This window comes from Rhizobium sp. CF142 (genome assembly GCF_000281145.1).
Taxonomy (GTDB): Bacteria; Pseudomonadota; Alphaproteobacteria; order Rhizobiales; family Rhizobiaceae; genus Rhizobium.
Window position 1 is genome coordinate 1 of sequence record NZ_AJWE01000027.1, and the last position, 56,430, is coordinate 56,430.

A 56,430-nucleotide genomic window follows, 5' to 3' on the forward strand; every position below is an offset into this window, starting at 1 on the left:
AGTGTTGGAATCAAACCACTAGATTTTACAACGCCGCAGCTTTGTTCTCAGGACACTGACCATCTTGCCGCTTGACAGCGACTCGCTAAGCTATTGCTCTGCGCTTACGGGAGGTAGACTTTGGCAGCTGGAGGTTACTCATGCGCGAGCAGGTGGTGAGCGTCGCAAGTTACGGCGTCGAGCCGGGTTTGCGTTTCGCCGTGCTTCTTGACGGCAACGGCGGCTGTCGCACCCTCGACATGGAAGCAGTGCGCCGGTGGACACCGGATGATGGCGTCATCTGGCTGCATTTCGAACGTGATCATCCGTCCGCTGCCGAATGGGTGACGACGAGAGGCGGCTTCGATCCGCTCGTTGCCGAAGCCTTATTGGAGGAGGAAACGCGCCCGCGCGTTGAAGCCATCGATGACGGGCTGCTGATCATTCTTCGCGGCGTCTGTGCCGCACCGCCGGAAGAGGCGGAAGCCAGGTCGGCGGAAATCGATCTCGTTCCCCTTCACGTATGGGCCGATCAGCGCCGGCTGGTGACCCTGCGCGACAGCGGCCACTATATAACCGCCTTGCGCGATATCCGCCTTGCGCTCGACAAGGGCAAAGGCCCAAAACAGACGGGGGAACTCCTCGCTCTCGTCAGCGAAAAGCTGGTCCGCGACCTCGAGCCGGTGCTCGACACGATGGACGAAGAGGTCGACGAGCTGGATGAGTTGATCTTTCACGGCGAAGCCAGCGAAGTCCGCGAGCGGCTGAAGCAGCTTCGCCGCCGCTCCGTGCAGCTTCGGCGCTATCTCGCCCCTCAGCGCGACGCCTTGAACCGTATCGAACATGACGACGCCCCGTGGCTGAAGGAGCGCGACAAACTGCGCTTCCGCGAGGTCATCGACAAGCTGATGCGCTTCATCGAATATCTCGACGCCATCCGCGACCGTACCGGCATTCTTCATGATGACCTGTCCACGGTCATCAGTGAGCGGATTGCCCGCAATTCCAATCGCCTCGCCGCACTCGCCGCTCTGCTGCTGCCGCCAAGCGTGGTGGCCGGCCTTTTCGGCATGAATGTTGGCGGGATCCCTGGTGTCAACGATACCTGGGCTTTCATCATCATCGTTGCCTTCGTCGCGATCACGTCCGTCGCAACGCTGATGGTCCTCAAGCGGATCAACTGGCTTTGAGTGGCTGAAGGCAAAGATCCAGAGTCGCCCTTCCGGACGGCGTCAACACAAGACGATCATCGTACAAGAGCAAGGGATCGCTCAGATCCCCGCGTACCACTCGTAGCCGCGGTCTTCCCAGAAACCGCCATTGCCGCCCCACAGGCTGGCAAAGCTGTCGACGATCTCAATGCGCATGATGTACTTGGCCTGCTTGTAGCCGAGTTGCCGTTCGACCCGCAGACGCAGCGGCGCACCGTGTCCAACGGTCAGATCCTTCCCGTTCATCTGATAGGCAAGGATGGTCTGCGGATGGAACGCGTCGATGAGGTCGATGCTCTCATAGTAGCGGCCACTTCCATCGAGTGTCTTCTCCAACTCGTCGGCGCAGTGAAAGACTGCAAATCGCGCGTTCGGCCTCAGTCCTGCCGAGCTTAAGACAGCCCCAAGCGGTACGCCCGTCCATTTCCCGATCGCGCTCCACCCCTCGACACAGTCGTGACGGGTGATCTGGGTGCGAGCCGGAAGCCTCTTAAGGTCAATGAGGGAGAATTCCTGGGGCCGATCGACGAGACCGTCGATCTTCAATCGCCAGTTCGCGAATTTGCCTTCGGCGAACTCGGCATAGTCCTCGCCATCTGGCGCGCTCGTGCCGTTCACCCTGAAAGACGGAGAAATGTCCGTCTCGCTAAATTCGCGGGCGAGAGCATCGCGTCCCTGCAGCAGTCTTTGTGCCTTCATCGTAAGATTTTCGGCCGAGCGGATAATGCTGCCCACAGCCGTATTCTGTTCCGGTATGTCGCAGCCGGCGAGCGTGAGTGCGGAGGCGCCGAGTGTGCTGCCGATCAGAAAACGCCTGCGGGTGAGGAAGCTACGCGTCATGAATGTGGACCTTTCTCTCTGATGGCATAGCGACCCGTGATCATCGAGCGCATGTTGTTCCAGGTTCCCGACAGCACGACCATCACCACATGCACGAGCACGAAGAGGACGAGAAGCGTTGCGGTCATGAAGTGGATCGTGCGCGCCGACTGGCGCCCACCGAAAATGTCCACCAGGGTCGGCACGATGGCATCAAAGCCGGGGGACATTGTCAGGCCGGTCAGCAACATCGTCGGCAGCAGGACGACGATCACGGCGAGGTAGGTGAGCTTTTGGAGCGCGTTATAGTGCTTCGCTTGTTCCCCTTCCGGGAAGCGCAGACGCGCATGGTCGAGGATTTCGTGCCACAGATGACGCGGGGAAAGGTCCCTGCGCGCTGGGGCCAGGTCACGTCGAAAATGGCCGGTCAGCACGCCAAAGCCGAGATAAAAAATGCCGTTGACGAGAAATAGCCAGGCAAAGAAGAAGTGCCAGCGGCGGCCGGTTGCGAGATCCTGAAACGACGGAATGGTCACCCAGGCCGGAAACGCCCGCGGCGTCGGATCTCCCTCAAAGGTCGAGACGCCCAGGACACCGGTCGTCGGCACCTCGACACCTGCGATCCGGACGAAACCGCGCATATTGTCGCCCTCTCCGCTCGAGCCGATCGTCAGCACAGATGGATCCCCGTCTGCGCCATAGTGCCCCCAGTAAAGTTCGGGATGGGCGTTGAAAATCTGCAATCCGCTCAAGAGCAGGACGCTCAGGCAGATCACGTTCAGCCAGTGCGTCAGCCGCGTGACCAGGGAATGACGATGGATCATCTGGGTCCGGGGATATTGCATATTGTCGTTGTCGGGACTGTCGCTCACGGATGCGGCCCTCCGGTCCGGCTGGATTGTTGCTTGTTGCAATGAGGAGCTGGATGCCGCCGGTCGGCCAATGGGCGGAAGCTGACCGGCGGCGACGTGGCTCACATGGGGGGCACCACGCCATTCTTGCCAACGATAACGCGATGCGCGACGGTCGCGCTTGAAGCCTTCTCAGCCGGGATGAACACGACCGCTCCTGCGACCAGATCGTCCTTGGTTGCCGGGGCGATGGTCACGACCGGAGTACCGTCCGGAATGGAAATCTTCTTTTCCTTGCCATGGTAGGACACGGTAACGGTGCGCCCGTCGACGTCCTTGACCGAATCGGCGACGGTGGCATTGGTCATGCTGCTGTTCGGCTTGAGGTCCCAGCCGAAGCTTCCCTCGCCGGCTCCCTTGAGCGCAGGTGGAAAGATCAGAACTTCGAGAGCGCCGTCTCCGCCCTGATCCTTCGGCAGGGAGGCGATACCCACATAGTCTCCGGGCTTAATATCGGAGACCTTCGCGTTGGCGACACTGGCGACCTGCCAGTCGTCGGCAAGAGCAACGTCAACGGTTTCTCCCTCGCGCGTCTTCACCTTCAAGGTGGGACCGGCGAGGTTGACAATACTGCCCCGGATGTTGAGTACGGCCTTTTTTTCTTCGGCATGAGCGGAGGCCGGCGAAACAAGCGTTACTGGAAGGCCAGCCAAGCCAGCGACCATGATGACTGGAAGAAGTCTGCGCAACATTTGAGGTTCCTTACCTACTAGTTGGGAGTTTCGACGACGCTGTTTTACCACGCATTTTTCCCGTCGACGCACGCCGCCCCGTCGCCGGGAATTAGATCACCGCGGCCGCAGCCGCTGAAGACTTGGCTCGAGAATCAGATCAAAGACAGCAGGCGTTCCATAGGCTCGAGCCGACAGCATTGCGCCGTGAACGGTGGCCATGAAAGCCTCTGCTTCTACGCGCGACGGGCAAGAGATCACCAGGGCTCCTTGCTGATCACCACGCTCGATGACCGATGTCAGCCATCCGGAGAGATGTTGGAAATAGGCACGCACTTCGACCGCGACCTCCAAAGGAAGGGACGGCAGCTCGCTTGCAAGAAGCGCGCAGACACAAAAAGGACGGCTTGCATCCTCGATGCATTGAGCCCAGAAACCGGCATAGGTCTTCAGCAGCTCAAGCGGATCGCTGAACTTGCTTTCGACCTCGGCCAAGCCAGTCTCGGCGTTTGCGCGGTAGCGGGCGACGAGAGTACGCACCAGATCGACCTTGCTTGGAAAATGATGATGAATGCTGGCCTTGCGGATCCCGACAACGGCAGCGATGTCGGCATAGCTGAACCCGTTATAGCCGCCTGATACGATCAGCTTTTCCGCACTGTTCAGGATCTCGTCGTAGGTATTCGAAAGATTGCTCATGCGCTTGTCTACCTTCTAGTAGGAAGACAGTCAACCGCACATTCCATTCTAATTTCGGAAGGTGCCCCAAAGCTGATGAACGGCGGGGTAAAGCGAGGCAATAAGCAGGATCGAAATTGTAACGTTGAAGAGCCTCAACCTGCGCCCGACCGACAACCATCCTCTGAAAACCGTGCCCATCCACGCCCAGATCATGTTGGATCCTAGGCCGATCACTCCATAGGCAGCAGCAACTATCATGACCGAACCAACCAGCCGATCCGTTCAACGATTAACTTCGCAGATCTATCGGGCACTCCCTCAAGGGCTTGCCCGACATATCTTTCCCGGGGTGCAACGAACCTCGATGACGGTCAGGATCATTCGATGGCCGCAGCGCTACTGCCGTTCGGTTGCGAGAGGCTGACACCCGGCTGGACGAAAATCTTCCCGCCCTCCGTCGTCGTGGCTATGATTCCGTCGCTATAGATTTTGACGGAAGCAATCGTACCTTTGACCGTACCGTCTGCGCTTTCGATGTAGCTGCCGATGTAGCTGCCGGCCTGGGCGAGGTTGGAGCCTGCCAGCAGGGCATCCAGCTTCTGATTCGTCTGGATCGTCTGCTCGACCTGCGAGAAGCTGGCGAGCTGTGCCAGTTGTTGACTGGCATCCACGGGGTCGGTCGGATCCTGGTTCTTCAGTTGCGCGATGAGAAGTTGCAAGAAGTCGTCATAGTTCACCATCGCCTTCTGCTGCGCGGTAGCCGTGCTACCCGCCATGGAGGAGCCGACGCCTGTGAGGGAATTTGTCGTCATAGTCGATCTCGGTTGTTTGGGTTAAGTTGGAAGTCCACTCTGGAAAGTTTGGCGACGCCTGCCTACTAGTCGGTAGACAATGAAGTACATCTTCGGCATGAAGACGGTGATGGCTCAGTTCCTTCGCGCAAACGAACGACGCGCCAACGATGGGGATGACGCGCCAGAATTTATGAAGCGCACCATTGCCTACCTTCTAGTAGGTTTTCTGTCAATGCCGATTACTGCGGCCGGACACTCCGCTTTCATACCACTGTCGGATGGCAGACAGCCACATATGAAAGAGCCCGGGTTTCCTGGCGAATTCACTTATCCACGGTGGTCGGCAACCGCATTTCGAGACCTGAGTTCAGGACTTCCGACAAGTGCCGCTTATCGGAAACGATCTGTACAAACGCATTGTACGCACTCCAGATCGGCGCATGATGTCGGCCAGATCGGCTCAGTGCCTGGTGACGCTCCGGGATGCCTTGGTCGGCTTTGGAGGCGGGGTTGTCGTCGGAACGCTCTGGGCACCGCCCTTAGCCTTCGTTGCGCCTTTCGGCTTCGCCGGAGTGTCAGCCGTCGCGGCCTTTCTGGAGCGAGGCTTCTTGGCAGACTGACCGTCCGTTTCAACACTCGCGGCAATTTCCTGAAACGCCTGCAGCCAATGCTTCAGATCCTCGCCGTGTGGCCGACCTTCCTGTTCCCAGATTTCGTAAGCACGTTGTCTGATGCGACCCTCGTTCGACGCCATCTGTCTCTCCTGTGAAGCTGTTGCCAGGAACAATCAGATGGCGCATCGCGCCCGAAGGACAATGGCTGCGTGCACATTTCCCGACGCCACCGAGTGGAACTGCTGCCAGCAGTCTTTCGAGGACCAGTTCCCGTTGTGGCGTTCGTACGGAATGCTTACGAAAAAGATCGGCCATCGCCGGCCAAGGGCTCATAATGATACGCGCGGCAACAGGGTCGCCCGGAGGAGCGGCTGCGATTGCTTTCACGCCGTGGTGGAGATTTGAAGAACCTTCGATAGCAGATTACCGCTCGCCTTTCATTTCGGTATCGCCATGACAACGCTGAGACCGCGCGGGTTGCGCTGCCGCAGTTCCAATGTGCCTTGGTGGGAGTGAATGATGTCTGCGACGATCGACAGACCGAGGCCGAAACCGCCTCCAGCGCGAGACTGGTCCGACTTGAAGAAAGGCTCGAGTACCCGCTCTCGAAGCTCCTGCGGAATGCCTGGGCCGTCATCTTCGACAGTGATCAATACGGTCTCCAGTCGCTCGGCCATCGTCACCTCGACCTTGTCTCCAAATTTAACGGCGTTATCGCAAAGATTGGTGACCGCGCGCGTGATGGAAAGCGGCCGGCATCTGGCAAGAAGCCGGTTCGGCCCGGTGTATCGGACGGTGTGGCCGATATCGGCAAATTCGCTGCAGACCGTCTGCAGGATGCTTGCGACGTCGACGAGCTCGATCGTCTCGGTCGCATAGTCGTTTCGAAGATAGTTCAGGCTCTCGACGAGCAAGCTTGCGATCCGATCGATGTCGGAGAGCAGGGCGTCCTTCTGACCGCTCTCCCCCATCCGCTCCACGCGCAGCTTTAGCCGCGTCAGCGGTGTGCGCAGATCATGGCCGATGCCGCGCAGCATGCGGGTGCGGGCTTCGATCATCAGACGGATCCGCCGGCGCATGCCGTTCAATGCCCGGGCCAATGCAACGATCTCGACCGTTCCCCTCTCCTCGAAGACCGGAGAACCCGTGGTGATGTCGGAAACCGCCGCCGCTTGGGCGATGCGCTGTATGGGTTCCGTGATCGCCCTGATTGCGAATATAAAGAAAAAACCGATCAACACGAAAAAGGCGACGAAGAAATAGGGGCCGCGTCCCAGGAACGCGCTGCTCAGCATAGAATCCGGAAAACCCGCGGTGATGACGATCGTGCCGTCGTCGACGCGTGCGGCGATCACGCGCCGGTCGTCGAGGAAGGTCTGCCAGCCGCCGATTGGCGGTTCGTTGTCTGGCGGAAACAACCGGGCAGCGACTATGTCCAGAAAGCTCTGGTGGCTCGAAGACTGCGCAAACCGGCTCGCGGTCGCCGTCGGCGTGAGTTCGATGTCCCAGCCGGCGCGACGTGCGTTGGTGAGGATGATCTGTCGGTCTTCAGGAGAGGCGGGCCCGAGAAGCTCGGCGATGCCGTTCAGCTTTTCGGCGATGTTTTCGAGATCCGGGGCGGCAAGATCTTCTCTGGCCCAGCGCTCCATCGCATCACCCATGGTGATGATGGTCACCAGCGCCACCAGAATGATGATGGTGATCTGGCCGCGGATCGTCATCGTGACACGACGCAGGCGTCTAAACATCGGCCTCTTCCACCTGCGCGGTAAAGACGTAGCCGCCGAGCCGGACCGTTTTGATGAAGAGCGGATCACGAGGATCCTTCTCGATCTTCTGCCTGAGCCGGCTGATATGGACGTCGATGCTGCGCTCGATCGGACCGGCAAGGCCGGCATGCGTCACGGCAAGCAGCTGCTCGCGGGTCAGAACCCGGCCGGCGTTGCGGCAAAAGGCCAGAAGCAGATCGAACTCATGGGTCGTCATGGCAATCCTGGCCTGGGCCGGATCGTGGACTTGACGCCGTGCCGGATCGATCCGCCAGCCCTCGAAGCGTAAAAGCCTGTGTGCGGGCTTTACCTCCCGCTGCGCTGACAAGCCCGACCGGCGCAGGAGGCCTTTGATCCGGGCCAGGAGCTCACGCAGAACGAAGGGTTTGGTGACGTAGTCGTCCGCGCCGATCTCCAGCCCCACGATCCGGTCGATGTCGGTGCTCAAGGACGTCAGCATCAGGATCGGGATGCCGCCGCCTGCGCGTAGGCGCCGGCAGAGACTGAGACCATCTTCGCCCGGCAGCATGACATCGAGAACAACCAGATCGCAGGGCATGACACGCATCTTCGCGTCCATCGCTGCGCCATCGGTCGCGATCTCCACGTCCATGCCCTGCTCGACAAGACTGTCCCGCAGCATTTCGGCGATCTGACGATCGTCCTCGACGATTAGTATCCTCGGCCGTTCGACGGCCGCTCGTGCGCGCTCATCAACCAATCACGCCACCTCCGTTCTTCCGTCTCATCCTTATCATGGCAGGCGAGGCCGTCCCTGCCCGCGATTATGAAGAAATGTTTCTACGGCGCAGAACGGCCGCCCAAGCAGAAACAACTCTTAACAACATCCAACACGCGGTGCCGGCCGCGCATGGCACTGCTGAGGTGTGGCGTGCTTCCAGGTCGGTCTCGGGGGATGCGCGCAAAGTCAACCTCGGAGCCTTCATGTCTGCCTCTCTAAAACTGACCGCCGATCGGTCCCGGCTGCTTTCCATCGCCGTGGCGTCGCTGTTCCTGTCCCCATTTGCTGCCCAGGCCGCCGACTTCGCAAGCGGCGAAGAGACCGCACCGGCACCGTCCTCTCCGGACCCAGAGCGTTTCGGCCCGGTTCGCCAGGCGTTGCACGATTGGCACGTCGTCATCGGCGCCGGCGCTGCTTTTAAACCGAAATATGAGGGAAGCGACGAGTTTGAAGTCTCGCCCTTCCCCTTCGTATCCGCCGAATTCTTCGACCGGATCACCATCGATCCAAGCGGCATCGAGATAAAGGCCTTCGAGAAGGATGCTTTCCGGTTCGACGTCAACGTCGGATACGACTCGGGCCGTGACGAAGACGATGCCGACACGTTGCGCGGTATGGGTGACATCGATTTCGGCGTGACTGTCGGCGGCAAGGCCACTTACACGTTCGGGCCTGCCAATGTCTTCATCTCGGTCGACAAGACGATCGGCGGAAGCGAGGGCCTGCTCGCAACCGCCGGCGCGTCCATTTCGCAGCCGCTGTCGGAGCATCTCATCCTCGGCGCCGAGGCCTCCGCCACCTTCGCGGACGACAACTACATGGAAGCCTATTTCGGTGTCGACGCCGCCCAGTCGGCACGCTCCGGTCATGCGCAGTACAAGGCTGGGGCCGGGATTAAGAGCGTCGATCTCTCCGCCTCGGCCACCTACCTGATCAACGAGAACTGGGTAGTCAGGGGCGAGCAAGGAGTGGGCTTCCTGGTCGGAGACGCTGCAGACAGCCCGATCGTCAAGGAAAAGGTCCAGTCGAAAACCATGCTGATGCTGGGTTACCGGTTCTGACCTCGGTCGGCCAAAGCATCATTGCCAGCTGTTCAAAACCAAAGGGTCGCCAACGCGGCGGCTCTGCACATCCCGCAATTAAACAAGAATCGCGCAGGGAATGAATTGATGACCTCCTTCACGCCGCTCTCTCGCATGCGCTGCCTGCTACAGGGCGACCACCCGTCGCCAAACGCCAGAACGGGTCGCCTTGTATCGATCTTCCTGCTGTCTGCGACCGCCGGGCTCCCAATCCACGGTCTCGCCGCCGACATGGAGGGGCCGAAAGTGTCGGTTATCGCTGCCAGAAACCAGGTTCTCAAACAGAGCGTTTCTGTTGTCGGCACGGTCGTTGCGCGGGAAACGACACTGGTCAATACGGATCTCTCCGGAGCCCGGATAGTCTCGATCGCCGCCGAAGAAGGCGATCTTGTCAGCCGTGGACAGCTGCTTGCAACACTGGATGCGTCGAGGATCGATGTCGAGCTTCAACAAAACGACGCGCAGGCGGCGAGCGCGGTAGCACAACTCGGGCAGGCCTCGAGTGCGCTCGACAATGCCCTGATTTCGCAGGAGGAGGCCGAGGCGGATCTTACGCGCGCACAAAAGCTCGTTCCCAAGGGATTGATGTCGCAAGAAGCGCTTGAGCAGAGACAAAAGGCGCTCGCCCGCGCGGAGGTGAGCGTGCGGGCGAGCCGACAGGCCGTCCAATCGGCAGAAGCTGCCGTCAAGACCGTCGCTGCGGCGCGCAAGGATATTGAATTGCGACTGAGCTATACGAGGATTGTCGCGCCGGTGGCCGGCCGGATCATCAACCGGTCCGCCAAGGTCGGCGCGATCGCCTCCTCATCCGGCGAGCAGCTCTTCATCATCGCAAATGACGACCAGTTCGAACTGGAAGCAGAAATTCCGCAGGCTCAGTTCGATGCCGTGCCCGTCGGCGCCGTCGCTCATGTTTTTCTCGGCGATGGTGGTCACGGTTTGACAAGCGCCGTTCGCTTCGTCGCACCGGCGCTCGCTGACCGGACACGGCTCGGACGCGCACGGATCACCCTGCCTCATGGATTGACGGCCCCGATCGGTGCCTTTGCCGCGGCGCGCATCGAGATCGGCAGCAGCAAAGGCATATTCCTGCCCGCCTCGGCGATTGCCAGCTCCGGTGAGGAACCATCGATCAAGATCCTCAAGGACAACCGTATCGAAAGAAAGCCGGTTTTGCTCGGTTTTCGCCAAGCCGGTTTCGTTCAAATCCGCTCCGGCGTCGACGAAGGCGACCTCGTGGTGACGAAGTCGGGCGGCTTCATGGAGGCCGGCGACCAGGCATTCCCGGTCGTGGTACAGATCGATGCAAGCCCGGTTTCCGAAAGCAACTGAGGTCATCCGATGAACATCTCCACATGGGCGATCCGCACGCCGCTGCCCGTCATCCTCCTGTTCGTCATCCTCACGGGCCTCGGGCTGAAGAGCTACGCAACACTGCCGATCACCTATTTTCCAGCCATCAACGTCCCTGCAGTCGGCGTCACCATCGAAGAATCCGCCGCAGCACCCGATCAGATCGAAATCCAGATCACCAGGCTTATCGAGGATAGCGTCGCGGCCCTTCCCGATATCAAGCATATCGAGTCGACGATTTCGGAAGGTCGATCGGAGACCAAGGTCGAGTTTGAAATCGGCGTGCCGGTCGACCGGGCCGTCTCCGACGTCAGGGACGCGGTCACGAAGATCCGCGATCGACTGCCGGCGGCCATCGATGAACCCGTCATCGACAGGATCGATTCCGAAAACCAGCCGGTCGTCACCTATTCGGCTCGTAGCGGCTCGATGTCGGCGGAAGATCTGTCCTTTTTCATCAGCGACGTCGTCGTGAGAAAGCTCCAGGGACTGGCCGGAATTGGCCGCGTCGAACTTGTCGGCACCGTCAATCGGGAAATCCATGTTCTTCTGAAGGCGGATAGGCTCGCCCCTCTCGGCCTGACGGCGGTCTCGGTCAGCGATCAGATCGCCGCAAGCCAGTTCAATCTGCCGTCAGGGCGGGGCAATGTCGACGCGCAGGATATGACGGTGGCGACCAAGGCAGCCGTTTCCTCCCTCGCCGAGCTCAGGGCCATTCGTCTTGCCTTGCCGCAGGGAAAGAGCGTCTCTGTCTCCGATGTCGCTGTGGTTGCCGACACGAGGGAGAAGCGGCAGGATTTCGCGCGCGTCGACGGCGAACCGGCGATCGGCTTTACGGTCTACAAGGCGACGGGCGCGGGAGACGTCGACGTTGCCGAAAAAGTTGCCTCGGCTCTTGAGGAGATAGCCGGCTCGAGGCCTGGAACGGAGTTCAAAATCGTCGACGACAGCGTCACGCTGACGCTCGCCAACTTTCTGTCTGCCCGCAGCACGCTGATCGAGGGGGCCATCCTTGCCGTGATCGTCGTCTTCCTATTCCTGCGCGATTGGCGCGCCACCCTCATTGCCGCCATCAGCCTGCCGCTTTCGGCAATCCCGACCTTCTGGGTCATGGAACTGGCCGGCTTCTCGCTCAACATGCTGAGCCTGCTTGCGATCACGCTGGTGACGGGAATTCTCGTCGACGACTCCATCGTCGAGATCGAGAACATCGTCCGCCACAAAAGCCTCGGTAAAAGCGCCTACAAGGCTGCGGTCGACGCCTCCGACGAGATCGGCCTCGCCGTCATTGCGATCTCGGCCGCCATTATTGCCGTCTTCGCCCCTGTCGGTATGATGCCCGGCGAAGTAGGCCAATATTTCCGGCAGTTCGGCCTTACGGTCGCGATCGCCGTCTTCTTCTCCCTCCTCGTCGCGCGCTTGGTAACCCCGCTGATTGCCGCCTACTTCCTGACGTCGCCGAACAAAGCGCACACGGAAGGGCGCCTTGTCGCGCGTTATCGTGGGCTTGTCAGCTTGGCCATCAGATGGCGATGGATCACAGCCGGGCTGGCGGCTGTCCTCTTTACCCTGACGATCCTCCTTGCTGGTTCCCTGCCGAGCGCGTTTCTGCCGGCTCAGGACACCGGCCGGATCACGGTTTCGATCGAGCTGCCGCCAGGCTCGACGCTTGCCGATAATGAAGAGGTAAGCGATCTGGTCGCCCGTCGTCTCAAGGCGATCGAGGATATCAAGATCGTGTTCGTGCGCGCCGGATCCGGATCGGACGGCGTACGCGACATCCGCAAGTCGGTCATCGTCATGTCCATTGCCGACAGAAGCCAGCGCAAGCTTCCGCTCGCGCAAATCCAGAAAGGGGTCGAGGCTCTATTGAAAACCATTCCCGACCTGCGCTTTGAATTCATCAATGACCGCGGCGGTCGGGATGTCTCGTTTGCAATCCTGAGCGCCAATGGAGAGCAGGCGTCGAAAGCCGCCCGAGCGATCCTGACCGAAATGCGCTCCAACGGGATGTTCGTCAATCCGTCCTCTTCGGAAGCGACGCGCCAACCGGAACTCGGGGTGGTCGTGTCGCCGGCGCGGGCTGCCGATCTTGGCGTCAGTGCGAGAGAGGTGGCGGCGGCAATCAGGGTCGCGACGTTGGGAGACGCCGATTCCAGGCTGCCATCATTCAAGGAGAGCGGCAGACTAATCCCGATCCGCACGCTCGTCGAGGATGCCGGAATAGACCGGTCGGAGAAACTGCGCCAGTTGCGGGTCATGACGTCGTCGGGGACCCTTGTGCCGCTCGAGGCGGTCGCACGCCTGGAGGAAAGTGAAAGCGTATCGGTCATCCATCGCATGGAGCGTCAGCGTCGGATCGAAATCGGCGCGGACCTTTCGGCAGGGATCACGCAAGGCGAAGGCATTGCAGCGCTCAAAAACTTGCCGTCCGTCAGGGCGCTGCCAGCGGAAGTCGAAATGCGGGCAACCGGCGATTCCGATTCCAAGGACAGCGTTTTTACGAGTTTTGCCTTCGCAATGATCGCGGGCTTGAGCCTTGTGGTGGTCGTGCTCATCTTGCTGTTCGGCAGCCCGCTCACGCCACTGACGATCGTCACTCCTCTTCCGCTTGCGCTTTCAGGCGTCGTTGCCTCCCTTATCGTCACCGGCCATCCCGTGTCGCTGCCGGTCGTCATCGGGATCCTCATGCTTATGGGCATCGTCGTGAAGAATTCGATCATGCTTGTCGATTTTGCAATCGAGCTCGAGCGGTCGGGCCTGTCGCGCATCGAGGCGACCATTGAAGCCTGTGCCGAGCGGCTGCGCCCGATCATCATGACGACGCTGGCGATGGTAGCTGGCATGGTGCCGGCGGCATTCGGCCACGAGATCGGTGGCGAGTTCAGAGCACCCATGGCTGTCGCGGTCATTGGCGGACTGATGGTTTCAACGGTCCTTTCGCTCGTCGTCGTTCCTGCATGCCATATCCTGATCGCCGACCTCGGCGATGCGGTCAAACGCCTGGCGCAGAAGATGCCGGGTGGCAAAGCTACCGTCGATGGTACAGGCGACGTCTTCATCGAAAGCCCAGACAGTTTGCGCGGTTAGTGCTGTCGGACAATTCGACAGCAGAGGTTCCTCAGCGACCCCAGGTCTATCGCATAGTCGATGATCGTCAGCAGATGGCGGTGGCGGCACCATCTGCACCTCAAATTCCGGGCGCTTCAGCCAACCAATATCGGGCTCGGCGCTGACAAGGCTTAGGCCGCGTCAAGCGCCAGGGTGAGATCGGCAATGAGGTCGTCTGGATGTTCGATGCCGATCGACAGCCTGATCGTTGCATCAAGGACACCGATGCGCTGGCGCACCTCGGCCGGCACGCCGGAATGCGTCATCGTCGCCGGATGCGACGCCAAGGATTCCGTTCCTCCAAGGCTGACGGCGAGCTTGAAGATTTTCAACGTGTTCAGGAACCGGAACGAGGCCGGCTGGCCGCCCTTGATATCGAAGGAGAATGTCGAACCGGCCCCGCCGCACTGGGCCGCGAATGTCCTGCCAACGGCGGAATCAGGATCGCTGTATGGCAGGTAGTGGATCGTCTCGACCTTGGGATGCTGCCTCAGGAAATCCGCCACTGCCTTCGCATTGCTGTCGGCACGCTCCATGCGGATCTGCAACGTTTCGAGTGAACGCCCGAGCATCCAGCATGAATGCGGATCGAGCTGCGTGCCGATCGCGCCGCGAAGCGCCTTCACCTGTTTGATGAGTGCCCGGCTGCCGAGTGCTGCCCCAGCGATCAGATCTGAATGACCGCCGACATATTTGGTCAGGGAATAGAGAGAAATGTCGGCACCATGCTCGATCGGGCGCTGGAAAACCGGGCCGAGCAGTGTGTTGTCGCAGGCAACAACAGGCGTATGGCCCTGTTTCTGACCAATCGCATCGGCAATCCGTCGGATCATCGCGACGTCGACCAGACTATTGGTCGGGTTTGCGGGCGTCTCGATAAGGATGACCGAGACACGGCCCTTGGTCATCGCTTCCTCGACCGCGGCCTCTACTGAGACTTCGCTGACGCCGTCCGCAAAACCGACGGCGGAAACGCCAAAATTGAGGAAGGTCTTGGCAAGCAATGTTTCCGTCCCGCCATAGAGTGGCTGTGAGTGGAGGATTGCATCTCCAGGACGGACGAAGGCAAGCAGGACCGTCGCGATGGCGGACATGCCCGATGAAAACACCGCGCCGCTCTCGGCTTGTTCGTAGACCGCCAGACGATCTTCGATGATCTCGCTGTTTGGATGATTGAAGCGCGAGTAGACAAGGCCCGCCCCCTTGCCTTCCGGCGGCTCTTTTCGACCCGAGACGTAATCGAAGAAATCGCGACCGTCTTCGGCGGAGTTGAAAACGAATGTGGATGTCAGGAAGACGGGCGGCTTGACAGCGCCTTCGGAGAGTTCCGGATCATAGCCATAGTTCAGCATCTGGGTTTCCGGATGCAGCGGATGATTGCCGATATGGGTTCTTGGAGGATGCGGTGCGGTCATGGAACGTCTCCCTCAATCAGCGGCTTCCTGGCATCGATGTGCCTGCGCCTTGCTAATATCTGGAGCGCTGCGGCGACAGAGAAACACCCCTGGCAGATGGCTGGGCAAATTTACTGAATTACACGGCCCGGCTCGTCGAGGTGCGATACCGCAATCTTGCCGGGCATTGAGACCTTGTTTGCCTGCATCCGCTATCTTCTCAGACGACCGGTGATACCAGTGGTTGGTTGGAAAAGTGGGCGCTCAGGTTGGCCACAACCAGATCGCCGACGGCGCTGCGCGTTTCGTTGGTGCGACTGCCCTGGTGGGGTGACAGCACGACATTTTCGAGTTCCATCATCGTTAAGGGAACTGCAGGTTCAGCTTCGAAGACGTCGAGGGCAGCACCGCCGAGCTGCTTTGCCTGAAGCAGCTCGATCATCGCTTCCTGATCGACCATTGAGCCCCGCGCCATGTTCACCAGCATGCCATTCGGACCGAGCGCCTCCATCACCTCGCGCGAGACGATCTTGGCAGTCGCCGCAGACCCCGGCGCAGTGACGACCAGCCAGTCGGATGCCCGGGCCAAGGCCAACACCGTGTCGTAATAGACATACGGCACGTCCGGCTGCCGGTTGCGGCCATGATAGACGACCTGCATCTTCAAAGCAGTCGCGAGTTCCGCGATTTGCTTGCCGATACGCCCAAGACCGAGGATTCCGAGTGTCTTTCCCTTGAGTTCAAACCAGTTGCCAAAGATGCCGTCGGGCCATTTACCACGGCGAATAAATTGGTCTCCCTGCGGGATTCGTCGGGACAGCGCGATCATCAACCCGATCGTCAGTTCGGCAACCGCATCCGTCAACACACCCGGCGTATTCGTGATGCGAATATTTCGGGCTTTCGCAGCCGCCACATCGACAGAATCGATGCCCACTCCGGATACCGCGATGATTTCCAGCTTCGGCAGCTTCTGAATGAGGCTGGCTGATACCTTGCCTCCTGCAATACCGCGGATCTGTGGACCAACTTCTTCGAGGAGCTTCTCTTGGTTGTCGGCCTTGCTCAGATCGTGAACCGTGAACTGCGCCTTGAGAGCATCGACACAGCTTTTGACCTGCGGCTGCGTGATCAGGATGTGGGTAGAAATGGTCGCCTCCCTGAAATTGGGCCCAACGCTGTAAGTTACGTTAGGGATAATGGCGCCTTCTCATCTGTGTCCAATATAAAAGAGCAGTTCAGTTATTCCCAACTGGAAATGAGAGCTTCGGGAAAAACGTCATTCAAAGAGCCGATTCAGGTAGCGACCGGGCTATGATATTTGTTTTGATGAATAAATGGCCGGGGCATTGATATTGGACACATGCAGTTCTGCCCAGTACCTCTTTTATCGCAACCTAAATTATGTTCGAGATCGCGGCTAAACTAGCATTGTAGCGGAGCGCCTTTTCGAACGGATAGCGACGAAAAGGGATTAGCATGTCGACAGACGACAACGTGATTTACCGTGATCCAATCGCGGAACTTTTGGCAAAGTTCACCGTAACCGTTTCCGCCGATCTCAGCGATGCGACGCGACATGCCGCAAAGCGCGCTTTGAGTGACTCCGTCGCCGTAGCGATGGGTGCTTTCGACCATCCCGCCTCTCATGTCGCCCGCAAATATGCCTCGCAGTTTTCCCATCCGAACGGCTGCATTATCTGGGGTACGTCGATGCGGGTCAGCCCCGACCTCGCAGCTCTGGTGAACGGCTCACTGCTGCGCTGCTACGACTACAACGACTTTTTCGTCGGCCAGAAAAACAGCGGCCATCCGAGCGATATGGTTGGCGGCGTGATCGCTGCTGGTGAATGGGTCGACGCTTCCGGCGAGGAATTGCTGGTCGCGCTGGCTGTTGGCTATGAAGTCGTCGCCGCCGTCTTCGATGCCTTCTCGACGGCTCCCGGCGGCTGGGACTACACTAACCTGACCCAGATCGGTGCCTGCGCCGCAATCGCCCGCCTGATCGGCCTCGACGAAAGCCAGGCTCGCGAAGCCCTCGGCATGACCGTCACCTCGCATTTCGCCAGTGACGAAGTGGAATCCTGCGAACTCAATCGTCGTGGCGACCTGACACTCTGGAAGCGCTTCAACGGCAGTGACTCCGTACGCAACGCGCTGCAGGCCTGCCTACTGGCGAAGGCCGGTATCGAAAGCGTCGTCCGTCCGTTTACCGGCAATAATGGCTTCGTGGCCAAGCTCGCAAACAAGCACGATCCGCTGCCGATCCTTCAGAAGTGCCTCGGCGAGGACGTCAAGCTGTCTCGCATCGCCGATACCTACATGAAGCTCTGGCCGGTTGGATCCGTCGGCCTCAGCGCCATCCGCGCCGCGTTGGAAGCTCGCGACAGGATCTCGGACCTGTCGAAGATCAAGGAGGTCAGGGTCTTCTCTGAAGAGGGCGCGTATGACCATCTGGTGGCGATCCGCCAGGATCCGTATCATCCGATTTCGCGTGAAACCGCCGACCATTCCATGCCCTATATCGTCGGCGCCGCCGTGCTCGACGGTTATATCCAGGTCGACAGCTTCGATCTCGACAAGGTGCTCGCACCGGAACGGCAGAAGTTCGTGGCCGAGAAGGTCAGATGCGTTCCGGCACCCGAACTCGGCACCATTGCCGGCGGCAAGCTGGCACGTGCGGCAGCAGGATATCTCTCGCGTGTAGAAATCGAACTCACCGACGGGACTATCGTCAGGGGCGAAGCCCTGCCCTTCCCCGGACACCCCAAGGCACCCTTTACCGATGCGGAAATCGCTGAAAAGGTTGCGGTCAATGCCCTGCCCTTCGCCGGTAAAGAGGTCACGGACAAGATCATTGCGGCACTTGCGAAATTCGAAACGCTGGCAAATGTTCGCGACTTCACCAACATCCTGACGTTCGACTGGAAATCCCAGAAAGTCAGCGCTGCGGCGTGAGCCTCAGCATTGAAAGGAGTTGCTGGCAGCCGATTTCCTTGGCTGCCAGCTTTCAAGTTTCCGAGGTTGATGGATGACTGAAACAGTTGTTTTGACAAAGCTTTGTGACACCGCCGATGTAAGTGAGGATCTCCCCGCTCGGGCTGAAATCGACGGGTTCGGATACGCGATTTTTCAGGCCGGCGATCAGTATTACGTGACTGCCGATCTATGTTCGCACGGACCGGGTTATCTTTCGGATGGTTTCCTGGAAGGGTGCGAGGTCGAGTGCCCCTTCCATCAGGGACGTTTCAATATCCGCACGGGCGCGCCGACTGCGCCGCCATGCGAAGTTCCGATCAAGGTCTGGGCGCCCCTCATTCGCGACGGGGCCATCTTCATCGACGTTACTGCGCCGAACTAGGCGCAATCATTGCTTCAAGCTGGTTCCCAATATTAGCGCCGGTCGCGTCTAGCGGAATCCGGCAGTGGCTTTAGACCCGCGATGAACTGGTCTCGCAGGATGTTCGAAGCCGTTTCATTGTGGATCATGATGACTTCGCTGTCCGTCTGCGCATCCGCGAGATGCCGCCACACAACGTCGTGGACCATGATGCTCTGCAGCGCCTGTGGCGCGATGGTAATACCGACGCCGGCCGCAACGAGGCCGAGGATGATCGTCGCCTCGGTTGCCTCCTGCACGATGACAGGTGCGAAGCCCGCTTCCTTGCACATTGAAAAGACCTGTTCATAGAAGCCGGCGCCGGTGCCGAGTGGGCGTAGCACAAAACGTTCGTTTTTGAGCCGACCGATCGAAATAGGCCCCTCCTCGTGGCTGAGGGGATGATCGATCGGCAAGACGAGCATGAGCTTGTCGCGATGGACGGGGGTCGCCTTCAGCCTCGACGGCAGAACCGCCTGAAGTGCCGGTCGGGTAAAACCAATATCAATCGTGTTGAGAAGCACATCGTCGATGATTTCGGGCGACGGCCTGATCTTCAGCTCGAGATGAACGTCCGGCATGGCCAGTCGGAAGCGGCGGACGGCCGTCGTGAAGGCGTTCACAAGCGGCACCGACGTTATGAAGTTGACGCGCAGCGTGCCCATTTCTCCACGAGCCGCCCGCTTTGCCGTGTCGATCGCGCGGGCAGCCTGCATCAGTGCGAGGCGTGCCTCCTGCAGGAAGAGTTCTCCGGCCGGCGTCAGCTCCACCTTTCGCCGGGTCCGTTTGAGGAGAGTGACACCGAGTTCACGCTCGATTGCCTGGATCTGCAGGCTGAGCGGCGGCTGGCCGATGTGAAGACGCTCGGCAGCGCGGGTGAAGTGCAATTCCTCTGCAACCGCAACGAAATAACGAAACTGACGAAGCTCCACTTATATGCTCCACCCAATTAAAAAATCCACAATTGATATTGGACGACATATGTTATTGGATGTCAACGTGCAGTCATCCCGAAAGGACGCCCGTTCCGAAACAAGAGGATGACGCCATGATCACAGCTGAGCAAAACGAGTATCTATCCCGCACCGGCCCGGGAACGCCGATGGGCGATCTCTTCCGCCGCTACTGGATACCGGCATTGATGGCATCGGAACTGCCTGGACCGGATTGCGATCCCGTCCGCGTTTCGCTTTTGTCGGAGCGGCTGATTGCCTTCAAGGATACCAACGGGAAGATTGGCCTGATGGATGAGTTCTGCGCCCATCGCGGCGTCTCGCTCTGGTTCGGTCGCAACGAGGAAGGCGGCCTGCGCTGCCCCTATCACGGCTGGAAATACGACACGACCGGCCAGTGCGTCGAAGTACCCTCGGAACCTGTCTCCTCCGGCTTCTGTCAGAAAATCAAGCTCAAGTCCTATCCTTGTGTCGAGTTCGGCGGCGTGATCTGGACCTATATGGGTCCGGAAGAACATCAGCCGGAGCTTCCGGTCTTCGAATGGACGCAGGTCGCGCCCGAACAGCGCTATCTCTCGAAGCGCTGGCAGGAATGCAACTATCTCCAGGCAATGGAAGGGGGCATCGATTCCAGCCACGTCTCCTTCCTGCATAGCGGCGACCTCAATCGTGACCCGCTGCACCGTGGGACCGACGGATCAAAATACGCCCGCAACACCTCGACGACGTTTGATATCCACGAATCGACCGCAGGTCTGCTGATCGGCGCTCGTCGTCCGGCAGAGCCAGGATTCCACTATTGGCGCGTCAGCCAATGGATGATGCCCTTCTATACCTTAATCCCACCCTACAAGGGCAATGCGTTGAACGGTCACGCCTGGGTGCCGATGGATGATGAGAACTGCATGGCCTGGACCATGACCTTCCACCCGACACGGGCGCTGAGCCCCGCCGAACTGGACGCGATGGAAAACGGGGCCGGCGTCCACCCGACACTCATCCCGGGCACCTTCCGCCCGACGGCCAATATCGACAATGACTATCTGATGAACCGCGACGCCCAGCGTAAAAAGATCCATTACAGCGGCATCAAGGGCATCGCGATCCAAGACTCCTCGCTCCAGGAAAGCATGGGCAAGATTGCCGACCGCTCTCGCGAAAACCTGGTTTCCACCGATAATGCGATCATCATGGCCCGAATGCGATTGCGCAAGGCGGCCAAGGCGCTGGAAGCCGGCAAGGGCGTGCCTCCGGGCCTGGTTCCGGAAACGCAGCTGGTGCGCTCCGCCTCCTTCATCCTGCCGGAGGACGGGGCTTTCAAGGAAACCGCGCTTGACGCGTCAGTCGTCCGCATGGGCGAACCCTTCGTTGCAGTCTGATCAGGGGGTAACACCCATGCAGACCAATCACGAACCCGTTGTGATCGTTGGCGCCGGCCAGGCTGGCGCCTGGGTGGCGATCACACTGCGCAGCCTTGATCCGGACCGACGGATCATTCTCATCGGCGATGAGGCCCATCCGCCCTACGAGCGCCCACCGCTCTCGAAGGCAATACTGGCCGGAAAGGCTGAAATCGAAAGCGCCTACATCAAACCCGCTGCATTCTACGCGGAAAACCGCATCGAACTGATGCTGAAGCGGAGGGTGGTGAAGATCAACCGTGACCGCAATAGCCTGACGCTCGACGACGGCGAGATCGTTGCCTACGGGACGCTAGTCCTTGCGACCGGCTGCCGACCCAGACGACTACCGATCGACGGCGCCGACCTGCCGCAGGTTCATACGCTGCGCACCATCGTCGACGTGGAGAGAATTGCCGCTTTGCTGAAGCCTGCCAGCAGGGTCGTTGCGATCGGCGCCGGCTTCATCGGTCTGGAATTCGCGGCCGTCGCCGTCGAAAGCGGTTGTTCCGTCTCCATCGTCGATGCGGCCCCACATGCCATGGGGCGGGTCATCGACAAGGCGGTCGCGGAAGTCATCACCGCCGGCCATGCCAGTCGCGGTGTCGATTTCCGCTTCTCGACGGCCATCGAACGGATCGAAGCGGAGGGCGATCACGCAGTCGTCATTCTCGGCAGCGGCGAGCGCCTGCCGGCCGACCTGATCATCGTCGGCATCGGCGCCTTGCCCAATACCGACTTGGCCGAAGCGGCCCATCTTGCCTGCGACGACGGTATCATCGTCAACGCCTTCGGCCGCACTGACGACCCGAAGATCTTTGCTGTCGGCGACGTAACGCGTCATTTCAATCCGCTGCTCGGCCGCAGCCTCAGGCTGGAGAGCTGGCAAAACGCGCAGAACCATGGCATCGCCGTTGCCAAGGCGATCGCAGGCACGGCGATGCCCTATGCCGATCTTCCCTGGTTCTGGTCGGATCAATACGACACGAACCTGCAGATCATCGGCGCACCGTCCGCATGGGATCGCATCATCTGGAGGGGCAATCCAGAGAGCGGAAAATTCACGGCGATCTACATGAATGGCGAACGAGTGGTGGCGGGTAACAGCATGAACAATGCCCGCGACATCCGCTTTCTCAAGCAGTTGATCCTTAACGGGACGCCGGTGTCCGACGCGGCCCTCGCCGACCCCGCCACCAATCTCGCTCAACTCGTGAAAGGCTGAGCCATGAACGCAATCGATATCGCAGCCGAGGGCAGCACGGCCGATCTGAGGGGCAAGCGTGCTGTGGTGATCGGCGCCGGTTACGGTGTCGGACCGGAGGTCGTCTCGGCACTCGCAGCAGCCGGAGCCACCGTCGTCACAGATGCGGCCGACGCACCGGCCGGCAACTATATTGCCTCGGATTGCGATCCCGCCGCATTCATCGGCCACTGTACGGACAAACTCGGCGGTATTGATATCCTGGTCGTCTCGTCGCGCCCGGTGAAGAACAAGCCGGTGCTCGAGATGACGCCGCAAGAGATGCGCAGCGTCGCAGAAGAAGAACTCGTCATCCCCGCCCTGCAGATGCAGGAAGCGGCCCGGTTCATGGTGAAGGCGGGCCACGGCCGCATCATCGTTTTCGCCTCGATGTCCGCCAAAACCGGCGTGCACCATGATGTTGCCCCCTATGCGGCCGCCAAGGGCGGATTACTCGCCTTTGCCCGCGTGTTGGCCGCCGAGACTGCGGAACATGGCGTCACCGTCAACGGCATCGCCACGGCCCTCTTCGAGCCGCAGGTCAAGACAATGGCGGAAGAGAAGCGAACGCGACTGAAGAGCGCAATTCCGGTCGGCCGCTTCGGCCGCAGCGAGGAGGCGGCACACGCAGTCCTGTTCCTCGCTTCGCACAATGCCGGTTTTGTGACCGGCGAATGTCTTAATCTTTCCGGCGGCCGGTTTATGGATTGATATGGAACAGGCAATCACAGGAGATCGGCGATGATCGTACAGAGCTTCCTCGGCAACCGCCCGGGACTGAGGATCGAAGACTACCGCAACTCGGTGCCGCGTCACGTGAAAGTGCTTGCAATCGGCAGGAGCGCCGAAAGCATCATCTCGGATTTCAACAAGGGGCGGGACAATATTCTCCTGACCGGTCCACTCGATCCGGACCGGCGTCAGCCCATGGACGAACCCGTCGATGGCATTAGCCCCAACGCGGTGATCGTCGTTTACCAGCGCGGCGAGGATGTGCGCTTTCCGTTCCAGACTGAGCGTACAGCTTCAATGTTGTCATTCGTCGTGCTGGAGGAAACGGGCACCAGATCCGGCGTTGAATCGAACAAGACGTTGAAGGCGATCCAAAAGGTTGCGGACCTCTTCGTCACCACCTCGGACCGCGAGTTCGTCAATGAATTGATCGACAATCTCGCCTGCTGAGGCGCGGCAGGATTTGTTTTCATCGGGAAAGGTACGCCCACTATATATCCAGAAAGAATAAGAACCGCGTCAATTCGTATTGGACTTAAATAAGTCGATAACCGTACGGTGGTTCCATCAAGGAGGCGGACAGACCACGCGAGGACGCAGCAAATAAGCGTCGTGGCGCTGTCCAGAAGCAGAATGATCGCCGGATCGAAGGGCGGGCACCGCTACAGCGCTCTGGCTGCTCAATACCCTAAGAAAAATCCTGACAAACGTCAGACGCATCCGTGTAACACCGTTCGTGGGGAACAAGAAATGCAACTAACCAGACGATCAGTAATGTCTCTCCTTGGAGCCGGGGCCGCCTATGGTCTGCTCGGCGCGCCGACGATCAATTTCGCTGAAGCGGCCGATGCGGGCACCTTGCGCGTCGCGCTCGATGAATTGCCGAAGCAGCTCGATCCCCTGCTCTACCAGACCAATCCGGGCTACCGGACCATGCTCAACATCTACGACACGCTGCTCACAGTCGATTATGCCGGCGACGGCGCGCTGCAGCCGGCGCTTGCTGAAAGCTGGAAGCGTGTCGATGCCCAGACCATCGACCTGACGCTGCGCGGCGGCGTGCTCTTTCACGACGGTTCGCCGCTGACTGCCGACGATGTCGTCTTTTCCTTCAGCAACAGCCGCATGTTCGATCCGAAATCGCCAGGCTATGGCGTCGCTCAGCAGTTTCTGTCGACGATTCAATCGGTCGAAGCGGTCGATGCCAAGACCATACGCGTGAAGTCCAAGGTGCCCGATCCCGCACTTGAATTACGTCTCACTGCCTGGGGCAGCCAGATTATCAGTAAGAAGGCCTTCGAGGCCGCCGGTGGTTTTCAAGGCTTTGCCGCTAAGCCGGTGGGTACTGGCCCGTTTTCGGTCGTGTCGCTTTCGCCTGATGCCGTGACGCTGAAGGCCTTTCCCCAATATTGGGGCGGTAAGCCGAACATCGAGACGCTCGTCTACCGTTCGTCTCCCGAACTGTCTTCGCGTATCGCGGGTCTCGCCGCCAATGACTTCGACATCATCACCGACGTGCCAGCCGACCAATTCGAGGCAGTGACCCGCGACAGCAATCTTGAGATCGTCGGCGGCACCGTCGCCAGCCTGCGCATCATCAAGTTCGATACCCGCAATGAAGTGCTGAAGGACGCCCGCGTCCGCCGCGCTCTGTCGCTTGCGGTCGACCGTCAAGCGATCGTCGATGCGCTCTGGCAGGGCAAGGTCGATGTGCCGCATGGCCATCAGCTTCCCTCGTACGGCCCGTTCTTTAACCCCTCCCGTCCGGCTTACGCCTACGATCCGGAAAAAGCCAAGGAGCTCCTGACCGCGGCCGGCTACAATGGGCAAACGATCCCCTATCGTATCCGCACCGCCGCATATGGACCGGAGCTTGCGACCGCACAAATCGTCATTTCCATGTGGGAGCAGGTCGGCGTGAAAATCGACCTGCAGATCGTCGAGAATTTCGCGCAGATGATGGCCTACCCCGGTGTCGGCATGCGCAACGGCGTCGATCCCGTCCTGGTCAACGATCCGCTCTTCGGCCTCTGGCGCTCATACGATCGCTCGCAGAAAGACATCTGGAGCAACGAGGAGTTTTTCACTCTCGGCGACAAGCTTCAGTCGAGCACCGATGTCGAAGAGCGCAAGAAGGCGAATACCCGCATGATGGATATATTCGACGAGGATCCGCCGGGCATCATCCTGCACACGATGGGCGTGTTCTACGGCAAGCGGAAAGGCGTCAAGTGGGCGCCCATCCCCTCGGTCTACATGAATTTCCGCGGGGCGTCCCTCGCCTGAGGCGCTGTGCAGCAAGCGGATAGTTCCGTTTCACTATCCGCAGATTCAAAGTGATGCGGCGCCCCTCGGGGCTCCGCATCGATGCACCTGAAATAGCCTGCAGGATTGAATGGATGAACCCCGATAGAATTGCAGATGCGATTTGCCGTGTAGAAAACCTGGGCATCGCGCTCGCCGGCGAAGAACCCATTCCCCTGGTCGAAGATGTCTCCTTCGAAATTGCCAAGGGAGGTTACTTCGCTCTTGTCGGGGAAAGTGGCAGCGGAAAAAGCATTACCTGTCATAGTTTGATGCGGCTCCTTCCTTTCAAACCTGATTTCAAGGGCCGTATCGAAATCGACGGCAAGGATGTTTGGTCGCTCGACCGCCGGGAACTCGTCCAGTTTCGCCGCAAGACCGTCGGTATGGTCTTCCAGGATCCGCTGGCTGCTCTCAACCCGGTGCGCACCATCGGCTCGCAGATGCGGGAGACGCTGAAGCTCTACTATCCTTCCGCCCGCTCCGACGAGTTGTACACCCGCGCCGTCGATGCCCTGAAGGGCGTCCATATCCCGCTGCCGGAGCAGCGTCTCGAAGTCTATCCGCACCAGCTTTCTGGCGGCCTGAACCAGCGCGTCATGATCGCGCTCGCCATGCTCGGCGACCCGGCACTGCTCATCGCCGACGAACCGACCACGGCGCTTGACATGTCGGTGCAGGCGGAAGTGCTCGATCTGATCGATGAGATGCGGCGCAACAACAAGCTGACAGTCCTGCTCGTCACCCATGACCTCGGTATCGTTCGCGACCGCGCAACCCATATTGCTGTCATGCACAGGGGCCGGCTTATCGAACAGGGGCCGACCGCTCAGGTCGTGGAAGCGCCCAAAGCGACCTATTCGCGCGAGCTTTTCGCCGCAGCGAGCGTCGGATGGCCGGATCGCCAGACGTCGAAATTGCGGCAGAACCCAGTCGCTCTCTCGTTTGAAGACGTCAACAAGACCTATTACGCCTCGTCTCACGATCGGAAGGCGGGCGTCGGTGTCTCCGCCGCTAAGGCCATGTCTTTTGCAGTCCATCGCGGCGAGATTGTTGCGCTTGTTGGCGAAAGCGGCAGCGGCAAGACGACGGCCGCAAAAATGGCGCTCGGCCTCGTCTCACCGGATTCCGGCAAGATCGAGTTGCATTCAAACAGCAACGCCGGATCACCGAAACTCAACATTCAGATGGTCTTTCAGCATCCGCGCGATTCCCTTGACCCTCTGATGCGGGTGGGCGACCAATTGCACGAGGTCCTGAAGGTCCACGGCTGGCGGAATGCGGAAGCACGCCGCAACCACATTGCCCAGATCATAAAGGATGTCGGGCTCGGTGCCCAGGTCCTCGAACGCAAGCCGACATTTCTCAGCGGCGGCGAAGCTCAGCGCGCCGTCATAGCCCGCGCCCTGCTGCTGAAACCGGATGTGTTGATTGCCGACGAGCCCTTGTCAGCCGTCGACGTCCGCATCCAGAAGCATATCCTGGAATGTTTCAAGGGACTGCGCGAGCGCCTCGGCATCGCAATTCTGCTGATTACCCACGACCTGCGCGTCGTCTTCGAGATCGCAGACCAGGTCGTCGTGCTGCGCCACGGCGAGGTGATCGAGGATATCCCCGTCTCGTTGTTCACCGATGGCAGACGGCACGAATATACGCAAATGCTGATCGACGCCATGCCGGGCAAGGCTGCGGCTCAACGTGACGCTGCCCCGGAAGGCGTCGTCGTAACAGGTGGGAGGGTCTGACCATGCCTTTGTTGTTTCGGCTCCTGCGCGCTTTCGTCTCTCTCTGGGTGATCGTCACGCTGGTCTTCGTCGCGCTACGCGCCACTGGCGACCCGATCTTGGCCATCTTCAATCCCGACGATACGACCAAGGAAGCGCTTGATGCCTATCGCGAGCAGTGGGGTTACACGGGCACGATCCTCCAGCAGTATCTGGCCTATGTGAACAATATTTTCCACGGCGCCTTTGGCATTTCCAACATGAGCAACCGCGATGCTCTAGACGTCGTCCTCGAGCGCCTTCCCGCGACCCTCCTGCTAGTCGGCTGTTCCACCTTCCTCATGATCGCCATCGGGCTGCCGGTCGGCGCGTTCGCAGCACTCGACAATGGCGGACGTCTCGACCGTACCATCATGTCGCTCTCGACAGTCGGCTTCGCCTTGCCCAATTTCGTGCTCGGCCTAGCGCTGATCCTACTCTTGTCGGTCAACCTGCACCTCCTGCCATCGAACGGCTACGGCTCAATCGAAAACCTGATCATGCCTGCGTTGACGATCGGCCTTGCGAAAGCGGCAATTTTCACCCGTTTCGTTCGTTCGGCCGTGCTCGATGCCCTTCGTCTACCCTGCGTCACCTCGGCCAGGGCGCGGGGCCTTGGTGAATTCAAGATCTTCACCAATCATGTCATTCCGAATGCGCTGCTGCCGCTGGTGACGATTACGCCGCTCCTCGTGGGAGCCATGATTGCCGCCGGTTCAGTGGTCGAGTCCGTGTTCGGCTGGCCCGGCGTCGGCCGGCTGATCGTGGATTCCGTCGCCCAGCGCGACCTTGCCGTGCTGCAGGTCATCATCATGATGGTCGCCTTTCTGATGATCGCCACAAACCTCATCGTCGACCTGGCCTACGCCAAGCTCGATCCCCGCACCGCACTTGCACAGAACCACTGATCGGAGACCCAATGTCCGCAATCGTCACAGAAAAGCCGGTTCGCCGTTTTCCGGGCATGCCGATCGCCGCACAGCTCTCGGTGCTCTTTCTGGTCGGCTGTCTTTCTCTCGTCATCATATTGCCCATGGTGTCGACGATGAACACGACGTCGGTGAACCTGCTCGCGCGCCTGAAACCGCCGGCCGGTTTCGGCGGCACCTGGGCGCATTTCCTGGGCACGGACGACCTCGGCCGCGACATATTCATCCGGCTCGTCTCCTCGCTCCGCACCAGCCTGGCGCTGGCGCTCGGCGCCACGGTGATCTCGGCGATTATCGGCACAACGATTGGCATCCTTGCGGCGCATTTCCGGGGCTGGGTCGATCAGCTGATCGTCGCAGCCATTGATACGCAGGCTTCCGTGCCATTCATCATCGTCTCGCTGACGCTGACCGCTTTCTTCGGCAACAACATCGTCCTGTTCATCTTCATCCTCGGCCTGTTCGGCTGGGAACGCTTCGCTCGCTTGTCGCGCGCCATGACGCTCGCCTCCCGCGGCCGCGGTTACGTGCTGGCCATGACGACGCTCGGTTTTCCGTGGAGCCGCATATATCTGCGCCACGTCCTGCCGAACATTGCCAGCACCCTGCTCGTCACCGCCACGATCAACTTCCCTGAAGTCATCCTGCTGGAAACGTCACTGAGCTTCCTCGGCCTCGGTATCCAGCCGCCGATGAGCAGCCTCGGCAACATGCTCGGCTTCGGCCGCTCCTACCTGCTAACCGGCTGGTGGATCGCCGTCGTACCAGGCATTGCCATCTTCCTCTGCACGCTGACCGTCAGCATCATTGGCGACTGGGCAAGAAACGTAATCGGAAGGGCATGATCGGCGCTCTTCCCGACCGATATCCTCAGATGAGCTTTCCGATCAGCGGCAACGTCGTATCGATTTTGGGCCATGGGGTCCGATGCGCGCCGGCTCCGTGTTACCGCCAACATCAATTCATGGGGATGTCGTTGAGATCTTGGCCCAAATAAAAAAGCCCGCTTTTCAGCGGGCTTTTTTATGCCGTAATCCAACACCCTTCGACGAGTTCCCGCATGCGGGAGACTGCCGCCCCCGGAGCACTCAATACAGGAACCCGGACTTGCTTTCCGACGGCGTCTGCCGCCTGCGACGTCGAGAAATGTGCGAGCATGATGGTGTCGACGTCGTCAAGTTCGTACGCGCTCTCGGCGATGAGCCGGTTATGGGTTTCGGCATCGCCGGCCCGCAACGCCGTCATCGCGTCGGCAACAAGAATGGTTTTCAGCGATGCCGGCGAATGAACCTCGGCCGTATACTCTTTGAACTCATCGGTCATTGTAGCGACCGCCGGCCCGAAAGTGGCGATCATACCGATCCGCTGCCCGTTAGCGACAGCGGCGTGAAACATCGCCTCGTTCGGCTTCAAAACAGGCACCGGTAGTTCGGAAGCCATCCGTTCGATCGCCGGCCCGAAGGCCGAGCAGGTGACGAGCACGCCGTCGGCGCCGGTCGAACAGCCATATCGACCGAGATTGACGAAACGTTCGATCATGGCTTCGGTGAGATCTGCTTCCCGCGCTCTGTCAGGGCTCAGGGAGTCGTCGAGCAGATTGACCAGTTCGGCTTCCGGCCACAACTGCCGGAACGCTGCCTGCACCGGCTGCATGGCGACCGGCGTCGCGTGAAGGAGAACTATGCGGGGCTTGGCGCTCATGAGATTCACGTCCGTGAGATCAAAAACGAGGTTCGAGCCCGGCCTGCCCGTAGGCATTCCGGGCTGCAGGTGTAAATAGCTGCTCGAGGAAGCGACCGGCGGCTTCAGACGCAAGTGCATCCGTAAAGACCGCAACGCTGAAATCGGTGGTCGCTTGAAGCTCTGCAGGAAGAGGCCCGACAAGGTCGACGCCAGGAACGGCGAGCAGTTCGCTCACCTGCTGAATGGCCAATGCAACCTCGCCGCTCACGAGCTTTTCGCCTGTCAGCCCGGCATCGATGACCAGCGCCTTCGAGCGTATCGCGTCCCCGATACCGAAATCGTCGATCATCTTGTCGAAGAAGATTCCGCTCGCGCCGGTGCGGGAATAGACGAGCGTCGGGGTGTCGAGCAGTGTCTTCCGGAGTGCGGCCTGCGTCGAGATGTCGGGCCTTGGAGCCCCCGCAACGACACCAACGCCGACGGAAGCCCTGGCCAGCGGTCGGCGGGATGCAGGATCGAGCCGCCCCTTTGCGGCGAGCTCATCGATGGCCCAGTCGATCGCAACGATTGCATCGGCCTTCTGCCCATCGGCAATACGCCGCATCAGGCCGACCGTCGGGTCCCAGATCATTTCCGCCCGGCCGCCGGTTTTCTCAAATCCCGGCATAATCGTCTCGTCGACGATCGCCCGCAGGATGAGCGCACTCATCACCGCGACCGGCTTACCTGCGTCATCTGCCCCAGGGACCATCTCGCACCTCAAAGATATTCGACGGTGTAGTCGATCTTGGTGAGGCAGTCGTCGATCCAGCGGCGGTCGACGGTGCCGTTGCGAACCCGATCGCGCTGCGCGTTCTCGCCGGCAAGCCGCTTTGCTGCAGCCGGATAGACGCTCTCCGTCTCGTCATAAGGAATGCACATCAGCCCGTCGTCGTCGCCGATCATCAGATCGCCGGGCTCGACGACCATGCCGCTGATGGCGATCGGTACGTTGATCTCGCCCGGGCCGTCATGCAGCGGGCCACGATGTGTGACACCGGCGGCAAAGACCGGGAATGTATGGTTCTTGACATGCCCGTAGTCGCGGATGGCGCCATAGATCACGACACCTGCGATGCCGCGGGTTTCGGCATGGGTCAGCATCATCTCGCCGACGATCGCATTGGTAAGCTCGCCGCCGGCATCCACGACGAGTATGTCACCTGGCAGCGCGGTATCGATCGCCTTATGGACAAACAGATTGTCGCCCGGGCGCGTCTTGACGGTAAAGGCAGGGCCGGCCAGGACCCTGCCGCCGGCATGCATCGGCCGGAGTGAGGCGCCGCCGGCTGCAAGCCTCGACATGCAGTCGCTGATGACGGCCGCCGGCACGACGCGGAACTTATCGACCGTTTCGGGCGAAACTCGCCGTTTGGGCTGCATCACTCTCAAGGTCGTCATCGCGCACTCCTTCGCTGCATACGTCCTGCTTCTTGGATGCAGGGAGAATACGAGGCGATTGTCCCGTTGCGCCAATTCAAATTGAGGACCGTCTTATTCGGCCATCTATATAAAAAGCACCGCCTTTAATCGAGAATGATATATGGACGAAATAAGTTTCACCACGTTTGAAATTGGACGCAAGCAGCTTGGGCCTCTACTCATTGAGATGAAAGAGTGAGGGTGCCGCAGTGCTGAAATTCAACGCCAATCTGACCCAGCTTTATACCGAGCTCGATTTCCTCGACCGTTTTGCCGCCGCGGCTGCCGACGGCTTCAAGGGCGTCGAATATCGCGCCGCATACCATATCCCAAAGGAGGTGCTGACCGAATTGCTCCAAAGGAACGGGCTGAAGCAGATCCTCTTCAATCTGCCGCTTGGAAACTGGGACGCAGGAGAGCGCGGAATCGCCTGTCTGCCGGGGCGTGAGGACGAATTTCGCCAGGGTCTCGAGATTGCCGTGGACTACGCAAAAGCGCTTGGTTGCGAGCAGCTCAATTGCCTTGCCGGTCTAAAGCCTGCAGCCGTGCCGGATCGCGAAGTCGAGGAAGTACTCTGCGCAAACCTGCGCTATGCGGCGGACCGCTTTGCCAAGGACGATATCAAGCTGCTACTCGAAATCCTCAACAGCCGAGACAATCCGGGTTGCGTGATATCAAGCGCCGCCAAGTTCGAAGAGATTGCCGGGCGCGTTGATTCCGACAATCTCTATCTGCAATTCGACTTCTATCACCTGCAGGTGATGGAAGGCGACCTAGCTCGCAAGTTCGAACGGCTGCAGTCGAGAATTGCTCATGTGCAGGTGGCCGATAACCCCGGCCGGCACGAGCCCGGAACCGGTGAAATCAACTTCGGCTTCATATTCCAGGAGCTGGAACGGCTTGGTTATGACGGCTGGGTCGGTTGCGAATATGTTCCGAAAGGACGCGCGAGCGAAGGCCTCGGCTGGGCAAGACCCTGGATGCCAAAGCCCGAGCAGGGCACCTGATGTCATCAGGCGCCATTGCTGACGCGCGTGTTCCTCCATGAAGACGAAATACGATGAAAAAGCAGGCAGGGGTTTGATCGAATGTTGATTGGTTGCATTGCAGACGACTTCACCGGTGCGAGCGATCTTGCCAACACCTTGGCAAAACAAGGCATGTCGGTCACACAGTTCGTCGGGGTTTCCGGCACACCTGCTTCGCCCGATTGCGAAGCTGGCGTCGTAGCGCTCAAGAGCCGGTCGATTCCAGCATCCGAAGCGAAAGCCTTGTCGCTGGAGGCGCTCGAATGGTTGAAGGACCAGGGATGCCAGCAGTTTCTTTTCAAATATTGCTCGACGTTCGATTCAACCCCTGAGGGCAACATTGGTCCGGTTGCAGAGGCGCTGCTCAACGCACTCGATGCTCCGTTTGCGATCGTCTGCCCAGCCTTTCCAACGGTCGGACGGACGGTCTATCAAGGTCATCTGTTCGTCAACGATCATCCGCTGAGCGAAAGCGGAATGGAAAACCATCCGCTGAATCCGATGACGGACTCGGACTTGCGTCGCTGGTTGCGAAGGCAGTCGACCAAAGAGGTCGGATTTGTCGGCCATTCCATTGTCCGTCAGGGCAGTGAGGTGGTGTTGACCGCAATGCAAAAGGAGGCAAGTGCAGGCAAGTCTCTGATTGTTGTCGACGCAATCGATGATGCGGATCTCCTGACGATCGGGAGGGCTTTGGCCGGACACAGGCTGGTGACGGGCGGATCGGGGATCGCGCTCGGCCTGCCGGAAAACTTTAGGGCAAGAGGGCTTTTGGCGGCCGAACGGAAGAAACAATTCTCTCCGACGATTGGTCCAGGCGCCGCCTTGTCCGGCTCATGTTCGCCGACAAGCCAAAAGCAGCTGGAGCATCACCTTCTGACAAGTCCGGGGCTGCGGGTGGAGTCCGCCGATCTCATCAGCGGCAAACTGGACCCGCTCACGGCAGCCAACTGGGTGATCGAACACATCGACCACATACCGATCGTCTATTCCACGGCCGATGCTCAGACCGTCGGTGACACGCAGCAGCGTTTCGGCCGAGCGGCAATGGCCCACAAGATCGAAGATTTCTTCTCCACACTCGCGACATTTCTCGTTGCTCGCGGCGTGGTTCGTCTGGCAGTGGGCGGCGGCGAGACATCCGGTGCCGTCGTCCAGGGACTTCGCGCGAACAAGCTCATCATCGGACCTGAAGTCGACCCCGGTGTGCCCGCCTTGGAGGTGGAGACCACACCGGTCCGGCTCGCCTTGAAAAGCGGCAACTTCGGCAGTCTCGACTTCTATCAGAAGGCTTTGAGAGTTTTGGGAGAGCCGGCATGACCGACGAGGCGAAGGTCCGTGATGCAATTGTCCAATGGAGCCGTTCACTGTTCGAACGTGGCTTTACCGTCGGCTCGTCGGGGAATATCTCGGTCAGGGTCGACGGCGGATATCTTTGCACGCCAACGAATTCCTGCCTTGGATTCCTCGTGCCCGATCGGTTGAGCCGGCTCGACGAGGACGGGCGCCACATCGATGGCGACAAACCCACCAAGGAACTACCGCTCCACCTCGCCTTCTATCGGAACCGATCGGCTGCCAACGCCGTCGTTCATCTGCACTCGACCTATGCTACGGCGATTTCCTGTCTCTCGACCGCCGACAGGAGCGATGCGATTGCGCCGATCACCCCTTACGTCGTCATGCGGGTCGGAGCTGTTCCGATCCTGCCATACTTCAGGCCGGGCTCATCAGACATGGTCCCGGAACTTGAACGAATTGCCCCTCGTCACAAGGCGGTTCTCCTCGCCAACCACGGACCTGTCGTTGCGGGAAGCTCGCTGGAGAGCACGGTATTTGCCGCAGAAGAGCTGGAGGAAACGGCCAAGCTGCTCATCCTTACGCAGGGCATGGCGGTGAACAGGCTCAGTCGCGAGAACATCTGTGAGCTGGAAGCAAGCTTCAATCTTGCTTGATCCGCCTGGATTGGGCTGGCGCTTTAAACGATCGGGGGTGTCGATAATGCCGACCGGGACGGTGGCGGATCGTTTCAGCCGTCACCGCCAAATGGCAAAGACCGATGTCATGCCGCCTCGTCGTCTTCCGGCCCTTCTCTTTCGTGCTGCCGTTTCTGGCGAGAGATAATCCGGCCCGGTTTGCGAGGTGTGGAAGTTCGCAGGCGTCAGTATTGCCATTCACCTTCCGATCTCTTCAACGTGGCACCAGACCGCGAGAAGCGGAGTGGTGGTACAACGCATGGCAAATGACTGTCCCGCTTCAGCAGCGAAGACGCCGCCTATTCCGGTCGAAATCCAGCTCTCTCCGGCTATTGAAAGCTCGCAGGGGGAAAGCAGCAGGAAAGCCCGGGAAAACCGCTGCACGTGATCCGGAAAACGGCTATAGGGTTCCATATAGGTAAGGCCAACCCGGATATCCGCCCGATCTTCCAGGCCGCCTGGGCCGACAATCACACTGTGTGCATGGGCCTTCTCAAAATTCAGGCTGGCAAATGGTCCACTTCTGCCTCTGATCCACACGAGTGATTCAGCCAGGCGCCAAACGCTCTGCGCTACCTCGGCGTAAATGTCTCGAGCGGCGATTGCATTTTGAAGAGCTGCCTCAAGGCCGGAAGGGATTCCGGTATCGTGGAGCCGCTTGTCCCGCAGGGTTCCCGTACGCTCGAGCTTTTGAAAGACTTTACCTGCGACAAAACTCGCCATCGTCGAAGCCGACGGATGCAGCATCGCGCGGGCCAGCAAGTTCAAGAAATTGTCGAGCTCCACCGGGCGTTCCGCGGCACCTCGTTCGCGCAGCCTATGTTTCACCGGCTCTTTCTCATCCGTGATGAGTAGATCTGCTTCTCGTTTGATTGTCCTGCCCATGGCGTTCTCCGTGCAGAACCTTCCCTACAGTGCCCCGCCTAGATCCGGCAAGGACTCTGATCAATCTGCCGAGCGTCTGTAAATCTCGTCCGATAGTTTCGTCTGAAGACTTCCTCTCAAAACTTTGGGCCAAGTCTGCATGAGGGCTCGACGGCGTCTAGAATTGCAGAATCGCGCTGGAACGGGATAGGGCAGCAGGCCTCACCACGGTATCGGCGTTCCGTCATAGACCCAATGTCTGCCGCTGTGTTCCCGGTTTGCTGCCGCTATGAAGGACCGGAAACCGGCTGCAACGCTGTCAGTATCGGGGAGGCCCTGATCGTCGGCGTTCGAAACGCGAAACTTTCCAGGTTCGAGGAGCAGGCAGATGCAGCCCCAGGACTTCCATTCGACCGACAGGTTACGCCACATCTGATTCAGAGCGGATTGGGATGCGCGATAGGCGAAGCGACGCGGCTCCTGGAATCTGCTGATCGAGGCAGCATGGCTCGACACCGCCGTAAGGATCTTGAGCTCGCCTTTCCTCAGGTTTGGCTCGAGCAAGCTCGCGAGATGAAGCGGCGCGAACGTGTTTGCGACCATGATCGGCCGCCAGTGCGCCAAGGTGATGGCTTCGGGCGGCAGGCCGTCTTCGCCGGATATGCCTTCATTCAGAATGACGACGTCGATGGCGCGGCCGTCAAGGCAGTCAACCAGGCTTCGCGCTGAGCTTTCCTTCAGAGCATTGTAGCGCAAATCGATGACGAGCTCTCCGAATTTGTCAGAAAGGCGCGTGTCGAGGGGATCGCTGCAGGCGACGATCACCTCCCAGCCGATCGTCGCGTATTGGATCGCAAGCTGCAGACCGAGCCCTTCATTCGCTCCGGTAATCAATACAGTTGGCATCGCGTCGCTATCCTCCTTCTCACCAGGGCACATCGGTACCGTCATAGCCGATGATGCGGCCGGAATCGGCGATCGTCAGCCCCGAGACGACCTTCTTCATGCCGGCCACACTCGTTTCCACGGCGATGCCGTTGAAGTTCGTCATCCGGGTCGCGACAAGACCCGGCCGCAACAAAGTGCAGATAATCCCGTCAGCCTTCCATTCCCTCGCCAATGCCGACCAGACTGCGTTCAGGCCGGTTTTGGAAGCGCGATAGGTATATTGCGTTCCCCAGTCATTGGCGCCGATCGAGCTCATCAGGCTCGACATGGCGGTGGCGATCCTGAGCTTTCCCGCAAGCAGGTTCGGTTTCAGCGCCGCAGCAAGTGCAAGCGGTGCGAAGGTGTTCGTCTCGACCACCTTCAAAAAGTCCGCCTGCGTCACCTCTGCCGGTTTGGCTTCAAGATTGACCGCAATACCGGCATTGGCGATCAACGCATCGATCGGAACGCCATCGAGATCGGCACAAAGAGCCTCGATCGAGCTTCTCTGCGTGACATCCAGGGTAAACACTTCTGCGCCCGATATGCTGGCGAGTTCGGACGCGGTGGACGGATCTCTGGCGGTTCCGAGAACCCTCCAGCCATCCGCCGCAAACTGCCGGGCAAGCTCGAGGCCGATGCCCCGATTTGCGCCTGAGATAAGGATCGTTGACATTCGATTTCACTTCGTGCGATTGGAATATCAACGGTATACCAAAACAAGAATCGCGCAACTCCATCCGACAATTTTTTTGTTGAGACGGCGTGCAGCGTCAGCGACACGCGCTCACAGAAGACGTCAGAGGAACTGCCACTCGCTAAAAAACGGATCATCCAATGTCCCTGATCAGTACCAGCAGCAAGGGCGTTTACGTCATCGCTGTAACCCCATTTGCCGAGGACGGAGCGATCGACACTGCGAGCGTCGACAGCGTCACCGACTTCTATCTTGAAGCAGGCGCTGACGGGCTGACCATTCTCGGCATGATGGGTGAGGCGCCGAAGCTGACCCATGCGGAAGCCCTAGCCGTGACAAGACAAACACTCGCACGCACCGCAGGCAAGCCCGTCGTCGTCGGCGTATCGGCGCCGGGGCTGGCAGCAATCAGTGAATTGACCAAGGCGGTAATGGATCTTGGTGCGGCGGGCGTCATGGTGGCGCCGCCCGGCAACCTGAAAACTAACGAGCAAATCACCGGATATTATCAGCAGGTCGTTGATGCACTCGGCAGCGACATTCCCCTCGTGCTGCAGGACTTTCCACTATCCACTGGCGTGTCGATCAGCAACGATAGCCTTGGCCGCATCATCGAAACCTGCCCGAGCATCGTCATGGTCAAGCATGAAGATTGGCCGGGGCTTGCAAAGATCACTGCGCTGCGCGAAGCCGAAGCCAATGGCCGCCGCCGCGTATCGATCCTCTGCGGCAATGGCGGCATCTTCCTGCCCGAGGAAATTGCGCGGGGTGCAGATGGCGCGATGACCGGCTTCGGATACCCTGAAATGATGGTCGAGGTCTGTGCACTTGCTGCTGCGGGAGATATGGACCGGGCACAGGACATATTTGATGCTTACCTGCCGCTCGTACGCTACGAGCAGCAGCCAGGCATCGGGCTCAGCGCCCGCAAACACGTCCTTGCGCGACACGGCGCAATCCGCAGTTCGGCGCAGCGCCGCCCCGGCACACCGCTTTCCAAGACTGCGATCGAGGAGATCGAGCGGTTGATCCTGCGGCAGGAGCGACGTCTGGCCGAGCTTGGTCGATAGGCTGGTGTCAGCCTCTCCGCCGCCCGAGGATGAAGTCGATGATGGCATCGCGCACATTGTCGAGATGATCGCCCATCAACCGGCGCGACAGTTGGGGATCACCGCCGGCAACCGCATCGATCAAGGCCATATGCTCGCTGCCGCCTGGCTGCAGACGATGAGGCATGCGCGCCGTGTTGAAGATATGAGTGCGGCGGCGCAGGTCTCGGATCGCCGCAGAGACCATCGGGTTTCCAGCAGCTTCCGCAATCGTCCCGTGGACGAGATCATCGACCGACCAGTGGTCGGCTGGTGTAATTTTGGGAAGCAGCAGCAGCCAGCGGATCGCGACGCGCACCTTCTCCGCTTCGTCAGCCGCCAGTTGCCCGGTCGCGCGCGCGGCTGCCTCAACTTCGAGAATCCGGCGCATATCAAGCAGGTTCATGTAGGTTTCGATGCTCACATCCGCAACGACGAGCATCCGGCCCTGCCGGCGCATGGCAAGTGATTCCGTTTCCAGCCGGCCGAGCGCCTCGCGCACGGGCGTGCGCGAAATCGATAGCATCTCGGCGAGCCTGCGTTCCTGCAGAACGGCTCCGGCCTGGAGGCGCCCGGACAGGATCAGATCCAGGATCTGCGCATAGGCAAATTCGCTGAGGCTGACGTCGCCCTCTGCTGAAAGCGGGAAGATACGCCCCGCCGCATCCGTATCGGAAAATGTCATTCTAACCCCGTTTTTGGTGGACCGGCGATATACCACTCTTGCCGGTGGCGCAATCGATTTCGCTTGCGGAGTTAACGCGCACCGAAACCAGCGAACCGTATTGACGATTGCGCGCCATTGGTATTCCATTGGAACACCAAAATCAATGAAGGAGATATCAATGTCGGTTCGGCCGTGGAGGGCGACATGCATCCAGATGGACAGCAAAATCGCCAGCAATGCAAAAACGCGGGAAGAAGCTTGGCAGATCATCGAGGAGAACCTTGATGAGGCGGTCCGGCTGATCGAAACAGCATGCAAAAGCGAACTGCCGCCCAAACTTGTTGTCCTGCCGGAATTCGTCTTTCAGGGTCCGCCGCGCGCAACGCCCGTCAGCGAGTGGATCGATCGCGCCTGCACCACCATTCCTGGACCGATTACCGAGCGTCTGGCGGCAGTCGCGCGCCAGTATGACATCTACATCGCCGGCAATCATTTCGAGGTCGATCCGCACTGGCCTGACCGCTATTTCAACTCTTCCTTCCTCCTCGATGCCAAAGGCGAGATCATTCTGCGCTACCGGCGCATCAACACGGCAAGCTGGACCTCGCCGCACGATATTCTCAGCCAGTATCGCGAAGCCTATGGCGAAGACGGGATCTTTCCTGTCGCCGATACCGAACTTGGCCGGCTTGCTATCTTCCCCTGCGGCGAGGTCAGCGTGCCGGAACTCTCACGCGTCTTCATGATGCGGGGTGCGGAAGTCCTGCTGCATCCTTCCAATGAACCAGCCAATACGCAGGCCGACGCCGCCAAGATCTGCCGTGCCGCGGAAAATATGTGTTACCTCATCAGCACCAATGTTTCGGGGCAGATCGGCTTCTCGGACCAGGAGCGCGGCGGGCATTCGCAAATCGTCGACTTCAACGGAAACTATTTGGCCTTTGAGGTATCCGACGCCGAAAGCCTCGCGGCGAGTGCCATCATCGATATCGGCGCGCTGCAATCGGCCCGCCGGGACACGAATATGGGCAATGCACTCCTGCGAACGCGCTGGGAAATGTATCGCAATTATTTCTCGGCTGCTGAATTCTATCCGGTCGATGCCCTGGCTAAGAGAGCTTTCGAAACCTATTCCGAGCTCTCGCCCGTCCACGAAAAAGCAATATCAAACCTGACGGTGGCGCGGGTCATTCGTAACATCGACGCCTGAGCGTCGCCGCCATCGCGACGGGGACGACCAGATTTTTGGCTGCACCCGTATAAAGCTTATGGAGGGCTCATGAGGAGCGCGCCGAGGCGCCAGCCTCGCTGCCCTTCTTCAGAACCCCGCCGCGAACAATTGCGGGCCGCAAATTCGGCCATTTTGCGGCCTTTCAAGCGTTGCTTTGCATATAAAATAATCACAAAGTGATGGTGCTTAATATTGCAACATTGGCACATTGACATGCGATATTCCCTTGGCATACCATCTGAATGCCAAAATAAGAATGGGGATCGAGATGAGGAAAAAAATGAAGCATCTGATGATGCCGTTCGTCGGATTGACGATGCTCTGTGCGCCCTTTGCGAGCAACGCTCTCGCACAGGATCATGAGAAGATTAACCTCCGGCTGGCCTGGGTCGCCGGCGGCGTGGATGCGCCGATTTTCGTTGCAGCCGCCAAGGGCTACTTCGCCGTAAAGGGCCTCGACGTGAACATCGTCGACGGCAATGGCAGCACCGGCACCATTCAGGCCGTCGGAAGCGGTGATTTCGAAATCGGCATTGCCGGCCTCGGCGCGCTGGCGCAGGCGCAGCAGGCAGCCGGCGCCGACACAATCGTTGCCGTAGCCGGTCTGCTCCAAAAGGACCCGACATCGATTATCAGCCTCAAGGGCTCCGGCATCAACAGCCCGAAGGATATCGAGGGCAAGCGGCTCGGCACCGATGCGGGTAACTTCGAGGACGGAATGATCAAAGCCTTCGCCGAGGCCAATGGCGTCGATATGAACAAGGTCAAGGTCATTATGATCAATGGCGGCGGCGACCGGGTCGCGCTTTTGAAGGGCGATGTCGACTTCATCAACGGCTGGGCCAATCCGGATGGCGACAAGGTCGCCGAACGGGCCGCCATCGAGCCGCCCATGCTGTTTGCCGATTACGGTGTGAACATTTTGGGTTCGAGCGTCATCGTTCGAAAAGACTATCTGGCGAAACACGGCGATGCCGTTCGCGGTTTCCTGGCCGCTCTGCAGAAGGGCAAGGCCGAAGCTGCGGCCAATCCCAACGAAGCGCTGAAGATCTTGATGGAAGCCCGCCCTGACTCCAACGAAGAAGGGATCAAGGGCGAGATCAAGAACATGCCGAAATACGAGCATACGGCCGCTTCCGAGGGCAAGCCCTATGGCTGGGTCGCCGAGCAGGACATTACTCTGACGATCTCGCTTCTTGAGAAATACAGTGGCATGGCCCCCGGCCTGACCCCCGCCAAGATTTATGACGGATCCTATCTGCCGGCCAATTGATGCGCTCCCGGGTGGCGCGCGCGCCACCTTCATCTCATCGAAATGCCCGCAGGGGCACGGACCTCCACATGGATCTCGGACTGAACAACAAACATGCATTGGTGCTCGGCGCCAGTCAGGGGCTCGGCCTTGCCGTCACCAGGGCGCTGCTCTCCGAAGGTGCGACTGTGACGCTTAGCGGACGCTCGATCGATCGTCTGAAAGCTGCGCGGCAGAGCCTGCCCGAAGATCAGCAGCGCCGGTGCCATCTTGCTTTGGCGGATCTTTCCGATCCGGACGCTGCCCGCAAAATCAGCGAGGCAGCGCGCAGCAATTGTCCGGTCGATATCCTCGTCAACAATACAGGCGGCCCGCCACCTGGCATTCCCTCGGGAGTCGATGTCGATATCGTTTCTGCGCAGTTTGACGCCATGGTTCGTCCCGTCCTGTCGCTGACACTCGATCTCGTCCAGGCGATGCGGGCGCAGAAATGGGGCCGGATCATCACCATTGCTTCCAGCGGCGTCGTCCAGCCCATCCCACATCTGCCGATTTCCAACGCGCTTCGTTCGACACTCGTCGGCTTCATGAAGACGCTCGCCGGTGAAGTGGCAAAGGACGGCGTGACCGTCAACATGCTGCTGCCGGGGCGGATCGCGACCGCAAGAACGCGATCGCTCGACGCGACCCAGGCCGAACGCAGTGGACGACCCGTCGGGGACATCAGCGCTGAATCAGCCGCAACCATTCCGGCCGGACGCTACGGCACGGTTGAGGAATTTGGTGCCGTCGCAGCATTTCTCGCCAGCGGACCGGCAAGCTACGTCACCGGCAGCATGCTGCGTGTCGACGGCGGCGCCATTCGCTCGATCTGAATGGGCGGCTCGCCCGTACGGAATTTCTCGGCCCCGGGGCCTCACAGGAGATGGGTCAGACCCAGATGCAGAGATGAACGCCATTCCATCACAACACAGCATTCCCAGGGTGACATCGAAGCACATCGCCATTTCCGGCGTCTCGAAAACCTTCGAGACCCGCAAGGGTACGGTGCATGCGCTTCAGGACATCAATCTGTCGATCGGTAAGGGCGAGTTCGTCTCGGTGCTCGGACCGAGTGGCTGCGGCAAGAGCACCCTGATGATGCTGCTTGCCGGCCTGACATCGGTTTCGCTCGGCCGCATCATGGTCGGCGACAAGCATATCGACGGACCCAACGCAGAAGCAGGCGTCGTCTTCCAGCAGGACGTGCTGCTTGAATGGCGCACCGCCCTGCAGAATGTTCTGCTACAGGCCGAAGTCCGCAAATCCGACATGGCTGAGGCGAAAGACAGGGCGCGTCAGCTGCTCAAGATGGTTTCGCTTGAAGACTTCGAGGACGCCTATCCGAAGGAACTGTCCGGCGGCATGCGCCAGCGCGTATCGATCTGTCGGGCGCTCTTGCACCGTCCGCCGCTCCTGCTGATGGACGAACCTTTCGGCGCGCTCGACGCCATGACCCGCGACCAGTTACAGATCGATCTCTTACGTCTCTGCGCCGATAACGAGATGACGGTCTTCTTCATCACCCACTCGATCCAGGAAGCGATTTTCCTCAGCGACCGGGTGGTCGTCATGTCGCCGCGTCCGGGCCGCATCGAGCGGATCATCGATATCGACCTGCCGCGCCCGCGGCGACTTGCCATGCGCGAGGATCCGAAATTTTCCGCCTATACGCGGGAGCTGACGGCGATCTTCAAGGGACTTGGCGTTTTCCGCGAGGAGTATTGATCATGGCACCGATTGCCGACACTCACATCGAATACCGCCAGAACCTGGTTTCACGCGCCCTCGGCGCGGTTCCTCCCGCTCTCTGGGCGCTTGCCGGTCTCCTCATCATCTGGGAGCTCTGCGTGCGCGTGGCGCAGGTTCCCGCTTTCATCCTTCCGCCGCCCTCGGACATAGTCGAGGAAATCGTCAAATACGCGCATCGCCTGGCGCCGAACGCGCTAGTTACGATGAGCGAAGTGCTGCTCGGCTTCCTGTGTTCCGTCGCCGTCGGCGTGCCGCTGGCAGTCATGATCGTCTATTCACGCTTTATGGAGAAGGCGATCTATCCGCTGATCGTCGCCAGCCAGACCATTCCGAAAGTCGCCATCGCACCGCTGATGCTGACCTGGTTCGGCTACGGCATGGCCCCGAAGATCGTGATCGTCGTCCTTCTTTCCTTCTTCCCGATTGTCATCAATTCGGTCATGGGACTGAAATCTGCCTCGCGAGAGATGATCTACCTCTCACGCTCCATGGGAGCGAGCGGATGGCAGACCTTCTGGAAGTTCCGCCTGCCGCAGGCACTTCCCAGCATCTTTGCAGGCCTGAAGCTTGCAACCGCGCTGTCCGTCATCGGCGCCATCGTCGCCGAATTCATCGGTGCGGATAAGGGTCTCGGCTATCTGATCCTGATTGCCGGCGCGAATTTCGACATTGCCCGCCAGTTCGCCTCGGTCGTGGTGATCTCGCTCATCGGCGTCGTGTTCTTTGCCGTGCTGGAACGGATCGAACGGATCGCCATTCCCTGGAAGGTGAGCACGGCCGTTGCCGACAGGGGATAGGGCTGCAAGCCAAGTGTAATGAGCGCGTCGCCCAACGGACGGCCTTTCTTTCTGGCTGCACCGATCGCGGTGACCGACGAAGAACCACCCAGACGACAAAGCCCGGCTCTTCGGCCGGGCTTTGTCGTCAGTGCTTGTCGGACTGAGGGCTCAGAGATCGAGAACCAGCCGGTCGCTCTTCGCACCCGAGCAGCAGATCATGATGAGTTTGTTGGAAGCCTGTTCGCGCGCGGAGAGAACATTGTCCTTGTGGTCGGGAATTCCCTCGACGACACGGGTTTCGCAGGTACCGCAGACACCCTCCCGGCAGGAATAGGCGACCCGAATGCCGGCCTCCTGCAGGACGTCCATGATCGTCCCGCCCGCCGGGACGAGAAATTCCTTGCCCGAGCGCTTCAGCACCACCGTGAAGGAGGTGGTCGACTGCTCGACCCTGACCGAAAAATGCTCGACATGAACAGTCTTGTCCCGGCGGGCTGCCGCCGCATTCTTGAAGGCGTCGATCATCGGGGCCGGGCCGCAGCAGTAAAGATGCGCATCGTCAGGAGAGGATGCGACGAGATCCGCAATCGGCAGGACCGCACCCTTCTCGTCGTCGAAATGAAACAGCACGCGCCCGGGCGTGATCGCCTCCAGGCGCTTGAGTTCTTCGACAAAGGCCGCGCTCTGGCGGCTACGACCGGCATAGACCAGCCGCCAATTCTTCGAAAGCGCTTCCATGCGACGGATCATCGAGACGACAGGTGTAATGCCGATACCGCCGGCGAAGAACACGGTCTGATCCGCGTCTTCCTCGAGAGCGAAATTATTGCGTGGCGGCTGAACCGTGACGATATCGCCGACCCTCGCGGTCTCGCAGAGATAGGCCGAGCCACCACGGCTCGACGCATCCCGGTTGACGGCGATCATATAGCTTTTCGGCTGCTGTCCGTCGCTTGTCAGCGAGTAGCTGCGGGAGAGATCGCCGGGCAAGACGAGATCGATATGAGCGCCCGGCGCAAAGGAAGGCAGCAACCCGCCGTCGGGCGAGACGAGTTCGAAGGAGCGGATCGTTTCCGCTTCATAACGGATCGCCAGGATCCGCAGGGAAAGAACCGCGGGTTCAGCCATTTCGCTCCTTTGATCCTGAACGGACTCGCTCGCCGCGCTGGATGTGGCCGGCGCGTTTGCCGCACCGCTCACATGAGGGTAGCTGCCGTCCATCATTCGGCTGCCGAAAGCTTTGGTCGATAACCCTTGATCGCCGCCATCTTTTCCTCATAGCCCTCGAGCCAATCGGTGCCGTAGGGCACGACGATGTCGCCGCCGCGGGCATCACGCGCCAGTTCCGGCTGGCGGACGATATCGGGAAGCTTGCCGCTTTCTGCATATTCCTTTGCCGCGTCGAGCATGACGCGGCGCGTCAGGATGACCATGCGATCGGAAGCGGCGAGATGCTCCATATCGCGATCGACGACATATCCCATGGACTCCTGGATGGCCTGGTCCTGCAGCGGCACACCAACGATGCCAGTATAGCTGTCGCCATTGCGCTGCCACTCGCGGTCGATCCCGTAATCGTTGGAGCGATCCTTGACCGGACGCCAACGGCCTTTCCAGTCGGTGGTGTTGGGATGATATTCGAGCGGCCGGGCAAGGCCACCGACGGGTGTGCCGTCCTTGTATTTCAGGTTCTTCTTGCGACCGTCCTTGCGACCGAGATCGATGTTGAAGATCATGGTCGAGGTGTCATCGATCGGAACCCAGGCGTTGGCAGTGATATTGCCTTCAATCTCGCCGCCCGGATAGGTGACCCAGAAGGGGAAGACATAGCTCGCGAACCGGTGGTGTTCGGTTCCCTCATAGGCGTTTCGCTGGGCCGAATACATGGTCCCGAACGGCATGACCGAGACATTGATCTTCGGAGCCTTCTCGGTGACGGTGAAGACTTCCGGATCGGAGAGATCGAGCTTCTCGCCATCAATGCCTCCGACATGCAAAAAGCCCAGATGCGATGTGTCGATATCGCCTTCCAGCGCCTGCATGTAGTTGCAGTCACGATGTGTCAACGCGATGTTGCGGTCGTCACCCTCGGCCATGATCGCTTCGAGTTCCGGCAGTTCCGGCGGGTTGGCCTGCTCCTCGCCCATATAGGCAAAGACGAGACCGCCGGATTCCTTGACGCGATAGGCAATCGCCGGCGTACCAGCCGGATATTTCGACTTATCCTCAAGGTTCGGTTGGTCGAGACACTTGCCGGTGACGTCGAATTTCCAGCCGTGATAGGCGCAGCGAATGCCACCCATTTCATTGCGCCCGAAAAACAGCGATGCACAGCGGTGCGGGCAGCGATGGTCAAACACGCCGACCCTGCCCTCGCTGTCGCGGAAGGCGACGAGCTTTTCGCCAAGGATCATCAGGCGCACCGGATCGCCGTCCGCCTTCAGTTCCGACGACATGCAGACCGGTATCCAAAACTGGCGAAAAAAATTCCCCATCAACGTGCCCTTGCCAACGCGGCAGAGCTGTTCGTTTTCCTCGGCGGTAATCATGCTTGTCTCCTTGATGTCATTGGCTGAAAAGAGGTTCGAGAACGCGCACGCGCTCCAGATTGGCGCGCGCGATTTCGACGGCCGCTTTGGTTTCGGCAGCATCCGTCATCGGCGCATCGCGAAAATGGTCGGGAGGATAGAAGGTCGCCTGCTGGTAGTAGGGCCGGTACATCTCGAAACGGGCGCGCAACAGCGGATTGTGAGTTCCGGTATCGGTGCGGCGATCGAGGCGGAGCTTCTCGATGTCGATGATGCCGGAAACGCCGACGCCTTCCGCAGCGCTTTCCTCAAAGGCGATGGTGTCACCGAAATGATCAAGAATATGCGAGCGGCCGCCGAGGATGGAGTTGTCGGGAGAAAAGCCGATCGGTCCTGCGACATTGGCGCTGATCAGATAACACATGTTCTCTGCCGCGCGCGCGACCTTGGCCGCCTCTTGGCCCGTCGTGAACTTGGAGTTGGTCGGATGCAGGATCACTTCAGCACCCTGCATCATATAACAGCGGGCCACCTCAGGAACATTGATTTCGCCGCAGGGTATCAGCGCCAGCCGCCCGAGTTCGGTATCGGCAATCGGGAACACCTGGTCCTGGGGTGTCGCACGCAGATAGTCGGACATGAAATCATGAACCGAGGGAAAGGCCGCCGTATTGACGCGGCGGTAATTGACGATGATCTCGCCGTCGCGTCCGATCAGAAAGGACGAATTGAAGTAACGGCCGGGCCACTCGGGCGGCGCTTCGAACATGTTGCCGGCGATATAAATTTCTTCGCGCCTGGCAAGCGCCTGCAGCGGGGCGGTCAAAGGACCGGGGATCGTCGAGCAGGCTCTCTGGATCCAGGGAGTCACGGTCATGGAAAGCGGTGGCCCCTGCAGGGCAAACTCCGGAAACACGACGAGATCCGGCTTCTCGTTCGAGGCGCAAGCCGCCTCGATCAGGCCGATCAACCGGTCGAGATTACGCCTAATGACGGCCCGCGCCGCCTCGTCGTCGGGTGCCTGTGTCGCCCGTTCACTTCGCATTTGGATACTGGTTGCGCGCCAGGGTTTGACAGCCATTATCGATCTCCGTTTGTTGGCAGACACGTTGCACGCCAGTGGTATACCAAACTTTTAGCGCGGCTTTTACCGTTTGCCAAGCCCTGTTTCACAACGGATTTTCACGAAAAGACGCAGGTTGATTGGATCCTTCGCAGAAAACAGGGGGTTGGAATACCAAGATTATTCCTATCGTCTTCCAGTGGAGCACAAGCTGGGTTAGTGGATAGAAGATTTTGATCGGGGGTGAGCATGACCGAATCTGACCATGACCAGTTTGCCGAAGCGCTTTCGTCAGAACGCGCGAACCTGACCGGGCAGGTCTACGAGCAGCTGATCGACATTTTGATCCGCGGTGAGTTGCGGCCGGGCGATGTCATCGTCGAACGGCGCATGGCCGACCGGTTGAACGCCTCGCGTACGCCGATCCGGGAGGCTCTTGGTCGGCTCGAGGCGGAGGGACTTGTCTACAAGCAGCCGGGCCGTGGCGTCACCGTCAGCCCGTTTTCGACGGAAGCTTTCGTCGAGCTGCTGCATGTGCGTCAGCTCCTGGAATCGGAGGCTGCTCGACTTGCCGCAGGCCGCATCCCCCCGGCGCGCATCGAGGAAATCCGCGCAGCACTCCAGGAACTCGGCAACAAACCAGCCCCCTCGCTCAGCGAGATCTGGGAAATCGACGACATGCTGCACGGCGAAATCGCCGATGCGGCAGGCAACGCGCTTTTGGCCGGCATGATCCGCGACCTGCGCCGGCGCACCCATGTCTTCAACGCCTATCGCAATCCGTCGAAGTACAAGTTCGGCGTTGAGGAAAATGCGGTACTTCTCGATGCCATATCGAGCGGAGATCAGGAAATGGCCCGCAAGGCGATGGCCCACCACATCGAAAGCGTCAAACTTGCCATCATCGACCGGTTGGCAGGCGGCGCCCGCTAGCCTGACAATCGCCCCGGAATATGTCGGGGGTCGATGGTGCCTGGTATCGTGTCATCCTCGACGCGGTATATAGCGGCCGTAGCCCGGTGTTTCGGTTACGGCGGCGCCGCCGAAGACCTTGCGCCCGCGAACGAAGGTCGCCGAAGGTCTGACCGAGAATATCATGCCCTGATAGGCGCTCCAGCCAGGACCGTCCGGATTTGCGTTGGCGTCGTAGACATAATTCTCTGGCGCGAGCACGGCGATGTCGGCATCGAAACCCGGAGCGATGCGCCCCTTTTTTGAAAGCCCGAAGAACCGCGCCGGACGATCGGCAAGATAGCTGGCGGTCAGCAGCGCAGCTTCGACATCGCTCTTGCGCTTTGCCGCCGCAGTAAAGAAGGCCGGCAGCATCACTTCCAGTCCCGGCATGCCCGCTGCCACGTCGAAGATCGAATCATTGGTCTTTCGCTCCAGCGGCCAGGCGCTGTGATCGGAAGAGACGAAGCTGCAGAGCCCCTCCTCCAGCACGCACCAGAGCGCCTCCATCTGCCGCGGGCGGACGGGCGGGTTGACCTTGAGCAGCCCTTTCAGACGCGGCATATCGATATCGGCGTCGAAGAGGAGATAGTGCACGCACATTTCGGCGGTCGCCTGAAGACCTCTGTCGCGATAGGCGCGCACCATCTCGAACCCCTCGGGCACGGAAATGTGGACGATATGGGCGTGGGCGCCCGTCGAGGCAGCGAGTTCGAGAAAGGTGCCTGTGGCAGCAAGCTCGGCCACCGGCGGACGGCTCTGGCTGTGATATTCGGCACTGGTCTTACCCGCCTCCTTCAGGGTTTTCGTCGCATGCGCCACGATTTCCTGATCCTCATTATGCAGGCCAAGCGGAAGGCTCGTGCCCTCCAGCGCATGCAGCAAGGTCAGCGTCGCGGCATTGTCGATGCGTGGAAAGCGATCCGGGTGCGCCTCGAAAGACGAAATCTTGAAGGCGCAGACCCCGAGATCGACGAGCCCTCTGATATCGGAAAGGTCAGGTGTCGGCGGGACCGTGCCATACAGGGCCACGTCGCAGACGGCATGCTGGTGGATGGCTCTGACCTTTTCCTGGAGCACTGACGCTGTCGTGACCGGGATTGGATGGTCGTATGGCATATCGACGATCGTGGTGACGCCGCCGATCACGGCAGCCTTCGTCGTCGGCGCCATGCCGGGAAAGCCAATCTGGCTTCCTGCATGGGTCTGACCGTCGACCGCCCCCGGCAAAAGCCAGGCCGCGCCAAAATCCTGCGTTTCAGGCGCCGCTGGCGCCTTGCCGGTCCCGACCGCCGCGATCATCCCGTCGGCGACGGCGACCCAGCCATTCTCGATGAGACCAGACGCCGTTACCACTCGACCTTTTATAACCAGTTCCGTCATTTTGCCGGCTCCTCTGCTCTTCCGCCGTATTTATTTTTTGGCGTGCAATTGGAATTCCCTTGGTGTACCAAGTCGAGAGCATCTTTGAAAGACCCTTCAAAATTTCAGGAAGAGCGAGACTGAAAATGATCTATGACCTGACAATCTTGTCGCTGTTGCCCAATACGCTCGGTGCCGTCATGCCCGTATTGCCCGAGGCCTATGCAAGCTTCTCTGCGACCGGCAGGCCACTCGGGGCCTTTGCCTGCGAGTTCGGCACACTGAATCGCTTCGCCTTCCTGACGGCCTATGAGGGGGTAGAGGCGATTGCGGAAGAGCGCGCCAGACTGATGACGGCAGAAGATCCCTATAAGATCGGCGCGCATCTCGCGTGTGTAACGAGCACGGCCTTCAAGCCGCTGTCCTTTGCAAAGCCGATTACGCCCGGGACCTACGGTCCGTTTTATGAATTCCGCACCTACACGCTCGCCCCCAATGGCCTAGCCGAGACGGAAGCTGCCTGGGCCAAGATCATCGATCGCCGCCATGAAATGTCGCCGCTCCTAACCAACATGGCATCCATCGAAGAAGGACCGCAAAGGATGGTGCATATCTGGCCGTACCAGACGATCGAAGCCCGCATGGCGGCGAGAGCGCAGGCGAGCAAGGAAGGCATCTGGCCGCCGCCAGGCGGCTCCGGCAGACTCACCAACCTGCAGTCGGAACTGTTTGTCGCAACCTCTTTCTCGGATCTGAAATAGGCATGGGCATCGCAGGTCGTCTCCGCGAACTCGGCATTGAACTTCCCCCTCCACCTGCTCCGATCGCCCGCTTCCTTCCGTCCGTGGAAGCGGGCAGACTTCTGTTTCTGTCCGGACTTGCTCCCCTCGATGAGAATGGGAAACCCTACACAGGCGTCGTCGGCCGCGATTATAGCGCCGAGCAGGCCCAGCACTTTGCAAGGCTGGTCGGCATCAACCTCCTGTCGGTTGCCCATGCTAGTCTCGGTAGTCTCGATCGGGTCGCACGGGTCGCGAAAGTCTTTGGCATGGTCAATGCAGTACCCGATTTCACGTGCCATCCCTTCGTGATTGACGGATGTTCCAATCTCTTCTTCGAGGTCTTCGGTGAGCGCGGCATGCATGCCCGCACCGCCATGGGAGCTGGTTCGTTGCCGGGCGGCATTCCGGTCGAAATCGAAGCGGTGATCGAGGTCCTGCCGTCTTCGCCGAAAGTTTGAGCCCGTTATCAGGGCTGCCATTTTATGCTTGAGCAGGAGCTGGAACAAATTGCCGCGAAGGCCTTCGCAAGCGAAGTCTATCCGCAAATGAACTTCAGGCACCTTTCTTCCGCATTTATCCAGCGAGAAAAAAGCTTTGGCTCTCCTCGTTCGAAAGCGGACCAGGGAAAGCTTTTCCCAAGCCTTGCGGTTTTCCACGCCGATCCTTTTACTCGCATGCTTTATTCGGGCATTGCCAATCAAATGATTCTGATAGAGAAAATCCAAAATTCAGCAAAATGTTGCTAGCGTCGCAGCGCTGATCTCGAAAATTATTATATTACTTTCGGTTGCATTTTGACGCAAACCTCGCAATGATCATCCGTGACCGGAGGTTCCAGCCATGAAGGCCAAATCGCCCACATCGATCGATGCCTATGTCGGCAGCAGAGTGCGGGCCCGCCGCAAGCTGCTCAGACTATCACAGGTCGCACTTGCCGAACGGATCGGCGTCACCTTCCAGCAGATCCAGAAGTATGAAAAAGGCATAAACCGCATTGGCGCGAGCCGGCTGCAGACGATCGCCGAGACATTGGGCGTACCCGTTCAGTTCTTCTTCGAAAATGACACCGAGCCGACCACCTATAACCTTGTCAGCAATGGCAGGGATGATCTGAATGCGTTTTTGACGTCGAAGGATGCCCAAGCCCTCAATCGCGCCTTCATGGCGATCGAGAGCCCGGCTATCCGGCAGAAGCTCGTCGCCCTTGCCAAGAGCCTGGCCAGGAATACCCACCCCGATATCGACGTCATTCATCCAGAAACCGGCGCCTGAGGGCTTTCGTGATCCATCTCCAGACCTTTGGCGAATTGCGACTGACAGACGGCCTGGGGGCGCCGATCCGCTATCCGGTCAAGGCTCTGGTGATGATCGCCTATCTGTATTCCTCGCCGGATCAGCAGCGCAGCAGACAAGAGCTTGCACGGTTCTTGTGGAACGAGACCGGAGATCATCTTGCTGATCTCAATTTGCGGAAGCTGATTTCACGCATTCGCGACACAACGACAACATCCGACGAACAGATACTGAATTTCGGGCCGCCTTTCATCAGCCTGAACAAGAACGTCCTGTCCGTCGATCTCGACATATTGCGCAAGGAAGAGCAGCCGGTGGCACAATTGGCGGCCGTCAGCGATCTCGTGCAACGTGGCTTCGTTGCCGGTCTCAGCGCATCGACCAAGGCAATCGATGCATGGATCGAGCGCGAACGGCAGCTGCACCTGCTCACCTTAAGGGATATTTTCGTCAGGGCTGCAGATCATATTCGTGATGACGAGGAACGTCGCCTTCTGCGCCGCTCGGGACTTCAACTTCTTGAAGTCTTTCCCGGTGACGAGCAGATCCGATCGATCCTTCGTGGCACGGCAGAGGATCATTCGCAACGCCGCCCGCAGGCGGCGAGAGCCGTGGCAATGGCACGCAGTCTCATCGCCGAGCAGCAAGACGCCGGCATGCCGCAAATCATAACCCCGACATCTGCGCCGCGGCTCGTACTGCTGCCCCCGGGTGCGGCGGCCCTGACACGAGAGGCAGCAATTGCCGACGCCCTTATCGAAGATGTTACGATCGAGCTCTGCGCCCTGCGCAACATATCCGTCGTCGCACCCCATACAGCCGAGCAGATCCGCCGCGACTCCGACAAGGCTACCATCGTTCAACGGCATTCGATTTCCTACCTCCTGGACACACGGCTTTCCGGCGAGGGGCTTTATGCTCAACTCATCTATTTTCCAACCGACGAGATCTTGTGGGCAGCCCGATTCGACATGGCGGTCGAAACGCTGCCGACACAGAGGCGCTTGATCGCCCAGAAACTTGCCGACGCCGTCTCAGGACAATTGAAGCGGAACGAAAGCATTCGCCTTCGTAACGAAGCGGATCCGCAGGCCTACCATTCCTATCTCCTTGGTGCCGGTCTGCTTACCAAGCTTAGCCTGCCGGATATCCGGCGTGCACGGAAATCCTTCAAGCGCGCACTGCATTTTTCTCCAGACTATGCCCCTGCTTTCACGGGCCTGTCGCGGACATTCACCAGCGAGTGGCTATTGACCACGCAAGGCGATCCCGCCCTGCTGCAGCTTGCCGAAGATCAGGCACTTCGGGCGATAGAGAGGGATTCAGAATCGGCAGCCGGGCATCGGGAACTTGGCGTGACGAAACTTTACCAGGGTGCCGTCGATGACAGCGTTGCAGCACTCGACCTCGCCGAAAGCCTCAGCCCGCATTATGCCGATGTGATCTATAGCCATGCGGACACGCTGGTCCATGCATCGCGGCCGCAAGATGCGCTGGAGAAAATCAAGAAAGCGATCTCGCTCAATCCGATCGCACCCGACGCCTACCTCTGGTGTGCGGCTGGGGCGAGCTACTTCCTTGAACAGTATGAAGAGGCGCTCGCCTATGTCGACCGGATGAAAGACAAGGCACCGGCCTATCGCATCGCGGCCGCCAGTTGCGCGATGATCGGCGATCGAAAACGGGCACAGTTTTATCGGCAACGCGCCGAGCTCCTCAATCCTGCTTTCGAGGTCGAGAAATGGCTCGCCTTGGTGCCCTTCAAGGAGCAGTGGCAAAAAGAGCTTTACCGAGACGGTCTTTTCAAGGCCGGTTTTTCAAAAACCTGAAGGAGAATATTATGGCAAAAGTTGTTGTATTGGGTGTAACAGGCGAAAAGGGACTCTGGCTCGTGGATATCGCCGCGGGCACCGTAACACCGGTGCAGGTACCTGCCAGCGGCGATCTGGCGGCAGCCGTCAAGCAGCGCGATGCCGGCGGCGTATTCATCAAGAATGTCGATTTCGCAATTGCCGTCTCCTCGGCTGATACGGTCTTCTCCGGCCACGTGGACGGCTAAGGCGCGCGACGCTGACCGGTCATTCCGACCTTTATTCCGACCGAACAATTGCGCCGCGGGACACATTGTCCCGTGTCGCTCCCTATTTGGAGCCGATGGGCATCACACGCCTGTCACGACAGACCGATCTCGATTGTGTCGGTCTTCCGGTCTGGTGTGCCTATACGCCAAACTCCCGCTCCATTGTCATCGCCCAAGGCAAAGGACTGGAGGATATCGACGCCAAAGTCTCGGCGGCGATGGAAGCCCTGGAACGCGCGGTTGCAGGCGACCCCGTCACCGTCACCACGGTTTCGTCGGCACGAGACCTGCGACGCCGGGGCGATTGCGCCGAACCGCTCGATTGCCTGATCGCAGGCGGCGAGCAGATCGTGGGCGAAGACGAGGAACTGGCCTGGAGCCTGGCAACCGAACTGCTCCACGATCAACCGATCCATGTCCCGCAGGATGCTGCCCTCCTTGACCGAACGCGGCAGAACCGGTTCTGGATGTCGTCGGATGGTCTTGCCTCGGGCAACACCATGGAGGAAGCAATATTCCATGGCATTCTGGAGCGCATCGAACGCGATGCCCATGTGCTTTGGCGGATTGCCAGCGATGACAAGCGCGGCGCATGCTGCGTCGATCCCAAGAGCCTTGCTGATGCCGCGCTCTCGGGCCTGATCGACAGGATCGAGGCCGCCGGGCTCATCTTGAAACTCTTCGATATCACGAGCGATATCGGTATCCCCTGCTATACCGCACTCGTCGCCCCATCAGCGATCGACGGCAAAGTGCCGCTCCGGTTCATCGAGGTCACCGGCGGCAGTGGCGCTCATCCCTGGGCCGTGCGGGCGGCAATCCGCGCCGTAACGGAAGCGCTTCAGTCTAGACTGACCTATATCAGCGGCGCCCGCGACGATGTCTGGCCCGAATTGTTCACAACGCCGCTTCCGGCAAAAACCCGCACCACCTTTCTTGCCGTCCCCGCTTCTGTACCTGCGGCCGCCATCACAAGACCGGCCGGGAACATACCCATCCTGCTGCATGACCTGCTGACGCGACTTCGCGCCGGCGGAATCGGCTCGGTGATTGCCCTTCCCCTGACGCCTGCAAACCTGCCATTTTCGGTGGTGAAGATATTCATACCCGATCTTGAGAACCCCGAGGGCAACAGGCTCCATCGTTTCGGCCAACGTGCCCTTGCAAGGGCGATGCGCTGGTGAAGGTCGTCTTCATCGGCCCGAGCTTGCCTGATGCAGCAAGCCACGCCGCGACGGATATCGTTCTGCGGTCGCCCGCTGTTCAGGGAGATGTGTTAAGGGCGGTGGAAGATGGCGCAAACGTCATAGGTTTGGTCGACGGCGGCTTTGAAAATACCGCACCGGTTTGGCATAAGGAAATTCTCTTCGCTCTCTCCCTCAATGTCACGGTCCTGGGCGCCGCCAGCATGGGTGCCTTGCGGGCCGCCGAATGCCAAGCGTTTGGAATGATCGGCGTTGGCCGGATTTTCAACGATTATGTCAGCGGAACCATCGTCGATGACGCCGATGTCGCGCTTCTGCACGAACCGATGGAACTGGGCGGCAGACCGCTGACCGTGCCGATGGTCAATGTGAGAAGCACTTTGGATGAGATGGAAAGGCTGCAGCTCTTTGATAAAGCTCTTCGCCTGGCTCTCGAACAAACCGCGGCAAACCTCTTCTTCAAGAAGAGAAGCTGGGCTCTCATCGTTCGCGCATGCGCTGCGATACCGGCATCGCAAAAGCCGCATTGGCTGACCACGCTGAAGACCCACGCAATCGATCAGAAGCGGATCGATGCCCTGGCTCTCCTCGAAGTTGTTCGCGACGCGGATGATCAGCGCGTGCCCCTAAATCGCCATTGGGAATTCAGGAAAACCACGCTTTGGTCCGAACAACTAGCCCGCTCAAAAGCCCGAATCCCATTGCACTCATAAAGTGTTTCACGCGTTTTTCACGCACTTTAGTATCGAACTGTCCTTATGGTCATCTACGCAATCTGGAGAATTGATATGACGGTCATAGGGTCGGGAAAGCTTCAGCACGCAGCGGCGGCAGACATGGATGATCTTGACGAGCTCATGGCCTTGGCTCGGATGATCACCTATGCAAAGGCGTTGGCGGAAGATTTGAAGATCGAACTGGGCGCCCAGTCTCTCGATCTGGCATTGACGGCGGTTACGCGGGAGCTGCGCAGGGCGACGGATGCCGATCTTCCCGGTCTGGAGCCGTTGCTCGCGCACATGAATATCGAGCTGCACTGATCGGCCCTGCGGCCAATGTCTCAGTCGTTGTTTCACTAAAGGTCGTTGAACGCTCTCTCATCCAAGATTCGTTGGCGCGGAAGCAATGCTCGCAGAAACGGACTGGAACTCGATAGGTGATTTCGCACCTGTCGATGCGGTCAGCCGCAGGCTGCATCCAAACAATTCCGAGAGAGAGCCCGATCCCGGTCGGTGCTCAGGACGCGCCTTCGCGTCAAAATTAAAGTCAGGTCGTCAATTTTGAGTTCACCGCGATACTGTCACGGCGAATGAACCGGCTCGGAATGACGACGCGCAGTTCTCGCCTCTCATCGGACTTTTCCATCCTGGCAATCAGGAATTCTGTCGCGGTCTCCCCGAGAGCCTCCATGGGTTGCTCGATCGTCGAGAGCGGAGGCGCACAATATTCGCAGACCGGAGATCCGTCGAACGAGACGATCGACAGGTCTTCAGGTACACGCCATCCCATCTTCTGAACCTTGCTCATGAAGGAGATTGCCATGTCGTCGCTCGTCGCCACGACAGCGGTCGGCTTTTCGTCGAGCTTTGCAAAGTCCTCGGCAGCCTGCAAACCCGTTTCAAAGCCGAACTGAAAGGTGAATTGGCCGCCAGAGCGCGTTACATTCTGTTCGGAAAGCCCCGCCTCCTGCAAGGCTTCGAGAAGACCGGCATAGCGTTCGATGTCGTGATAGTTTCCCGTCGGGCCGGCAATATAGAAGAAGCGGCGATGCCCGAGCGCCAGGAGCTCCCGACCAGCCTCTTTCACAGCCTGTCTGTCATTGGTGATGATGCTCGGAACAGAAGTGTCGCTCATGTCGAGCAGAAGCGAAACGATCGGCAGTCCCGCC

57 protein-coding genes (1 of these 57 only partly in view) are annotated in these 56,430 nt (G+C 59.6%); 34 read left to right on the forward strand and 23 right to left on the reverse strand.

The window, feature by feature from the left end:
- Window positions 1-140 precede the first annotated feature (140 nt).
- Entirely contained in the window at window positions 141-1,169 is a 1,029-nt protein-coding gene (locus tag PMI11_RS08165; protein WP_007815452.1) for a zinc transporter ZntB, read from the forward strand.
- An 81-nt stretch (window positions 1,170-1,250) separates the two neighbouring features.
- On the opposite strand, the gene PMI11_RS08170 is transcribed toward PMI11_RS08165, so the two are convergent.
- From PMI11_RS08170 to PMI11_RS08205, 8 genes are all read right to left on the reverse strand, one after another.
- Window positions 1,251-2,030 carry a molybdopterin-binding protein gene (locus PMI11_RS08170; protein ID WP_007815454.1) on the reverse strand — a complete coding sequence of 260 codons (780 nt, stop codon included), beginning with the start codon at window positions 2,028-2,030 and terminating at the stop codon, window positions 1,251-1,253.
- Window positions 2,027-2,854, reverse strand: coding sequence for a cytochrome b/b6 domain-containing protein (locus PMI11_RS08175; RefSeq protein WP_037070950.1), 828 nt, complete (start codon window positions 2,852-2,854; stop codon window positions 2,027-2,029). The genes PMI11_RS08170 and PMI11_RS08175 overlap by 4 nt, the downstream gene beginning before the upstream one ends.
- Before the next feature lie 128 nt (window positions 2,855-2,982).
- Window positions 2,983-3,612 carry a hypothetical protein gene (locus PMI11_RS08180; protein ID WP_007815457.1) on the reverse strand — a complete coding sequence of 210 codons (630 nt, stop codon included), beginning with the start codon at window positions 3,610-3,612 and terminating at the stop codon, window positions 2,983-2,985.
- Window positions 3,613-3,708: 96 nt separating this feature from the next.
- Entirely contained in the window at window positions 3,709-4,290 is a 582-nt protein-coding gene (locus PMI11_RS08185; protein WP_007815459.1) for a TetR/AcrR family transcriptional regulator, read from the reverse strand.
- A 359-nt stretch (window positions 4,291-4,649) separates the two neighbouring features.
- Window positions 4,650-5,084 carry a flagellar hook assembly protein FlgD gene (gene flgD / locus PMI11_RS08190; RefSeq protein WP_007815463.1) on the reverse strand — a complete coding sequence of 145 codons (435 nt, stop codon included), beginning with the start codon at window positions 5,082-5,084 and terminating at the stop codon, window positions 4,650-4,652.
- Between the two features lie 442 nt (window positions 5,085-5,526).
- Window positions 5,527-5,820 carry a DUF2934 domain-containing protein gene (locus PMI11_RS08195; protein WP_007815466.1) on the reverse strand — a complete coding sequence of 98 codons (294 nt, stop codon included), beginning with the start codon at window positions 5,818-5,820 and terminating at the stop codon, window positions 5,527-5,529.
- A 297-nt stretch (window positions 5,821-6,117) separates the two neighbouring features.
- The gene (locus tag PMI11_RS08200) at window positions 6,118-7,428 is read right to left on the reverse strand and encodes an ATP-binding protein (protein WP_007815469.1); all 1,311 of its coding nucleotides are present in this window, start codon (window positions 7,426-7,428) and stop codon (window positions 6,118-6,120) included.
- The gene (locus PMI11_RS08205) at window positions 7,421-8,170 is read right to left on the reverse strand and encodes a response regulator (protein ID WP_007815471.1); all 750 of its coding nucleotides are present in this window, start codon (window positions 8,168-8,170) and stop codon (window positions 7,421-7,423) included. Before PMI11_RS08205 ends, PMI11_RS08200 begins: the two co-directional genes overlap by 8 nt.
- Window positions 8,171-8,394: 224 nt before the next feature.
- On the opposite strand from PMI11_RS08205, the gene PMI11_RS08210 reads away from it, so the two are divergent.
- From PMI11_RS08210 to PMI11_RS08220, 3 genes are all read left to right on the forward strand, one after another.
- A complete protein-coding gene (locus PMI11_RS08210; RefSeq protein ID WP_007815473.1) occupies window positions 8,395-9,252 on the forward strand; it encodes a MipA/OmpV family protein in 858 nt (285 codons plus the stop codon).
- 108 nt (window positions 9,253-9,360) lie between these two features.
- Window positions 9,361-10,605 (forward strand): efflux RND transporter periplasmic adaptor subunit, encoded by a 1,245-nt coding sequence (locus tag PMI11_RS08215; protein ID WP_007815475.1) that lies wholly within the window; start codon window positions 9,361-9,363, stop codon window positions 10,603-10,605.
- 9 nt (window positions 10,606-10,614) lie between these two features.
- Complete coding sequence (locus PMI11_RS08220; protein WP_007815477.1) at window positions 10,615-13,716, forward strand: efflux RND transporter permease subunit; 3,102 nt, start codon at window positions 10,615-10,617, stop codon at window positions 13,714-13,716.
- 152 nt (window positions 13,717-13,868) lie between these two features.
- Here the strand turns inward: PMI11_RS08220 and PMI11_RS08225 are convergent, their stop codons facing one another.
- Window positions 13,869-15,152 (reverse strand): cystathionine gamma-synthase family protein, encoded by a 1,284-nt coding sequence (locus tag PMI11_RS08225; protein ID WP_007815479.1) that lies wholly within the window; start codon window positions 15,150-15,152, stop codon window positions 13,869-13,871.
- Between the two features lie 199 nt (window positions 15,153-15,351).
- Window positions 15,352-16,281: an NAD(P)-dependent oxidoreductase gene (locus PMI11_RS08230; protein WP_037070939.1), complete on the reverse strand. Its 930-nt coding sequence runs from the start codon at window positions 16,279-16,281 to the stop codon at window positions 15,352-15,354.
- Here PMI11_RS08230 and PMI11_RS38005 point away from each other — a divergent pair.
- From PMI11_RS38005 to PMI11_RS08245, 3 genes are all read left to right on the forward strand, one after another.
- Window positions 16,180-16,449, forward strand: a complete 270-nt coding sequence (locus PMI11_RS38005; protein WP_007815483.1) for a hypothetical protein — start codon at window positions 16,180-16,182, stop codon at window positions 16,447-16,449. The two genes, PMI11_RS08230 and PMI11_RS38005, sit on opposite strands and share 102 nt — an antisense overlap.
- Window positions 16,450-16,610: 161 nt before the next feature.
- A complete protein-coding gene (locus PMI11_RS08240) occupies window positions 16,611-18,089 on the forward strand; it encodes an MmgE/PrpD family protein (protein WP_007815485.1) in 1,479 nt (492 codons plus the stop codon).
- A 73-nt stretch (window positions 18,090-18,162) separates the two neighbouring features.
- Entirely contained in the window at window positions 18,163-18,492 is a 330-nt protein-coding gene (locus PMI11_RS08245) for a non-heme iron oxygenase ferredoxin subunit (RefSeq protein ID WP_007815487.1), read from the forward strand.
- 32 nt (window positions 18,493-18,524) lie between these two features.
- Here PMI11_RS08245 and PMI11_RS08250 read toward each other — a convergent pair whose 3' ends face one another.
- Complete coding sequence (locus PMI11_RS08250; RefSeq protein WP_007815489.1) at window positions 18,525-19,442, reverse strand: LysR substrate-binding domain-containing protein; 918 nt, start codon at window positions 19,440-19,442, stop codon at window positions 18,525-18,527.
- Window positions 19,443-19,558: 116 nt separating this feature from the next.
- On the opposite strand from PMI11_RS08250, the gene PMI11_RS08255 reads away from it, so the two are divergent.
- The 8 genes from PMI11_RS08255 (at window position 19,559) to PMI11_RS08290 (ending at window position 28,679) form a co-directional block, all read left to right on the forward strand.
- Window positions 19,559-20,842, forward strand: a complete 1,284-nt coding sequence (locus PMI11_RS08255; RefSeq protein ID WP_007815491.1) for a Rieske 2Fe-2S domain-containing protein — start codon at window positions 19,559-19,561, stop codon at window positions 20,840-20,842.
- 16 nt (window positions 20,843-20,858) lie between these two features.
- A complete protein-coding gene (locus PMI11_RS08260) occupies window positions 20,859-22,088 on the forward strand; it encodes an NAD(P)/FAD-dependent oxidoreductase (RefSeq protein ID WP_007815493.1) in 1,230 nt (409 codons plus the stop codon).
- 3 nt (window positions 22,089-22,091) lie between these two features.
- The gene (locus PMI11_RS08265; RefSeq protein WP_007815494.1) at window positions 22,092-22,817 is read left to right on the forward strand and encodes an SDR family NAD(P)-dependent oxidoreductase; all 726 of its coding nucleotides are present in this window, start codon (window positions 22,092-22,094) and stop codon (window positions 22,815-22,817) included.
- A 30-nt stretch (window positions 22,818-22,847) separates the two neighbouring features.
- The gene (locus PMI11_RS08270; protein WP_007815495.1) at window positions 22,848-23,288 is read left to right on the forward strand and encodes a hypothetical protein; all 441 of its coding nucleotides are present in this window, start codon (window positions 22,848-22,850) and stop codon (window positions 23,286-23,288) included.
- Between the two features lie 324 nt (window positions 23,289-23,612).
- A complete protein-coding gene (locus tag PMI11_RS08275; RefSeq protein ID WP_244430544.1) occupies window positions 23,613-25,124 on the forward strand; it encodes an ABC transporter substrate-binding protein in 1,512 nt (503 codons plus the stop codon).
- Window positions 25,125-25,237: 113 nt separating this feature from the next.
- Entirely contained in the window at window positions 25,238-26,887 is a 1,650-nt protein-coding gene (locus PMI11_RS08280) for an ABC transporter ATP-binding protein (RefSeq protein WP_007815497.1), read from the forward strand.
- 2 nt (window positions 26,888-26,889) lie between these two features.
- Window positions 26,890-27,813 (forward strand): ABC transporter permease, encoded by a 924-nt coding sequence (locus PMI11_RS08285; protein WP_007815498.1) that lies wholly within the window; start codon window positions 26,890-26,892, stop codon window positions 27,811-27,813.
- An 11-nt stretch (window positions 27,814-27,824) separates the two neighbouring features.
- Window positions 27,825-28,679: an ABC transporter permease gene (locus tag PMI11_RS08290; protein ID WP_007815499.1), complete on the forward strand. Its 855-nt coding sequence runs from the start codon at window positions 27,825-27,827 to the stop codon at window positions 28,677-28,679.
- A 178-nt stretch (window positions 28,680-28,857) separates the two neighbouring features.
- Here PMI11_RS08290 and PMI11_RS08295 read toward each other — a convergent pair whose 3' ends face one another.
- From PMI11_RS08295 to PMI11_RS08305, 3 genes are read right to left on the reverse strand one after another with little or no spacing between them, the layout of a single operon-like run.
- On the reverse strand, window positions 28,858-29,535 hold the full coding sequence (locus PMI11_RS08295) for an aspartate/glutamate racemase family protein (protein WP_007815500.1): 678 nt from the start codon (window positions 29,533-29,535) through the stop codon (window positions 28,858-28,860).
- A 19-nt stretch (window positions 29,536-29,554) separates the two neighbouring features.
- A complete protein-coding gene (locus tag PMI11_RS08300; protein WP_007815501.1) occupies window positions 29,555-30,268 on the reverse strand; it encodes a molybdate ABC transporter substrate-binding protein in 714 nt (237 codons plus the stop codon).
- A gap of 8 nt (window positions 30,269-30,276) precedes the next feature.
- The gene (locus PMI11_RS08305) at window positions 30,277-30,957 is read right to left on the reverse strand and encodes an RraA family protein (RefSeq protein ID WP_007815502.1); all 681 of its coding nucleotides are present in this window, start codon (window positions 30,955-30,957) and stop codon (window positions 30,277-30,279) included.
- 230 nt (window positions 30,958-31,187) lie between these two features.
- Between PMI11_RS08305 and otnI the strand changes: the two genes are divergently transcribed.
- From otnI to PMI11_RS08320, 3 genes are all read left to right on the forward strand, one after another.
- The gene (gene otnI, locus PMI11_RS08310; RefSeq protein WP_007815503.1) at window positions 31,188-31,985 is read left to right on the forward strand and encodes a 2-oxo-tetronate isomerase; all 798 of its coding nucleotides are present in this window, start codon (window positions 31,188-31,190) and stop codon (window positions 31,983-31,985) included.
- 81 nt (window positions 31,986-32,066) lie between these two features.
- The gene (gene otnK, locus PMI11_RS08315; protein ID WP_007815504.1) at window positions 32,067-33,326 is read left to right on the forward strand and encodes a 3-oxo-tetronate kinase; all 1,260 of its coding nucleotides are present in this window, start codon (window positions 32,067-32,069) and stop codon (window positions 33,324-33,326) included.
- Entirely contained in the window at window positions 33,323-33,961 is a 639-nt protein-coding gene (locus tag PMI11_RS08320) for a 3-oxo-tetronate 4-phosphate decarboxylase (RefSeq protein ID WP_007815505.1), read from the forward strand. Before otnK ends, PMI11_RS08320 begins: the two co-directional genes overlap by 4 nt.
- A gap of 219 nt (window positions 33,962-34,180) precedes the next feature.
- On the opposite strand, the gene PMI11_RS08325 is transcribed toward PMI11_RS08320, so the two are convergent.
- The 3 genes from PMI11_RS08325 to PMI11_RS08335 form a co-directional block, all read right to left on the reverse strand.
- Window positions 34,181-34,867: a dimethylsulfonioproprionate lyase family protein gene (locus PMI11_RS08325; RefSeq protein ID WP_007815506.1), complete on the reverse strand. Its 687-nt coding sequence runs from the start codon at window positions 34,865-34,867 to the stop codon at window positions 34,181-34,183.
- A gap of 201 nt (window positions 34,868-35,068) precedes the next feature.
- A complete protein-coding gene (locus PMI11_RS08330; protein WP_007815507.1) occupies window positions 35,069-35,752 on the reverse strand; it encodes an SDR family NAD(P)-dependent oxidoreductase in 684 nt (227 codons plus the stop codon).
- A 19-nt stretch (window positions 35,753-35,771) separates the two neighbouring features.
- Window positions 35,772-36,449, reverse strand: a complete 678-nt coding sequence (locus PMI11_RS08335; protein ID WP_007815508.1) for an SDR family NAD(P)-dependent oxidoreductase — start codon at window positions 36,447-36,449, stop codon at window positions 35,772-35,774.
- 161 nt (window positions 36,450-36,610) lie between these two features.
- On the opposite strand from PMI11_RS08335, the gene PMI11_RS08340 reads away from it, so the two are divergent.
- Window positions 36,611-37,540 (forward strand): dihydrodipicolinate synthase family protein, encoded by a 930-nt coding sequence (locus PMI11_RS08340; protein ID WP_007815509.1) that lies wholly within the window; start codon window positions 36,611-36,613, stop codon window positions 37,538-37,540.
- Window positions 37,541-37,547: 7 nt separating this feature from the next.
- Here PMI11_RS08340 and PMI11_RS37255 read toward each other — a convergent pair whose 3' ends face one another.
- Window positions 37,548-38,243 carry a GntR family transcriptional regulator gene (locus PMI11_RS37255; protein WP_007815510.1) on the reverse strand — a complete coding sequence of 232 codons (696 nt, stop codon included), beginning with the start codon at window positions 38,241-38,243 and terminating at the stop codon, window positions 37,548-37,550.
- A gap of 160 nt (window positions 38,244-38,403) precedes the next feature.
- Here PMI11_RS37255 and PMI11_RS08350 point away from each other — a divergent pair, with 160 nt between their 5' ends.
- The 5 genes from PMI11_RS08350 to PMI11_RS08370 all read left to right on the forward strand — a co-directional run bounded on the left by PMI11_RS08350 (window position 38,404) and on the right by PMI11_RS08370 (window position 43,296).
- Window positions 38,404-39,435: a nitrilase-related carbon-nitrogen hydrolase gene (locus PMI11_RS08350; RefSeq protein WP_007815511.1), complete on the forward strand. Its 1,032-nt coding sequence runs from the start codon at window positions 38,404-38,406 to the stop codon at window positions 39,433-39,435.
- 301 nt (window positions 39,436-39,736) lie between these two features.
- Window positions 39,737-40,729 (forward strand): ABC transporter substrate-binding protein, encoded by a 993-nt coding sequence (locus PMI11_RS08355; RefSeq protein WP_007815512.1) that lies wholly within the window; start codon window positions 39,737-39,739, stop codon window positions 40,727-40,729.
- Window positions 40,730-40,797: 68 nt separating this feature from the next.
- Window positions 40,798-41,583: an SDR family oxidoreductase gene (locus PMI11_RS08360; RefSeq protein WP_007815513.1), complete on the forward strand. Its 786-nt coding sequence runs from the start codon at window positions 40,798-40,800 to the stop codon at window positions 41,581-41,583.
- A 73-nt stretch (window positions 41,584-41,656) separates the two neighbouring features.
- Complete coding sequence (locus tag PMI11_RS08365; protein ID WP_007815514.1) at window positions 41,657-42,475, forward strand: ABC transporter ATP-binding protein; 819 nt, start codon at window positions 41,657-41,659, stop codon at window positions 42,473-42,475.
- A 2-nt stretch (window positions 42,476-42,477) separates the two neighbouring features.
- Window positions 42,478-43,296 carry an ABC transporter permease gene (locus PMI11_RS08370; protein WP_007815515.1) on the forward strand — a complete coding sequence of 273 codons (819 nt, stop codon included), beginning with the start codon at window positions 42,478-42,480 and terminating at the stop codon, window positions 43,294-43,296.
- Between the two features lie 150 nt (window positions 43,297-43,446).
- Here PMI11_RS08370 and PMI11_RS08375 read toward each other — a convergent pair whose 3' ends face one another.
- The 3 genes from PMI11_RS08375 to PMI11_RS08385 all read right to left on the reverse strand — a co-directional run bounded on the left by PMI11_RS08375 (window position 43,447) and on the right by PMI11_RS08385 (window position 46,887).
- Entirely contained in the window at window positions 43,447-44,406 is a 960-nt protein-coding gene (locus PMI11_RS08375; RefSeq protein WP_037070960.1) for a PDR/VanB family oxidoreductase, read from the reverse strand.
- Window positions 44,407-44,498: 92 nt separating this feature from the next.
- A complete protein-coding gene (locus tag PMI11_RS08380) occupies window positions 44,499-45,827 on the reverse strand; it encodes a Rieske 2Fe-2S domain-containing protein (protein ID WP_007815519.1) in 1,329 nt (442 codons plus the stop codon).
- A gap of 16 nt (window positions 45,828-45,843) precedes the next feature.
- Window positions 45,844-46,887, reverse strand: coding sequence for a nitrilase-related carbon-nitrogen hydrolase (locus PMI11_RS08385; protein ID WP_007815521.1), 1,044 nt, complete (start codon window positions 46,885-46,887; stop codon window positions 45,844-45,846).
- 231 nt (window positions 46,888-47,118) lie between these two features.
- Between PMI11_RS08385 and PMI11_RS08390 the strand changes: the two genes are divergently transcribed.
- Complete coding sequence (locus PMI11_RS08390) at window positions 47,119-47,802, forward strand: GntR family transcriptional regulator (protein ID WP_007815523.1); 684 nt, start codon at window positions 47,119-47,121, stop codon at window positions 47,800-47,802.
- 51 nt (window positions 47,803-47,853) lie between these two features.
- On the opposite strand, the gene PMI11_RS08395 is transcribed toward PMI11_RS08390, so the two are convergent.
- Window positions 47,854-49,203 (reverse strand): dihydroorotase, encoded by a 1,350-nt coding sequence (locus tag PMI11_RS08395; protein ID WP_007815525.1) that lies wholly within the window; start codon window positions 49,201-49,203, stop codon window positions 47,854-47,856.
- Between the two features lie 125 nt (window positions 49,204-49,328).
- On the opposite strand from PMI11_RS08395, the gene PMI11_RS35955 reads away from it, so the two are divergent.
- The 9 genes from PMI11_RS35955 (at window position 49,329) to PMI11_RS08440 (ending at window position 55,582) form a co-directional block, all read left to right on the forward strand.
- Window positions 49,329-49,943: an NIPSNAP family protein gene (locus PMI11_RS35955; protein ID WP_007815527.1), complete on the forward strand. Its 615-nt coding sequence runs from the start codon at window positions 49,329-49,331 to the stop codon at window positions 49,941-49,943.
- A 2-nt stretch (window positions 49,944-49,945) separates the two neighbouring features.
- Entirely contained in the window at window positions 49,946-50,422 is a 477-nt protein-coding gene (locus PMI11_RS08405; RefSeq protein ID WP_007815529.1) for a RidA family protein, read from the forward strand.
- Window positions 50,423-50,446: 24 nt separating this feature from the next.
- Complete coding sequence (locus PMI11_RS08410; protein ID WP_037070944.1) at window positions 50,447-50,710, forward strand: hypothetical protein; 264 nt, start codon at window positions 50,447-50,449, stop codon at window positions 50,708-50,710.
- 94 nt (window positions 50,711-50,804) lie between these two features.
- Window positions 50,805-51,236, forward strand: coding sequence for a helix-turn-helix domain-containing protein (locus tag PMI11_RS08415; RefSeq protein WP_007815532.1), 432 nt, complete (start codon window positions 50,805-50,807; stop codon window positions 51,234-51,236).
- Window positions 51,237-51,244: 8 nt separating this feature from the next.
- On the forward strand, window positions 51,245-53,086 hold the full coding sequence (locus tag PMI11_RS08420) for a hypothetical protein (protein ID WP_007815534.1): 1,842 nt from the start codon (window positions 51,245-51,247) through the stop codon (window positions 53,084-53,086).
- An 11-nt stretch (window positions 53,087-53,097) separates the two neighbouring features.
- Window positions 53,098-53,316, forward strand: coding sequence for a hypothetical protein (locus PMI11_RS08425; protein WP_007815536.1), 219 nt, complete (start codon window positions 53,098-53,100; stop codon window positions 53,314-53,316).
- 47 nt (window positions 53,317-53,363) lie between these two features.
- Entirely contained in the window at window positions 53,364-54,521 is a 1,158-nt protein-coding gene (locus PMI11_RS08430; RefSeq protein WP_037070946.1) for a YcaO-like family protein, read from the forward strand.
- Complete coding sequence (locus tag PMI11_RS08435; RefSeq protein WP_007815540.1) at window positions 54,518-55,255, forward strand: TfuA-like protein; 738 nt, start codon at window positions 54,518-54,520, stop codon at window positions 55,253-55,255. Before PMI11_RS08430 ends, PMI11_RS08435 begins: the two co-directional genes overlap by 4 nt.
- Window positions 55,256-55,300: 45 nt before the next feature.
- Window positions 55,301-55,582 (forward strand): hypothetical protein, encoded by a 282-nt coding sequence (locus tag PMI11_RS08440; RefSeq protein ID WP_157179604.1) that lies wholly within the window; start codon window positions 55,301-55,303, stop codon window positions 55,580-55,582.
- 226 nt (window positions 55,583-55,808) lie between these two features.
- Here PMI11_RS08440 and PMI11_RS08445 read toward each other — a convergent pair whose 3' ends face one another.
- Window positions 55,809-56,430, reverse strand: partial view of a LacI family DNA-binding transcriptional regulator gene (locus PMI11_RS08445; protein WP_007815544.1) — the 3' portion only. The gene runs 458 nt beyond the window's last position; only the last 622 of its 1,080 coding nucleotides appear in the window; the start codon falls outside the window, past its right edge; its stop codon occupies window positions 55,809-55,811.

Bases quoted from the DNA above. Each gene is read 5' to 3' on its own strand.
- PMI11_RS08165 (WP_007815452.1), top strand. From the start codon at position 141: ATGCGCGAGCAGGTGGTGAGCGTCGCAAGTTACGGCGTCGAGCCGGGT.
- PMI11_RS08170 (WP_007815454.1), bottom strand. From the start codon at position 2,030: ATGACGCGTAGCTTCCTCACCCGCAGGCGTTTTCTGATCGGCAGCACA.
- PMI11_RS08175 (WP_037070950.1), bottom strand. From the start codon at position 2,854: ATGCAATATCCCCGGACCCAGATGATCCATCGTCATTCCCTGGTCACG.
- PMI11_RS08180 (WP_007815457.1), bottom strand. From the start codon at position 3,612: ATGTTGCGCAGACTTCTTCCAGTCATCATGGTCGCTGGCTTGGCTGGC.
- PMI11_RS08185 (WP_007815459.1), bottom strand. From the start codon at position 4,290: ATGAGCAATCTTTCGAATACCTACGACGAGATCCTGAACAGTGCGGAA.
- flgD (WP_007815463.1), bottom strand. From the start codon at position 5,084: ATGACGACAAATTCCCTCACAGGCGTCGGCTCCTCCATGGCGGGTAGC.
- PMI11_RS08195 (WP_007815466.1), bottom strand. From the start codon at position 5,820: ATGGCGTCGAACGAGGGTCGCATCAGACAACGTGCTTACGAAATCTGG.
- PMI11_RS08200 (WP_007815469.1), bottom strand. From the start codon at position 7,428: ATGTTTAGACGCCTGCGTCGTGTCACGATGACGATCCGCGGCCAGATC.
- PMI11_RS08210 (WP_007815473.1), top strand. From the start codon at position 8,395: ATGTCTGCCTCTCTAAAACTGACCGCCGATCGGTCCCGGCTGCTTTCC.
- PMI11_RS08215 (WP_007815475.1), top strand. From the start codon at position 9,361: ATGACCTCCTTCACGCCGCTCTCTCGCATGCGCTGCCTGCTACAGGGC.
- PMI11_RS08220 (WP_007815477.1), top strand. From the start codon at position 10,615: ATGAACATCTCCACATGGGCGATCCGCACGCCGCTGCCCGTCATCCTC.
- PMI11_RS08225 (WP_007815479.1), bottom strand. From the start codon at position 15,152: ATGACCGCACCGCATCCTCCAAGAACCCATATCGGCAATCATCCGCTG.
- PMI11_RS08240 (WP_007815485.1), top strand. From the start codon at position 16,611: ATGTCGACAGACGACAACGTGATTTACCGTGATCCAATCGCGGAACTT.
- PMI11_RS08245 (WP_007815487.1), top strand. From the start codon at position 18,163: ATGACTGAAACAGTTGTTTTGACAAAGCTTTGTGACACCGCCGATGTA.
- PMI11_RS08255 (WP_007815491.1), top strand. From the start codon at position 19,559: ATGATCACAGCTGAGCAAAACGAGTATCTATCCCGCACCGGCCCGGGA.
- PMI11_RS08260 (WP_007815493.1), top strand. From the start codon at position 20,859: ATGCAGACCAATCACGAACCCGTTGTGATCGTTGGCGCCGGCCAGGCT.
- PMI11_RS08265 (WP_007815494.1), top strand. From the start codon at position 22,092: ATGAACGCAATCGATATCGCAGCCGAGGGCAGCACGGCCGATCTGAGG.
- PMI11_RS08270 (WP_007815495.1), top strand. From the start codon at position 22,848: ATGATCGTACAGAGCTTCCTCGGCAACCGCCCGGGACTGAGGATCGAA.
- PMI11_RS08275 (WP_244430544.1), top strand. From the start codon at position 23,613: ATGTCTCTCCTTGGAGCCGGGGCCGCCTATGGTCTGCTCGGCGCGCCG.
- PMI11_RS08280 (WP_007815497.1), top strand. From the start codon at position 25,238: ATGAACCCCGATAGAATTGCAGATGCGATTTGCCGTGTAGAAAACCTG.
- PMI11_RS08285 (WP_007815498.1), top strand. From the start codon at position 26,890: ATGCCTTTGTTGTTTCGGCTCCTGCGCGCTTTCGTCTCTCTCTGGGTG.
- PMI11_RS08290 (WP_007815499.1), top strand. From the start codon at position 27,825: ATGTCCGCAATCGTCACAGAAAAGCCGGTTCGCCGTTTTCCGGGCATG.
- PMI11_RS08295 (WP_007815500.1), bottom strand. From the start codon at position 29,535: ATGAGCGCCAAGCCCCGCATAGTTCTCCTTCACGCGACGCCGGTCGCC.
- PMI11_RS08300 (WP_007815501.1), bottom strand. From the start codon at position 30,268: ATGGTCCCTGGGGCAGATGACGCAGGTAAGCCGGTCGCGGTGATGAGT.
- PMI11_RS08305 (WP_007815502.1), bottom strand. From the start codon at position 30,957: ATGACGACCTTGAGAGTGATGCAGCCCAAACGGCGAGTTTCGCCCGAA.
- otnK (WP_007815504.1), top strand. From the start codon at position 32,067: ATGTTGATTGGTTGCATTGCAGACGACTTCACCGGTGCGAGCGATCTT.
- PMI11_RS08320 (WP_007815505.1), top strand. From the start codon at position 33,323: ATGACCGACGAGGCGAAGGTCCGTGATGCAATTGTCCAATGGAGCCGT.
- PMI11_RS08325 (WP_007815506.1), bottom strand. From the start codon at position 34,867: ATGGGCAGGACAATCAAACGAGAAGCAGATCTACTCATCACGGATGAG.
- PMI11_RS08330 (WP_007815507.1), bottom strand. From the start codon at position 35,752: ATGCCAACTGTATTGATTACCGGAGCGAATGAAGGGCTCGGTCTGCAG.
- PMI11_RS08335 (WP_007815508.1), bottom strand. From the start codon at position 36,449: ATGTCAACGATCCTTATCTCAGGCGCAAATCGGGGCATCGGCCTCGAG.
- PMI11_RS08340 (WP_007815509.1), top strand. From the start codon at position 36,611: ATGTCCCTGATCAGTACCAGCAGCAAGGGCGTTTACGTCATCGCTGTA.
- PMI11_RS37255 (WP_007815510.1), bottom strand. From the start codon at position 38,243: ATGACATTTTCCGATACGGATGCGGCGGGGCGTATCTTCCCGCTTTCA.
- PMI11_RS08350 (WP_007815511.1), top strand. From the start codon at position 38,404: ATGTCGGTTCGGCCGTGGAGGGCGACATGCATCCAGATGGACAGCAAA.
- PMI11_RS08355 (WP_007815512.1), top strand. From the start codon at position 39,737: ATGAAGCATCTGATGATGCCGTTCGTCGGATTGACGATGCTCTGTGCG.
- PMI11_RS08360 (WP_007815513.1), top strand. From the start codon at position 40,798: ATGGATCTCGGACTGAACAACAAACATGCATTGGTGCTCGGCGCCAGT.
- PMI11_RS08365 (WP_007815514.1), top strand. From the start codon at position 41,657: ATGAACGCCATTCCATCACAACACAGCATTCCCAGGGTGACATCGAAG.
- PMI11_RS08370 (WP_007815515.1), top strand. From the start codon at position 42,478: ATGGCACCGATTGCCGACACTCACATCGAATACCGCCAGAACCTGGTT.
- PMI11_RS08375 (WP_037070960.1), bottom strand. From the start codon at position 44,406: ATGGCTGAACCCGCGGTTCTTTCCCTGCGGATCCTGGCGATCCGTTAT.
- PMI11_RS08380 (WP_007815519.1), bottom strand. From the start codon at position 45,827: ATGATTACCGCCGAGGAAAACGAACAGCTCTGCCGCGTTGGCAAGGGC.
- PMI11_RS08385 (WP_007815521.1), bottom strand. From the start codon at position 46,887: ATGGCTGTCAAACCCTGGCGCGCAACCAGTATCCAAATGCGAAGTGAA.
- PMI11_RS08390 (WP_007815523.1), top strand. From the start codon at position 47,119: ATGACCGAATCTGACCATGACCAGTTTGCCGAAGCGCTTTCGTCAGAA.
- PMI11_RS08395 (WP_007815525.1), bottom strand. From the start codon at position 49,203: ATGACGGAACTGGTTATAAAAGGTCGAGTGGTAACGGCGTCTGGTCTC.
- PMI11_RS35955 (WP_007815527.1), top strand. From the start codon at position 49,329: ATGATCTATGACCTGACAATCTTGTCGCTGTTGCCCAATACGCTCGGT.
- PMI11_RS08405 (WP_007815529.1), top strand. From the start codon at position 49,946: ATGGGCATCGCAGGTCGTCTCCGCGAACTCGGCATTGAACTTCCCCCT.
- PMI11_RS08410 (WP_037070944.1), top strand. From the start codon at position 50,447: ATGCTTGAGCAGGAGCTGGAACAAATTGCCGCGAAGGCCTTCGCAAGC.
- PMI11_RS08415 (WP_007815532.1), top strand. From the start codon at position 50,805: ATGAAGGCCAAATCGCCCACATCGATCGATGCCTATGTCGGCAGCAGA.
- PMI11_RS08425 (WP_007815536.1), top strand. From the start codon at position 53,098: ATGGCAAAAGTTGTTGTATTGGGTGTAACAGGCGAAAAGGGACTCTGG.
- PMI11_RS08440 (WP_157179604.1), top strand. From the start codon at position 55,301: ATGGTCATCTACGCAATCTGGAGAATTGATATGACGGTCATAGGGTCG.